The organism is Pseudomonas sp. BT-42-2, from assembly GCF_025847435.2.
GTDB lineage: Bacteria > Pseudomonadota > Gammaproteobacteria > Pseudomonadales > Pseudomonadaceae > Aquipseudomonas > Aquipseudomonas urmiensis.
On sequence record NZ_JAOYTM010000015.1, the window covers coordinates 171684 to 228125 of the forward strand.

Sequence of the window (56442 nt, forward strand, 5' to 3'; positions counted from 1 at the left end):
TCTGCCATGCGGTTACTGTTGCCGAATCGGCCCGCTCGAACGGGCCGCTTCGTCATAACAACAACTCAGGGGGCGAGGTATGAAGTTCATCCTGGGCCTGGGCAAGGCCCTGACCGTGGTGTTCTGGTGGGTGGTGCTGGTGAACTGGCTGATGCCCCAGCCGCTGCCGTTCAATCTACTGATCAATGCTGCGGGTATCTTGCTGCTGAGCCTGCATGTGCTCGAAGTGCTGTTCTTCAACGCCAGCCTGCGCCAACGCAGCCACCGCTGGTTCGACCGTCTGCAGATCCTGCTGACGGGGATTTTCCATGTAATGTCCATTCCCAAGCCGCAGGAGGCGCCGCGCCGTGCGTAAATTGATGTTGCTGGTTGCATTGACCAGCCCGCTGGCTCACGCCGAAAGCCTGGAAGTCGCCGCCCATTCGGTGCTGCGTTTGGCCAATAAAGCCAGCAGCGTGCACCTTGAGCACCTACGCGTTGCGGATTCTGCGACGTTGTTGCTACCGGCGTCGCTGACCTCGCTGAAAGTCGATCAACTGGAGCTTGGCCGTGATGCGCGAATTGCCGTGGCGCCGGCTGAAACTGCCTTGAGTATCGAAGCGGGCAGTGCCCGTTTTGCCGAAGGCAGTGAGATCAGTGCGCCAGGCGCGCCGGGCAGCTATGAGCGGGCTGCTCGACCGGGGCGCAATCTGGATGTGCAACTGCATGCGCTGGAGGCGGATCGGCTGGCGATCGATGCTCGCGGTGGGGCTGGGGCGCCTGGGTATGTCGGCCTCGATGGCGCCAATGGCAAGGCCGGTGGTTGCACCTGGGGGCAGGCTAGCCGTGGGGCTAATGGCGACAATGGCGGCAATGGCCATGACGGCGCGGCCGGTGGGCGGATCCGTCTTGCCTTGCCTGAGGGCTATCCGCAGGAGCGTGTGCAGGTTCGCCTGGAGGGTGGTGCGCCGGGTAAGCCGGGTGCTGCCGGCAAGGCTGGGGCAGGAGGCTCTAGCAAAGGCTGTCTGGTGTATCGCACCGATGCTGGGGCCAATGGGCGTGCGGGTGAGCCGGGGCAACCTGGGTTGGCGGGTGCTGCGGGAGAGTTGATTTTGCAGCGGCTGTAATTTAATTGGCATGGGCCTCATCGCGGGGCAAGCCCGCGATGGGGTGAAAACCTAAAACTGATAAGCCCGCATAAACAAGCCCACCACTTCGCGCACATGCACCTCTGCCTCATCCACCGACAACGCCGGCGCACAGCCCAGCAGCAAGCGATAATCCGGCGCGCCCTTGATCAAGCAGAAGAAATGCTCGGCCGCTCGCAAGGGGTTATCGATCTGCAACAACCCGCGCTCAGCCACCGAGCGCAGCAGCGCCTCCATCTCGCCCAGTACCTGCTTGGGCCCCGCTTCGTAGAAGAACTGGCCAAAGCCTGGGTCCTGGCTGCCCAGGGCAATGATCAAACGGCTCAATTTCACCGACTCGTCACTGCTGATCAGCGCCTGGAAGCCGCGGGCGATGTTCAACAGCACCTGATCCAACGGCACGCCGTCGGGCAATTCGAAGATCAGCTCAGGCAATTGCGTCTGACAGGTCGCCATCACCGCCGAGCCAAACAAGGTCTGTTTGTCGGTGAAGTGGCTATAGACCGTGAGTTTTGAAACACCTGCCGCCGCAGCGACCGCATCCATGCTGGTGTTGGCATAGCCAAGGCTGAGGAACAGCGCCTTGGCCGCTTCGAGGATGGCCTCTCGTTTGGCCAGGTCCTTCGGCCGGCCAGGGCCGATGGGTGCGTCGTTGGACATTGGAATCCGCATCTAGGTGAACAGTCGCCCATCTTACCGGGTCAGGCGCGCTCCGGCTGCAATCTGCGACCAATCGTTAATGTTGATTATCTGTGCGACGCCAGCTTCCCGGCTTCGGTTCCCTGATTTAATATACTCGGCAGTATAAATATTCGAAGTGCTCTTCGCGAAAGGTCATTCATCATGTTGCGTCATGCCTTGTCCATCGCTTTGCCTGCCACCGCGGCCTTGCTGCTGGCCGCCTGTGGTCAGCAGACCGCAGCACCGGCCGCACCCCGCCCGGCCTTGGTGGTTCAGCCCCAACCCGCCGCTGCGGCTGCCGACAGCTACCCGGGTGAGGTGCGGGCGCGGTTCGAGCCGGAGCTGGCGTTCCGCATCGCCGGCAAGGTAAGCAAGCGCTTGGTCGAGGAGGGCCAGCGGGTCAAGGCCGAGCAGCCGTTGGCTGAACTCGACCCGCAAGACGTCCGCCTGCAACTGGAAGCTAACCGCGCCCAACTGGCCGCTGCCCAAGCCAATCTGGCCCTGGTGCAGGCCGAGCGTGACCGCTACCAGAAGCTGCTCGATCGACAAATGGTTAGCCGCTCGCTCTACGACAACGCCGAGAATCTCTATCGCGCCGGGCTTGCCCGTCTGAAGCAGGCCAAGGCCGAGTTCGATGTCGCCGGCAACCAGGCCGACTACGCCGTGCTGCGTGCGCCGCAGGCGGGGGTGATCGCCAAGCGCCAGGTCGAGGTCGGCCAGGTCGTGGCCGCCGGGCAAACGGTGTTTACCCTGGCCGCCGATGGCGAACGTGAAGTGGTCATCGGCCTGCCAGAGCAACAGTTCGCCCGCTTCGCGGTGGGGCAGAAGGTTAGCGTCGAATTGTGGTCGCACCCCAACCAGCGTTTCGAGGCCCATATCCGCGAGCTGTCGCCAGCAGCCGACCCACGCTCGCGCACCTTTGCCGCGCGAATTGCCTTCAATTCGACCAAGACGCCGGCCGAACTGGGCCAGAGCGCGCGGGTGTTCATTGCCCACGACGGCCAGGTGCCGCTGTCGGTGCCGCTGTCGGCGGTGACTGCCGAACAAGGCCAGGCCTATGTCTGGCGTGTCGGCCAGGACAAACGCTTGCACCGTGCCGCAGTGCGCCTGGGCGCTTATGGCGCGGACAACGTGCCCGTGCTCGAAGGCCTCGAAGCCAGCGACTGGGTGGTTGCCGCAGGCGGCCATGTATTGCGCGAAGGCCAGCAAGTGCGACCGGTGGATCGCACCAACCGTGAAGTAGACCTGGCGGCCAAGGAGTAAGTCCCGATGGGTTTCAATCTATCCGCCTGGGCGCTGCGCAATCGCCAGATCGTACTGTTCCTGATGATCCTGCTCGCGGCCATTGGCGCGATGTCCTACACCAAGCTGGGGCAGAGCGAGGATCCGCCGTTCACCTTCAAGGCCATGGTCATCCGCACCCTCTGGCCCGGGGCAACGGCCGAGGAGGTCTCGCGCCAGGTGACCGAGCGCATCGAAAAGAAGCTGATGGAGACGGGCGAGTACGAGAAGATCGTCTCGTTCTCCCGCCCGGGCGAGTCGCAGGTGACCTTCATGGCCCGCGATTCGCTGCATTCCAAGGATATTCCGGAGCTGTGGTACCAGATTCGTAAAAAGGTCGCAGACATTCGCCACACCCTGCCACCGGAAATCCAAGGGCCATTTTTCAATGACGAATTCGGCACCACCTTCGGCAATATCTATGCGCTGACCGGTGACGGCTTTGATTACGCCGTGCTCAAAGACTACGCCGACCGCATCCAGATCCAGCTGCAAAGGGTAAAGGATGTGGGCAAGGTCGAGCTGATCGGCCTGCAGGACGAGAAGATCTGGATCGAGCTGTCCAACCTCAAGCTGGCCACCCTCGGTGTGCCGCTGGCGGCGGTTCAGCAAGCGCTGCAGGAGCAGAATGCGGTGAGTACCGCAGGCTTCTTCGAAACCGCCAGCGAGCGTCTGCAATTGCGCGTCAGTGGACGTTTTGACAGCGTCGAGCAGATCCGCCAGTTCCCGATCAGGGTCGGTGACCGCACCTTCCGGATTGGCGATGTGGCCGAGGTGCACCGCGGTTTCAACGACCCGCCCGCGCCGCGCATGCGCTTCATGGGCGAAGATGCCATTGGTCTGGCGGTGTCGATGAAGGATGGCGGCGACATCCTGGTGCTGGGCAAGACCCTTGAAGGTGAGTTCGAGCGGCTGGCGCACAACCTGCCGGCGGGGATGGAGCTGCGCAAGGTGTCCGACCAGCCGGCAGCGGTGAAGGCCGGTGTTGGCGAGTTCGTCCAGGTACTGGTCGAGGCGTTGGTCATTGTCTTGTTGGTGAGCTTCTTCTCGCTCGGGCTGCGCACCGGCCTGGTCGTGGCCCTGGCGATTCCGCTGGTGCTGGCCATGACCTTCGCTGCCATGCATTACTTCGGTATCGGCCTGCACAAGATTTCGCTCGGGGCGTTGGTGCTGGCCTTGGGCCTCTTGGTGGACGACGCGATCATTGCCGTGGAAATGATGGCGATCAAGATGGAACAGGGGTTCGACCGCTTCAAGGCAGCGAGTTACGCCTGGACCAGTACCGCCTTCCCGATGCTCACCGGCACCCTGATCACGGCGGCGGGCTTCCTGCCGATCGCCACGGCGGCGTCGAGCACCGGCGAGTACACCCGGTCGATCTTCCAGGTGGTGACCATCGCCTTGCTCACCTCGTGGGTCGCGGCAGTGCTGTTCGTGCCCTATCTAGGGGAGCGACTGCTGCCAGATCTGGCCAAGCTGCACGCGGCGCGCCAGGGTAACGATGGGCATGCGCCAGACCCATACGCCACACCGTTCTATCAACGCGTACGGCGCGTGGTGGAGTGGTGCGTGCGGCGGCGCAAGACCGTCATCCTGCTGACCATCGCCGCCTTTGTCGGCAGCATCCTGTTGTTCCGCTTCGTGCCGCAGCAGTTCTTCCCGGCCTCGGGCAGGCCTGAGTTGATGATCGACCTGAAACTGGCCGAAGGCGCCTCGCTGAGCAACTCCGCCGAACAGGTCAAGCGACTCGAAGGGCTGCTCAAGGCCCAGGACGGCATCGATAACTATGTGGCCTATATCGGCACCGGCTCACCGCGTTTCTACCTGCCGCTGGACCAGCAGCTGCCGGCGGCGAGTTTCGCCCAGTTCGTGGTCCTGGCCAAATCGCTGGAAGATCGCGAAGCGCTACGTAGCTGGCTGATTGCCACGCTCGATGAGCAGTTCCCAGAGCTGCGCTCGCGGGTCACGCGCCTGGAAAACGGTCCACCCGTGGGCTACCCGGTGCAGTTCCGGGTGACCGGCGAGCACATCGAGAAGGTCCGCGCTCTGGCCCGTAAAGTCGCCGACAAGGTGCGGGAGAATCCGCACGTGGTGAATGTGCACCTGGATTGGGAAGAGCCGAGCAAGGCGGTGTTCCTGGAAATCGACCAGGACCGCGCGCGCGCCTTGGGCGTGAGCACTTCGCACCTGGCGAGCTTCCTGCAGAGTTCGTTGACCGGTAGCACGGTGAGCCAGTACCGCGAAGACAACGAGCTGATCGAGATCCTCCTGCGCGGCACTCAACAAGAGCGCAGTGACCTGGCCAATCTCGGCAGCCTGGCATTGCCCACCGAAAATGGCCAGAGTGTTGCCCTGTCGCAGGTGGCGACGCTGGAGTACGGCTTTGAAGAGGGCATCATCTGGCACCGCAATCGCCTGCCGACGGTCACCGTACGTGCCGATATCTATGACAAGGAGCAGCCGGCGACCTTGGTCAAGCAGATCTCGCCGACCTTGCAGGACGTACGCGCCAGCTTGCCAGACGGCTATCTGCTGGAGGTGGGCGGCACCGTTGAAGACTCCGAGCGTGGGCAGAAGTCGGTGAATGCCGGCATGCCGCTGTTCATCGTGGTAGTACTGAGCCTGCTGATGGTCCAGCTGCGCAGTTTCTCGCGTACGGTGATGGTGTTTTTGACCGCGCCGCTGGGGCTGATTGGCGTGACCCTGTTCCTGCTGGTGTTCCGCCAGCCGTTTGGCTTTGTCGCCATGCTCGGCACCATCGCCTTGGCGGGGATGATCATGCGTAACTCGGTGATTCTGATCGACCAGATCGAGCAGGATATCGCCTCAGGAATGCAACGTTGGCAGGCGATCATCGAGGCCACGGTGCGGCGCTTCCGGCCGATCGTGCTGACCGCGTTGGCGGCCGTGCTGGCGATGATTCCGCTGTCGCGCAGTGTCTTCTATGGGCCAATGGCGGTGGCGATCATGGGGGGCTTGATCGTCGCCACGGTGTTGACCCTGTTGTTCTTGCCGGCTTTGTATGCGGCGTGGTTCAGGGTCAGGAAAGACTGATGAGATTGGGGCTGCAAAGCAGCCCCAACAGTTACATCAAAGTGCGCCGAAGACTTTCTTGGCCAGGCTGGTCGCCGCCTGGGCCGGGTTCTGGCGAATGCTCTGCTCTTGCTTGGCGATCATCTCGAACAGGCCATCCAGTGCCTTCTCGGTCACGTAGCTCTCGACGTTGGCGCTCTTGGCATCGCCCAGACCCAGGGCCGAAGCCTGGCCGGCGAAGCTGTTGTACTGCTGAACCACGCCAACCTTGTCGGTGGCCGCCTTGACGATTGGCAGGAACTTGGCGCGAATCTGCTCGCGGCTGCTCTTGTTCAAGTACTGGGTTGCCGAGTCATCTGCACCGCTGAGAATGCCCTTGGCATCGGTCACGGTCATCTTCTTCACGGCGTCGACCAGAATCGCCTGCGCCTGTGGCACCGCAGCTTCGGCAGCCTTGTTCATGCTGTCTTCCAGGGCTGTGACCTGGTCGCCCTTGCCGAACATCTTCATCGCCTTGGCGGCCTTGCCCAGGTTGCCCGGCAGCTCGATACGCACGTCCGGATTGTTGCTGAAACCGCCAGGGGTGCTCAGTTGCTTGACGGCAACTTGTGCGCCTTGGGTCAGGGCGTCCTTCAGGCCGCCAGCCGCATCGTTCTGGGTCAGGTCGCCAAGCGACACCGCCAGGGCGCTGGCAGACAGCAGCAGGCCGGCGCACAGGGTGGTGAGGCGCAGGGAGGAGCGAATCATGGGGACTTCCTTATGCAAATGAATAAACGGGGATCAGCGAACCGGATCGACCTTGATCCGCACCGGCTGCACATCGCTGCCGTCGAGCTGGACACCGTGGTGTTCGGTATTGATGAACAGCAGCTTGCCGTCCAGTTCGATGCGCGCGCTGACCGCATAGCGATGGCCAGGCTTGATTTGGGCTGGGTCGTAGGTCAAGTGGAACGGCAGCGGTACGTTACCCTTGACTGGGCCGGCCTGGCTGGCCAGGGTCACGGCGGGGGCGTCCATCAGCGATACGTCTTGCAGGCTCACGTTCAAGGTAGCGGCCGGTGGCAAGGCAATGCGCTGGAGGTAGAAGACTTCGCCATCCAGGCTGGCCTGGTTCGACGGGGTGGTGCTGGAACAGGCTGCGAGCAGGGATGCGCAACACAGCATAACGAGCTTTTTCATGGAATCTCCGTAGTCCTGGGGCTGGCTTGTGGCCAACCCCAGGGACTTTAGCGGATTTTCTTCGCCGATAGTGAGCCCTGCTAGTGTTCAGGACTCACTTCGGGAGTGCCTTATCCCCTCGGCCGTCCCAGCGTCACCTGCTGGGCTTCAGTGAGTTCAGCCAGGTCGATATTTCTCAGGTTTCGGCCGGCTACAAATTTACCTGAAGGCGCGCGCAGGATAAAAAGAAGGTCATAGCTGCGCCCGCTGGTCAATACGTTGTTATCGTATCGAAGAGAGAAGGGCGCCTTAAGTGTGCGAACCTGATAACTGGTTTCGCTGATCCTATTGAAGAAAGGCTGCAGGTCATCATTCAACCCTACTTCATTTAAGCTAATGATGAGCTGGTGACCTTCCAGGTCGTCGATCTGAGGAATTGAAATATCGCCATGAATTTCAGTGAACACTGTTGAGGCGGGTGGTTGGGTCGCTGAGGTGCTCGAACCTGAGACGGTAATGTTCTGCTCCACGCGTGCTGTAGCATGATTGAGCATCAGTGGGATTTTTACCCGTTCCTTATTGCTGTCAGGCCCGAAGCCCGCCTGAATTATCGCCTCCAGCTCGAGCGCCTCGCCCGCTTCAAAAGCGCCGGTGTCCACGGTCAATTGGAAGGGGATGCGGGTGCCACTATATTGCTGAATGCAGTAAGACCTCGCGTCGCGTAGTTCAGTGACTGTGGGTGGGGTCAAAGCAATAATGACTTGATGTGGTGTTGCATCATAGTGGGGTATATCTACTAAACTTAATGAACCAAACAACTCGATAAAGTTTACTTTGCTCATAACATGGCTCCTGCCACGAAGAATAGTGAGTGCGCGGTTATCGCGCACTGACGAGTCTGTGTGTTGGCAGGAGTATGAGTAAGTTGGAAAGCTGTCCCTATAGATCATTGCGATGCAGCGCTACCTGGCGGATCGACAGACGCAGCTCTGCCGACAGCACACGCTTGGCCACCCCTTCGGCCAGCTCGCCGAGCTTGTCGTGATGACCAAGCTTGCCGTTGTTGTCCGGGCGCAGCACGCCTTGTTGCACCAGCGTCTGGATGAAGTGGCGGAACAGGGTCTTGTCGAAGAACTCCGGAGCATTGAGGCCATGCAGGATCGACAGGCGCTGGGCCATCATCACGCACAGGTCTTCCAGCTCCTCGGCGCTCAAGGTCTGCTGGCCGCTGTTGAGCAGCAGCGAGGTGGCCATGTAGTAGCGTTGCAGGGCCTGGGTGATGGTGCGGGCCAGCAAGGTCAACAGCACGAACTGCCGTGAGCTCGGTGCCGGGCGCAGGTAGACCTGGTTTTCGAAGCGCAGCAGGCCTTGCTCGACAAAAGCTGCCAGCCACTGATCGATGACCTCGTCCAGTTGTTCGGGCGCCCAGCGCAGGAACAGCTCCGCCTGCAGGTACGGGTACAGCGCCTTGACGTACTGGCCGATCAGCTCGCGGCTCATCCGCGAACTGCTCTGGAAGAAGCTTGCCAGTAACGCTGGAAGGGCGAAGATATGCATGACGTTGTTGCGGTAGTAGGTCATCAATACCGCGTTGGCTTCGTCCAGGTACAGGATGCGGCCCATCGCATCGTTCTGCTCGGCCAGCAGGTCCATGCCCCGCACGTGCTTGATCAAGGCCAGGCCATCGCCCTCGGGCAAGGTGGTGTGCGACGAGTAGGGCACTTGGCGTAGCAGCGCCAGGTACAGGTCGAGAATGCGCACCAGCGCGCGTTCGTCGAGGGCGTGGCGACTGGTCGAAAGCAGCGCCAGGGCCACCAGGTTGACCGGGTTGATCGCCGCCGCCTCGTTGAGGTGGCGGGCCACGGTTTCGCCCAGGCGGGTGGTGGTTTCATTCAGCCAGGCCGGGCGGAACTGCGGACCGAGCGCCTGCTCGCGCCAGCCAGGTTGCTGCTGGTCGAGAAAGCCGGCCAGACGGATCGGTTCACCGAAGTTGACGTAGACCTGGCCGAAGCGCTGCTTCAGCGCGCCGATGACCTTGAAGATGTCGAAGATCGACTCCTTCTTCTTGCTTGCGCCGCGCAACTCGCCCAGGTAGGTGCGGCCTTCCAGCACGCGCTCGTAGCCGATGTACACCGGCACGAAGACAATCGGCGTACGCGAGGAACGCAGGAAGCTACGCAGGGTGATCGCCAACATGCCGGTGCGCGGTTGCAGCATGCGCCCGGTACGCGAACGCCCGCCTTCGACGAAGTATTCCACCGGAAAACCCTTGGTGAACAGGGTGTGCAGGTACTCGTTGAAAACGGCCGTGTACAACGGGTTGCCCTTGAAGGTGCGGCGCATGAAGAACGCCCCGCCGCGCCGCAGCAGCCCGCCGATCACCGGCATATTGAGGTTGATGCCGGCAGCGATGTGCGGCGGGGTCAGGCCATTGCGAAACAGCAGGTACGACAGCAGCAGGTAGTCGATATGGCTGCGGTGACACGGCACGTAGATCACTTCGTGGCCGGGGGCGATGCCCTGCACCTGCTCGATGTGGTTGACCTTGATGCCGTCGTAGATCTTGTTCCAGAACCAGCTGAGCACGACCTCCAGGAAGCGGATCGCAGTGTAGGTGTAGTCCGAGGCGATCTCGTTGCCGTAGCGCAAGGCCTGGGCCTCGGCCTTGGCCAGTGGGATTTTCTCCCGTTCGGCTTCATCGGCGATGGCTTGGCGCACCAACGGGTCGTGGATCAGGCCCTTGACCAGGTTGCGCCGGTGGGAAATGTCCGGGCCGATCACTGCCGTCTTGAGGTTGCGGAAATGCACCCGCATCAGCCGTTGAGCCATGCGCACCGTGCGTTCGTGGCCCTTGTTGTGCTCGACCAGCTCGCGCAGGTGGATAGGCGCGGAGAACTGCACGCGGGTCTTGCGTCCAAGAATCAAGATGGTCAGCAAGCGTCGCAGGCGGCCGGTGACGGCCCAGCTATCGGCGAACAGCAGCTTCCATGGGCTCGATTCGCTGGCGGGGGTCTGCCCCCAGAACACGCTCACCGGAATGATCTGCGCGTCTTCCTCCGCGTGCTGGCTGATCGCCGCGACCAGCCGCTCGAGCGTTGGCGGTGCACCGCGTTTATCCTGGCGGCCGAGCCAGTCCGGGTCTGGCGTCAGGTAGAAGAATGCGGCCGGTTCCTGCAAGGGGCCCACGACAACGGGCAATACCGGGCGCGGCAGCCCCGCTTTGGTGCACTCTCGATCGATTACCGCCAGGTCGGTCAGTGACGGCGAGGGCAGGGCGTAGAACACCGGGCGGCTGCGATCGAGCTTGAGGGTCAGGGACGATTGGTTGATGGTCTCGGAGCGCACCCATAGGTACAGCACGCGGCGCAGGGCGCCGAAGATCAGGCGACGCAAGGGAGAACGGGTCATGGAATGTGTGTGCCCTGATGAGAGGATCGGGTCTATTTACAATCAGTTAGTCTGCCGTATCGGCGTAAGTTCAGCAAAAATCTGCAATTCACGGGGCGGTCATGAATTTTCTTTGTTCTCTGTCATATACTCGGTCCGCACCTTGCAGGATATTTCGGCAAGCTGTGTCGGCACAGGGTGGAGAACCTGTGTCAGCAAGGCGATCTTCACAATAAAAAACTGGAGTAGTTCAGATGTCGTCTCGTGAGACTGGGAATGTAAAGTGGTTCAACGATGCCAAGGGTTATGGCTTCATTCAGCGCGAAGGTGGGGCGGATGTATTCGTCCACTATCGGGCAATCCGCGGTGAGGGTCATCGTAGCCTGGTCGAAGGGCAGCAGGTCGAGTACAACTTGACCCAGGGCCAGAAAGGCCTGCAGGCCGAGGATGTAGTCGGTCTTTAAGCCTCAAGCTTCAAGCTGCAAGTTGACCGTGGAACTTGCAGCCTGATGCCAAGCGCAACGAGCTTCAGCTCGTACGCCAGGTGATTTCCTCTTCACCGTCGGCACTGATGCGGATCCAGCGATCGGCATCTTCTTCCCCTTGTTCTTCCGCCCAGCTACCGGGTGCGCAACGTATTTCCACGTTTAGCGCGGCAAAGGCTGCACGTGCGCAGGCGATGTCGTCGTCCCATGGGGTCTGGTCGCTTTCCAGGTACAAGCTGTTCCATTTCCCTACAGCCTTGGGTAACCAGGTGACCGGAATGTTACCTGCCAGGCATTTCCAGGTCTGGCCTTTTTGCTTCCATTCGCTGCAAGGGCCCAGCGCTTGGGCGAGCCAGGCAGAAATCTGCTTGTGGTCGACGTCGCTGTCCTTGAGGTAGATCTCGATATCGGGTTGGCGCATAAAAAGGCTCCGGGTGTGCTCAGTCTTGGCGCACGAAATAGTCATAACGCATGGAAACCGTGACCTCGAACGGCTCGGGCTGGTCGATCACCCGTGCGCGTTTCTCGGCGCTGGCGCGCCAGCCGTGTGGGGTCATGGCCAGCAGGTCGGCACGGGCCTTGGGCGCGGCCAGGCTCAAGCGGAACTCGAGGATCTCGCTATGAGCATGGGCCATGCCCTGCGGGACCAATGCCAGGTGTTTGTCGTCGGCGTAGGGGCGTACTTCATCGTAGAGCACCTCGCGCAATTGCATCAGGTGGCCGCTGGTCGGTCCGATCCGCATCAGGCCACCGCCTGGGCTGAGCAGGCGCAGGGCCTCTTGCCAGTCCAGCGGGCTGAACACGCTGGCGATGAACTGGCAACTGGCATCGGCCAATGGCACCCGGGCCATGCTGGCGACCATCCAGGTCACCTCTGGCGCGCGGCGACAGGCGCGCTTGACCGCCTCGCGGGAGATGTCCAGGGCATAGCCTTGCGCCGCCGGCAGGGCCTGGGCAATTTGCCCGGTGTAGTAGCCTTCGCCACAGCCGATATCCAGCCAGACGCCGGGCTGGCGCTCGGCAGCCAGTTCGGCCAGGCGCCGCGCCACCGGCGCGTAATGGCCGCCGTCGAGGAAGTCGCGGCGGGCCTCGACCATGGCCTGGTTGTCACCTGGGTCGCGGCTGTTCTTGTGCTGCACCGGCAGCAAGTTCAGGTAGCCCTGGCGCGCGCGGTCGAAGCGATGGCCGGCAGGGCACACTACGCCGTTGTCCAGGGGGGCCAGGGCTGCCTGGCAGAGCGGGCAGGCGAGCATCAGGCGAGCAACCGCACCAGGGTCTGGTAGTAGATCTCGGTCAGCAGGTCGAGATCACTGGCCAGGATGCGTTCATCGACCTGGTGAATGGTGGCGTTGACCGGGCCGAGCTCGACCACCTGGGTACCCATGGTGGCGATGAAGCGGCCGTCGGAGGTGCCGCCGCTGGTCGACGGTTGGGTATCACGGTCAGTCACCGCCTTGATGCTGGCCGACACCGCATCGAGCAGGTCACCTGGCTCGGTGAGGAACGGCAGGCCCGACAGTGCCCAGTCGATCGACCAGTCCAGCTGGTGCTTGTCGAGGATGGCGGCGACGCGCGCCTGCAGGCCCTCGACGGTCGACTCGGTGGAGAAGCGGAAGTTGAACAGCGCCGTCAGGTCGCCCGGAACCACGTTGGTCGCGCCCGTGCCCGAGTTGAGGTTGGAGATCTGGAAGCTGGTCGGCGGGAAGAATGCGTTGCCTTCGTCCCAGTGCTCGGCAGCCAGTTCCGCCAGTGCTGGCGCGGCCAGGTGGATCGGGTTGCGCGCCAGGTGCGGGTAGGCCACATGGCCCTGCTTGCCACGTACAGTCAGCTTGGCGCCGAGCGAGCCGCGGCGGCCGTTCTTCACCACATCGCCGAGCAGGTTGGTGCTCGACGGCTCACCGACGATGCACCAGTCCAGGCGCTCTTTACGCGCGATCAAGCGCTCGACCACGGCTTTGGTGCCATGGTGGGCCGGGCCTTCTTCGTCGCTGGTGATCAGGAAGGCGACCTTGCCGCGGTGATTGGGGTAGTCGTGGACGAAGCGCTCGCTGGCCACCACCATCGAGGCCAGGCTGCCTTTCATATCGGCCGCGCCACGCCCGCAGAGCATACCGTCGGCATCGATCAGCGCTTCGAACGGCTCGTGCTGCCATTGCTGTACCGGACCAGTGGGGACCACGTCGGTATGGCCGGCGAAGCACAGTACCGGGCCTTCCTGGGTGCCGTGGGTGGCCCAGAAGTTATCGACGTCCTCGATACGCATCGGTTCGAGCTGGAAGCCGACGGCGCCCAGGCGGTTCATCATCTGGGTCTGGCAGTCGGCGTCGACCGGGGTCACCGAGGGGCGGCGGATCAGGTCGCAGGCCAGTTGAAGGGTAGGCGAGAGCTCGGCTGGGGCCGTCATGGGGAACTCCGGGGGCAAGGCAAGGCGGGAAATCAGGGGCGTTATCTTATATCAAATGATCTCGCCGGGCACGCCCAGGGCAGGCGGCAAGAGGCCAATGACCTTGTGGGAAGGGCCTGTGAGCGGGCTTGCCCCGCGATAGCGATGTTCAATCCACACTCGCTATCACGGAATAAGCCCGTTCCCACGTGCCCCTTAGCCTTGGGCAGCAGTCGAGGGCTCAACAGACTTTGCGACAGGCTTGGGCAGCGACGACAGAAAGGCCATGATCAACGCCGCCAGGTACGGCAACGACTGCACCAGCAACATCGCCACCCAGAAACGCATGTCCGAGCTCGGCAGGCCCTGGACCAGATAGATCCCGGCCGCAGCGCCCCACAGCAAGAGCATGATGAACAGCTCTTCGCGCGCTTCGGAAATCGCCACCAGCAAGCCATGGCTGTCGGCATTTTTCGGGGTACGGAAGAACGGCATGCTGCTGGTGAAGAAACCATACAACACCGCCTTGGCGATGGTGTGCGACAGCGCCAGCCCCGCCAACGCTGCGGCGAAGGCATCTTTTAGGTCGACGCCGACCGCGCGGCGGTAGAGGAACAGGATCTTGCCGACCTTGAAGAAGAACAACGCCAGCGGCGGAATGGCGAAGATCATCAGCGGCGGATCGACCCGATGCGGCACGATGATCATCGCTGCCGACCACAGCAGTGCGCCGACGGTGAAGAAGATGTTCATGCTATCGGCGACCCACGGCAGCCAGCCGGCCAGGAAGTGATAGCGCTGGCCACGGGTCAGTTCGCTGCCTTTGCCGCGCAGCAGGGCGCGGGCGTGGTGCTTGATGATCTGGATCGCGCCGTAGGCCCAGCGGAAACGCTGCTTCTTGAAGTCGATGAAAGTATCGGGCATCAGGCCCTTGCCATAGCTGTTGTGCGCATAGGCGGCGGACAGGCCTTTCTCGAATACCCGCAGGCCCAGTTCGGCATCCTCGCAGATGCACCACTCGGCCCAACCCAGCTCTTGCAGGACGCTGCGCCGGGTCATGGTCATGGTGCCGTGCTGGATGATCGCGTCACGGTCGTTGCGGGTCACCATGCCGATGTGGAAGAAGCCTTTGTATTCGCTGTAGCACAGCTTCTTGAAGGCACTTTCATGCTGATCGCGGTAATCCTGTGGCGATTGCACCACGGCGATCTTCGGGTCGGCGAAGTGCGGCACCATGTGCTTGAGCCAGTTGCGGTCGACGCAGTAGTCCGAGTCGATCACTGCGATCACTTCGGCGTCCTTGGCAGTGTGTGGCAGCAGATAGTTCAGCGCACCGCCCTTGAAACCGGCCAGCGGCGCGACGTGGAAGAACTTGAAGCGCTCGCCGAGCAGTTCACAGTGGGCCTTGAGCGGCTCCCAGACGGCCGGGTCCTTGGTGTTGTTGTCGATCACCAGCACTTCGTAGTCCGGATAATCCAGCGCGGCTAGGGCATCGAGGGTCTGTTTGACCATTTCTGGCGGCTCGTTGTAGCAGGGCACATGCACCGAGACCTTCGGCCGGTAGGCAGAATCGCCCTGCACGGGGAGAAACTCCCGGCGCCGCTTGGCGGTCCACACCGTCTCGGCCAGTTCATGGGCTTCGGTCATCAGTACGATGAACACGCCGATCGCACCCAGCGCGAGCAAGAAGCCCACGGTCAGGCTGAACCAGGTGCTGTACTGCTGGCTGTAGTCGTAGGCAATCCATACCAGCACCGAACCACACAGGAAGGTGATGAAGGTCAGGAAGGTCCGCCCGCGCTGGCGCAGGGCCGAGCCGTCGATCAACAGAATGGTCAGGGCGAGCATTGCCAGCACCACCGAGGCGACCGCCAGTGCCCGCCATTGCGGGATCGCCACCACCGGCCCTTCGAAGTTGAATTTCTGCTGGCGTTCGGCGTTGAACACGCCCCAGTAGGCGCCCACCGAGCCTTCGTCACTGGCCTTCCACGGCTGGTCATAGGCTTCGATGACAAAGTAGTTGTAGCCGCGGCGGTTGAGGGTGTTGACCAGGGTGCGCAGGTAGATCGCCTGGTCGGCCTGGGTCGCATCGGCGCCACCGCGCATGCGGCCGTTGCTTGGCCAGCCAACCTCCGAGAGTAGCAGCGGCTTGCGGGGGAACTGCAGCTTGAGCTCGCGGGCACGGTCGAGAACGAACTCCACCGAGTCCTGCATGGGCACGAACTCCCAGTACGGCAGGATGTGCGCGGCGATCAGGTCGACGTGCTTGGCCAGCTCTGGGTGTTCTTTCCAGATATGCCATTGTTCGCTGGTAGTCACCGGTACTTTCACCGCCGCGCGGACCCTATCCAGGTACTGGATCAATGCCTCAGGCGTGATCTCTTCGCGGAACAGCGCCTCGTTGCCCACTACCACCCGGACCACGCTGCGCGAGGTGTTGGCCAGCTCGATGGCCTTGCTGATCTCACGCTCGTTGCGCTCTTGATCGGGGCTGATCCAGATGCCCAGGGTGACGCGCAGGCCCAGTTCCTCGGCCAGGCGTGGGATCTCTGCCTGGGTGCCCTCGACGGTATAGATGCGAATGCTGTCGGTCAGCTTGCTCATCTGCTCCAGGTCCTGGCGCATCTCATCGTCACTTGGGTACTGGCCTTTCTGCGGACTTTCGCCCAAGCGGAACGGCGAGTAGGAGAAGCCGGAGATCTGTTCCGGCCAGGCAGGGGCCGACACTGGGCGATTGATCAGCGCCCAGAACCCGGTGAACAGCGCGGCGATGGCCAGCACCACCACCAGGTTGAGGCCGAATTTGCGTGATGACATAAGCGTTTCAAGGTTCCGATGAAGGGAGCGGGCGGGCGCCACAGGGGCGTGAGTCCTACGCTTACCTGGGAAGGTAGTTGATTGGATTTTCCGCAGAGGATGAAGTTCTGATCCCGCTCTATTGTCTTCCATATCTGGTTGCGTGGTAGGACATTAAAGCAGGGATGGTAGGGAAGGTGCCAATTGGCGGCGCTGTGCTGCGGCCCTGGGAGCGCTCGATTGGCGTATAATGCGCGCCGGTTTTTTCGGGGTATTGGCCATGAGCACAGAAGATCCACGCTTTGCCGGCGTCGCCCGGTTGTACGGCGACCAGGGGCTGCAACGCCTGCGCGATGCCCACGTGGCGATTGTCGGCATTGGTGGCGTGGGCTCGTGGGCCGCAGAGGCGCTGGCCCGTAGCGGGGTGGGTGAAATCAGCCTGTTCGATCTGGACGACGTTTGCGTGAGCAACACCAACCGCCAGGCGCACGCCCTGGAGGGCCAAGTTGGGCGCGCCAAGGTCGAGGTCATGGCTGAGCGCCTGCGGGCGATCAACCCGGCCTGTCGAGTGCATGCCGTGGCTGACTTCGTCACCCGCGAAACCATGGCCGAGTACATCACCGAGCAGATGGACTGTGTGATCGACTGCATCGACAGCGTGATGGCCAAGGCGGCGCTGATCGCCTGGTGTCGTCGACGCAAGATCGGCATCGTTACCACTGGCGGCGCCGGCGGGCAGATCGACCCCACCCAGATCCAGATCGGCGACCTCAACAAGACCTTCAACGACCCGCTGGCCTCGCGGGTGCGTTCGACCCTGCGCCGCGATTACAACTTCTCGCGCAATACCTCGCGCAACTACGGGGTACCTTGCGTGTTTTCCAGCGAGCAGCTGCGTTACCCCAAGGGTGATGGCAGTGTCTGCCTGCAGAAAAGCTTCGTCGGCGAGGGCGTGCGCCTGGACTGCTCCGGCGGCTTCGGCGCAGTGATGATGGTAACGGCGACCTTTGGCATGGTAGCGGCGAGCAAAGCGGTGGAGAAGCTCGTAGCCGGCGCCCGACGCCCTTCTGAACGCGTGGTCGCGAAGTAGCGCAAGCGTTCCCTCAGGCCTCATCGCGGGAAAAGTCAAAGCGATGAGGCCAGGCCAAACCCCACAAATCAAAAATACAAACTTGGCTTTGGCTTTGGCTTTGGCTTTAGCGAGAGCGCAGCGATTCGCCTGCTCTTGATCTTTATGCGCGCAACTCCAGGCGACGCAGATTCGCGACTTCAGGAGGCTGAGCAGAGGTGCCTGTAGGGCCAGGTGCGCCAGCACCCTTCGGCGCAGCCGAAGGCGCGAGATGTAGATTTGCGCAGCAAATCGTAGGCCGCGCGGGCCCGGAAGGCGCCGGCGCGAAGGGACCCCGGAGCGCAGCGCAGGGGCCGTATGCAGGAGCGAGCGGCTTTGCCTACTTTGGCCAAGACCAAAGTAGGCCGCCGTAAGGGCGGAAGGGGCCAGCAGCGCCGCCACATCAAACGGATAAGCTCAAACTCTAAAAGCCCCAGCCCCAGCCCAACCTCAAACCAAAACCCGCGAACTAGCGACCCCAACCACCGCCAACCCCACCAGCAAATTAACCCCCACCATCCGCCGAATCCGCGCCAAAACCCCAGCCCCAGCCGCCCAATCCCCAGCCTGCACCGCCGCCCGCAGCTCCGGCAGCATCAACGCCTGCACCCGCATGAACAGCGCAAACATCACAATCGCACCCCCAATCATCACCTGCACATACCGAGGCGCCGTTTCAAACCCGGAAAAACGCAAATGCAACATCCCGATACCACTGATCGCCAAAACCGCTACCGCCGCCCAGACCCAGCCAAAGAAACGTCGGAAAACTTCCACCCACAAGCGCAGCCGCGCAGGCCCCTCCAAGGCGGCAACCGTGGCCGGGCGCAGTACCAGCCAGGCGAAGAACATGCCGCCAACCCAGACCAGGGCAGCCAAAACATGCAGTGTGTAGGGCAAGGCAAAGGCAAGCATCAGGATCTCCATGCGGCACAAAGGGCGATAGCGGGGTATGATAGCCGCCCCATGCGAAACACTGAAAATATATCCAGCCCTTCGGGCGCCTGCAGACCATGATCAGCAACGAACTCAAAGCCACCATCCAGGGCGCCTACTCGCGTTTTCTCGAAGCCAAGAGCCTCAAGCCTCGCTATGGCCAGCGCCTGATGATCGCCGAAGTGGCGAAAGTGCTCGGCGATATCGCCTGCGACGACGAAGGTCGCCGCTCGGGCGAGCCGGCCGTGGTCGCGGTCGAGGCCGGCACCGGTACCGGCAAGACCGTCGCCTACAGCCTGGCGGCGATTCCCGCCGCCAAGGCTGCCGGCAAACGCCTGGTGATCGCCACCGCGACCGTGGCCTTGCAGGAGCAGATCGTGTTCAAGGATCTGCCCGACCTGATGCGCAACAGCGGGCTCAATTTCAGCTTCGCCCTGGCCAAGGGGCGCGGGCGCTACCTGTGTCTGTCCAAGCTCGACGTGCTGCTGCAGGAAGGTCACGCCCAGTCGGCGACCGCCCAGCTGTTCGAGGAAGAAGGCTTTCACATCGAAGTCGACGAGCGCAGCCAGAAGCTGTTCAACAGCATGATCGAGAAGCTTGCCGGCAATCGCTGGGACGGTGATCGCGACAGCTGGTCGGAAACCCTCGAAGACCAGGACTGGGCGCGCCTGACCACCGACCACAGCCAGTGCACCGGTCGCCACTGCCCGAACTTCCAGCAATGCGTCTTCTATAAGGCACGCGAGGGCATGGGTAAGGTCGATGTAATCGTCACCAACCATGACATGGTCCTGGCCGACCTGGCCTTGGGTGGCGGTGCGGTACTGCCCGACCCGCGTGACACCATGTACGTATTCGACGAAGGCCATCACCTGCCAGACAAGGCGATCGGGCACTTCGCGCATTATTCGCGCCTGCGCTCCACTGCCGACTGGTTGGAGCAGACGGCCAAGAACCTGACCAAGCTGCTCGCCCAGCATCCGCTGCCGGGTGACCTGGGCAAGTACATCGAACAGGTGCCGGAGCTGGCCCGCGAAATCCGCACCCAGCAGCAGTTCATGTTCACCTTGTGCGAGCAGGTTGCGGATTTCCGCCCCGGCGAAGACACCGAAGGCCGTGAGCGCCCACGCTACCGCTTCGAGGGTGGAGTGGTACCAGAGCAGATCCGCGAGGTCGGCATGGAGCTGAAAAAGGGCTTCTCGCGTCTCAACGACCTGTTCACCCGTCTGGCCGACCTGCTCAAGGAAGGCATGGACGGGGAAAACAACATCGGTATTGCCAGCCACCAGGCCGAAGAGTGGTATCCACTGTTCGGCAGCCTGATGACCCGCGCCCAGGGCAACTGGGAGCTATGGACCGCGTTTACCGCCGAAGACCCGCAAGACAGCCCGCCAATGGCGCGCTGGCTGACGCTGGCCGAAACCGGTGCGTTATTCGACATCGAAGTCAACGCCAGCCCGATCCTTGCCGCCGAAATGCTGCGCCGCAGCCTGTGGAGCGTCGCCCACGGCGCTCTGGTGACTTCGGCCACACTCACCGCGCTGGGCAAGTTCGACCGCTTCCGCATGCGTTCGGGCCTGCCTCGCGACGCGGTGACGTGCGTGGTGCCCAGCCCGTTCGTGCACGGCGATGCTGGCCTGCTGCGAGTGCCTGACCTGGGCGCTGATCCGCGTGACGCTGCTGGGCACACGGCAGCGATCATTCGTGAACTGCCGGCAATGCTCGAGGAGGCCCGCGGCGCGCTGGTGTTGTTCTCCTCGCGCAAACAGATGCAAGACGTGTTCGATGGCCTGGACCGTGACTGGCGCAAACTGGTGTTGATCCAGGGCAACCTGTCCAAACAGGAAACCCTCAACAAGCACAAGGCGCGGGTCGACGATGGCCAGCACAGTGTGCTGTTCGGCCTGGCCAGCTTCGCCGAGGGGGTCGACTTGCCGGGTGCCTATTGCGAGCACGTGGTGATCGCCAAGATCCCATTCTCGGTGCCGGACGATCCGGTCGAGGCGGCCTTGGCCGAGTGGATCGAAGCCCGCGGTGGCAATCCGTTCATGGAAATTGCCGTACCCGACGCCTCGCTCAAGTTGATCCAGGCCTGCGGTCGCTTACTGCGTACCGAGCAGGATCGCGGCGTCATCACCTTGCTTGATCGACGCCTGGTCACCCAGCGCTACGGCAAGGCTATTCTCAATGCGCTGCCGCCATTTAGGCGGGAGATTTCCTGACGGCCGGAGCAAGACGCCCCGGCCCGTTGTCCATCACTCAGTCAAGGGTCCATGAGGGCTCTGAAGGAGAGCCCCAGCCCTATGCTCCATCGCACCTTGCCCGCTGTACTTACGCTGTTGTTCAGCTCGCCGTTGCTGGCCGCGCAGCAGACGTTGTTCAGCTTTGTGCGGCCGGCTTCAGTGGTCAATGTGATCACCGCTGATGCGGGCATGCCGCAGTACAACGCGGAGCAGACGGCCGAGGGCGAGGTGCTGCGGCGGGTGGTGTTCAATCCGGTGGAGCGGCCGACACTGGGCCTCAGCCCGCAGAGCGGCGTCTGGGACTGGTCTGCCGGTCAGGCGCTGACCTTGCGCCTGCAAAGCGCTATGGACTGGGCCTTGAGTGTGGATGTCACGGTGCAGAGCAGTGATGGCCGCACGCTTACCAGCCGTATCGACCTGCCCGCCGGGCCTGCGCAGACAGTGATGGTTCCGCTCAAGGCCAGCTCGCCATTGAGCCAGGGCATGCGTGCGGGGCCGCCCATGCCGTGGACCTATCAAGGGCAACGTCTGCTGCTGACCAGCAGCGTCGGTGAAGTCGATCTCAAGCAGATCAGTTCGGTTACCTTGAGCATTCCAAGACCCAAGGTGGCCCAAAGCCTGCTGATCGAGAAAGTCGGTATCCAGGATGACGACCTGGCGTTCAAGGCCGCCTACGACGGTTTGATCGATGCTTATGGCCAGTCCAGCCGGGGACGCTGGCCGGAAAAGATCGTCAACGATGATCAGCTCAAGGCCGCTGATACCCGCGAACAAGCTCAGCTCAAAGGCTGGTTGGCAGAGCGCGGCAAACAGCAATTGGACAGCTACGGTGGGCTGATCGCCGGCCCGGCCTTTGAAGCCAAAGGGTTTTTCCGTACGGAAAAGCGTGATGGCCGCTGGTTCCTGGTGACCCCAGAGGGGCACCCGTTCTATTCGCTCGGCATCAATGCGGTGGCCGCCGACGGCGGTCGTACCTATATAAGCGGACGCGAAAGCATGTTCATCGCCTTGCCGGGCGAAGGCGAGCGTCTCGCCGCGTTCTATGGCCAAGGCAACAACGATGATGGCAATGCCTCGTCGCAGGGGCGTAATTTCAACAAAGGTCGCTGGTTCGACTTCTATGCTGCCAACCTGCATCGTGGGCATGGCCAGCCTTGTCCGGCGCCAGTAGAAGGGCAACCACCCGTTGCCTGCACACCGGCGGCCCTCGACGCAGCACGCTGGCAGAGCCACACCCTCGATCGCATGCAGGCCTGGGGCTTCAATACCCTGGGTAACTGGAGCGATCCGGCCCTTGGCCTGGCCAAGCGAGTGCCCTACACACTACCGTTATCAATCGTTGGCGACTACGCCAGCATCAGTACCGGTATGGACTGGTGGGGGCGCATGCCCGATCCGTTCGATCCACGCTTTGCCATGGCGACCGAGCGCGCCGTAGCCATCGCCGCCCGTGATCACCGCGATGATCCTTGGCTGATTGGCTACTTCGCCGACAATGAACTGGCCTGGGCAGCGCCAGGTGATGATCCCAAGGCCCGCTATGGGCTGGCCTTCGGCACCCTGAGGCTGACCACCGATGTACCGGCCAAGCGCGCGTTTCTCAAGCAGCTGCGCGACAAGTACCGCAACCAGGAAGGTCTGTCCAAGGCTTGGGGTATAGACCTGCAAGCTTGGGAACTGATGGAAGACCCAGGCTTCGAAGCGCCGCTGCCCAATGCGCAGCATCCGGAAATCGAGCGCGATTATCAGCATTTCCAGCAGGTATTCGCCAATACCTACTTCAAAACCCTCTCCGACTCGCTGAAATGGCATGCCCCCAACCACTTGCTGCTGGGCGGGCGCTATGCGGCCAGTACTCCAGAGGCAGTGAAAGCCTGCGCCGAGTTCTGCGACGTGCTGAGTTTCAACTTCTATACCCTCAAGCCTGAAGATGGCTACGATTTCGCTCGGCTTGCCGAGTTGGACAAGCCGTTGCTGGTGTCCGAATTCCAGTTCGGTTCCCGCGACCGTGGGCCATTCTGGCCGGGGCCGCTGGAGCTGGTACGCGAGGAAGATCGCGGCCCGGCTTACGCCAACTTCCTCAAGGCTGCGCTGGCTCAACCGATGATTGTCGGCGCGCACTGGTTCCAGTACCTCGACCAACCGGCCAGTGGGCGCTTGCTCGATGGCGAGAATGGGCACTTGGGGCTGATTGCAATTACCGATGTGCCATATCCAGGTTTTGTCGAAGCGGTGCGCAGGAGCAATCAGCAGGTAATGGATGAGTTGCGCAAGGCGCTGAACAAGCCTGCTCCGTAGGTCATAAAGCGGCATTTCGGTGCCGTTTGTCGACTTTTCCCTACGACCATCCGGCCACATTCAGTTTGCAAAACCGCCAACTACTGAAACAATGCACGACTTTGTGAAGACGAGTCGTACGGAGAGTAGGCGGGTGCAGATCCAGGGTCACTATGAGCTGAAGTTCGAGGCAGTGCGTGAAGCGTTTGCCGCATTGTTCGAGGATCCTCAGGAGCGCGGCGCCGCGCTGTGCATCCAGGTCGGCGGCGAGACCGTGATCGACCTGTGGGCCGGTAGCGCCGATAAGGACGGCCGCGAAGCTTGGCACAGCGATACCATTGCCAATCTGTTCTCCTGCACCAAGACCTTTACCGCCGTTACCGCCTTGCAACTGGTCGGCGAGGGCAAACTGGCCTTGGACACGCCCGTGGCGCGCTACTGGCCGGAGTTCGCCCAGGCCGGTAAGGAGCAGGTGACCCTACGTCAGTTGCTCAGCCACCGCGCTGGCCTGCCGGCGATCCGGGAACTGCTGCCCGCCGAAGCACTCTATGACTGGCAGACCATGACCGCTGCCCTGGCTGCTGAGACCCCTTGGTGGACGCCGGGCACCGAGCATGGCTACGCCGCTATTACCTATGGCTGGTTGATCGGTGAGCTGATTCGCCGCGCTGACGGCCGTGGCCCGGGCGACTCGATCGTCGCGCGTACCGCCAAACCCCTGGGCCTGGATTTTCATGTCGGCCTGGCGGATGAAGAGTTCCACCGTGTCGCGCACATTGCTCGCGGCAAAGGCAACCCTGGCGACGCTGCTGCACAGCGTTTGCTGCAGGTGACCCTGCGCGAGCCTGAAGCGCTGTCGACGCGAGCCTTTACCAACCCGCCAGCCATTCTCACCAGCACCAACAAGCCGGAGTGGCGACGGATGCAGCAGCCGGCGGCCAATGGCCATGGCAATGCTCGCAGCCTGGCCGGTTTCTATGCCGGTCTGCTCGATGGCAGCCTGCTGGAGTCTGAATTGCTCGATGAGCTGACGCGCGAACATAGCCTTGGCCAGGATCGTACCCTGTTGACCCAGACCCGCTTCGGCCTGGGCTGCATGCTTGATCAGCCCACGGTCGCCAATGCCACTTTCGGGCTGGGCGCCCGCGCCTTCGGCCATCCAGGAGCGGGTGGCTCGGTCGGCTTTGCCGATCCCGAGCACGATGTCGCCTTTGGTTTCGTCACCAACACGCTCGGCCCCTACGTGCTGATGGACCCGCGGGCGCAACAGCTGGTGCGTGTACTTGGCACTTGCCTTTGATCGGGTAACGCGGGTATTGGCCCGACCCTTTGACTATCCTCAATGCCAACGCCTCATGTGTGTGGGCAAAATTTCTTTCTAATTCATGGTGTATCGCTGATGTCTTCACATAAAACCTTAGCACTCGCCCTGTGCCTGGCCATGACCGGCTGCGCCAGCCACTCGCAAGGTACTGCCAAAGACGGCGGCCTCAGCTGGTGGCCTTTCGGCTCCGACAAGGTCGCCGAACAGGAAGTGAAAGAAGCAGTGACCGAGAAGGTCGCCAAGGCTGACGCCAAAGCCGATAGCGCCAGCCGTTGGTGGTGGCCATTTGGTGGTGACGACAAGCAAGCCAAAGGCCCTGTCGTACCGAAGATCGATCACAAGGCCACCCAGGCCTGGCTGGACGAGTACGAGCCAAAGCTGCGTGAGGCGGTCAAGGGCAGCAAGTTCGAAGTCGAGCGGCGTGAAGATGTCATGGCGGTGATTATTCCGGTGGAGGGTTCGTACAACCCTGATCGCCCGAACATGCTGCTGCCAGCGAGCTTGGGGCCGATTACTCGCGTGGCCAAGGCGGTAGAGGTCGATCCCAAGACCGCTGTGCTGGTGCTCGGCCATGCAGACAGCAGCGGTGTGGCTGCTGCCAACCAGAAGCTCAGCCTGGAACGCGCTGCTTCGGTATCGGCGATCTTCCGCCTCAGCGGCCTGCAGCGAGACCGCCTGACCCTCAAGGGCATGGGTTCGGTGATGCCGCGTGCGGCCAACGACAGCCTTGAAGGCCGGGCCTTGAACCGCCGTGTGGAAATGTTGCTGACCCCGCAGAACACCATGGTCGCGCTGCTGGCCAAGTATCAGCAGGCCGCACCAGCACCGACTCCAGCCGCCATGGTTGCAGTGCAAGATGCCAAGGCTCCGGCAGCTAAGGCTGCGAGTAAGCCTGCAGCGAAAGCCGCCGCCGCCAAGCCGGCCGCCAAGAAAGCACCGGCCAAGGCAGTGGCGAAGAAACCCGCAGCCAAGCCCGTTGCCAAAAAAGCCGCGGCAAAACCTGCCGCCAAGAAGGCCGCAACCGATAAGAAAGTAGCTGCCAATAGCCCTGCGAAGACCAACTGATCGTCAAGGAAACGCAGTCATGACCCAATCCCTGGCCGATATGCGCCGCGACTACACCCGGGATGGCCTGGTTGAAAGCCAGGCTCCGGGCGAGCCGTTCGCCCTGTTCCACCAATGGTTCGCTGATGCGGTGAAGACCGAGCAGCCACCGGTGGAGGCCAATGCCCTGACCCTGGCCACAGTCGATGCCGACGGCCGCCCGCATTGCCGGGTGCTGTTGCTCAAAGGACTGGATGAGCGCGGTTTTACCTTCTTCACCAACTATGACAGCGCCAAAGGCCAGCAGCTGCTGGCCAATCCCTACGCTGCCATGACCTTCTTCTGGCCGGCGCTGGAGCGCCAGGTGAGAATCGAAGGGCAAGTGGAGAAAGTTACCGCGCAGGAGTCGGACGCTTATTACCAGGTGCGTCCGCTGGGCAGTCGCCTGGGCGCTTGGGCATCGCCGCAGAGCCAGGTCATTTCCGGGCGTGAGCAATTGGAAGGCTTGGTCAAGGCGACCGAAGCGCGCTTCTCCGACAGCCAGCCGCACTGCCCGGAGCATTGGGGCGGTTATCGTCTGCTGCCTGAGCGAATCGAGTTCTGGCAGGGGCGGCCGAGTCGCCTGCATGACCGCCTGAATTATCGCCACGTCGAGGGCCAATGGCTGCGTGAGCGCCTGGCACCTTAAGCCCGATAGTTGGCGGCCTCGCGTTCCAGCCAGGCCGCCAATGCCTTGCGTTTGATCTTTTGCGCGCGCGCCAGCTCCAGGCGCTGCAGCATGTAGGCGCGTTTATCATCATCCTTTCCAGCCATCGACAACGCCAGATCGCGGTCCATCCAGCGGCGCATGCGTAGATACAGCCAGCCATGGAAATACAGGCCTGCGACGGTTGTTACCAAGACGATGAAGTAATCCATGGCTATCCTTGGTCTGACTAAATAGTGACAGCACGGCGGCTGTACCAGAGCTGAATGAAAACAAATTTGTAACGTATGTGTCGTGACAGCCGTCAACCTGCGGAGTCTAATGGACACCTGACTTATGGAGATTCAACCCATGCGTAAATCTGTTTTGCTGGTGGCGAGCTTCACCACCCTGTCGCTGTTGCTCGGCGGCTGTGCGTCGAGCCTGACCGGTGACAGCTATTCCCGTGATGAGGCCCGCCGCGTGCAGACCGTGCGCATGGGTACCATCGAATCGCTGCGCCCGGTGAAGATCGAAGGCACCAAGACCCCAATCGGCGGTGGCGCGGGCGCTATCGTCGGTGGTGTTGCCGGTAGTGCTATCGGTGGTGGCCGGGGCAGCATCGTCGCTGCGGTAATCGGCGCTGTGGCCGGTGGCCTGGCGGGCTCTGCCGCCGAAGAGGGCATTACCCGTACCCAAGGTGTCGAGGTCACCGTGCGTGAAGACGACGGCAATATGCGCGCCTATGTGCAGGCGGTGCAGGAAAACGAAATTTTCCGCGTGGGTGAGCGAGTGCGCATCGTCACCGTCGACGGCACCAGCCGTGTGACCCACTAAGCAATTCGCTGAAAAACAAAACCCCGACTTGGCAGCGCCGGTCGGGGTTTTTTATTGCCTATCGCGGGGCAAGCCCGCTCCCACGATGACGCGCAATTAAGCTCGTGGGAGCGGGCTTGCCCCGCGATGGCTGACGCCAGTTTACCCATTTAGCCCGAGGATATCGCGCGCTACCGCTTCTGCGATGCGAATGCCATCGACGCCCGCCGAGAGAATCCCGCCCGCGTAACCCGCGCCTTCACCGGCCGGGAACAACCCCTTGAGATTGACGCTCTGATAGCTCGCGTCACGGGTGATACGCAGCGGCGAAGAGGTGCGGGTTTCAATCCCGGTCAGCACTGCATCGTGCAGGTTGTAGCCCTTGATCTGCCGGTCGAAGGCTGGCAGCGCCTCACGAATCGCTTCGATAGCGAAGTCTGGCAGACTCGGCGCCAGGTCACCCAGGGTCACCCCCGGCTTGTACGACGGCTCGACACTGCCGAGCGCGGTCGAAGGACGTCCGGCAACGAAGTCACCGACCAGTTGCGCCGGCGCCTGATAGTTGCTGCCACCCATCACATAGGCGTGCGCTTCAAGGCGCTCCTGCAGTTCGATGCCAGCCAGTGGACCACCTGGGTAATCACGCTCCGGATCGATACCCACGACAATGCCCGAGTTGGCATTACGCTCGTTACGCGAGTATTGGCTCATGCCGTTGGTCACCACCCGGCCTGGCTCGCTGGTTGCGGCGACCACGGTGCCGCCCGGGCACATGCAGAAGCTGTACACCGAACGACCGTTCTTGGCGTGGTACACCAGCTTGTAGTCGGCGGCGCCCAGCTTCGGGTGACCGGCGTATTTGCCCAGGCGAGCCTTGTCGATCAGGGTTTGGGGGTGCTCGATACGGAAACCGACCGAGAACGGCTTGGCCTCCATGAACACGCCCTTGCCATGCAGCATGCGGAAGGTGTCGCGGGCGCTGTGGCCCAGGGCCAGGACCACATGGCGCGAGTGCAGCTGTTCGCCGCTGTCGAGCACCACGCCAGTGAGTTGTTCGCCGTCGATCAGCAGGTCGCTGACCTTCTGCTCGAAGCGCACTTCACCGCCCAGGGCGATGATCTCGGCGCGCATGTTCTCGACCATGCCGGTCAGGCGGAAGGTACCGATGTGCGGCTTGTTGATGTAGAGGATCTCGTCCGGCGCACCGGCCTTGACGAACTCTTCCAGGACCTTGCGGCCATGGTGCTGCGGGTCTTTGATCTGGCTGTACAGCTTGCCGTCGGAGAAGGTCCCAGCGCCGCCTTCGCCGAACTGCACATTGGACTCAGGGTTGAGCACGCTTTTACGCCACAGGCCCCAGGTGTCCTTGGTGCGCTGACGAACTTCCTTGCCGCGCTCGAGCACGATCGGCTTGAAGCCCATCTGCGCCAGCAATAGCCCAGCGAAGATGCCGCACGGGCCAAAACCCACCACCAGCGGACGCTGGTCAAGCTTGGCCGGCGCTTGGCCAACGAACTTGTAGCTGACGTCAGGCGCCACGCTGATGTTGCGATCGTCAGCGAACTTGGCCAGCAGCTCGGCTTCGTTGGCTGCCTCCAAGTCAATGGTATAGATGAACAGCAGTTCGCTGTTTTTCTTGCGGGCGTCGTAGCTGCGCTTGAACAGGGTGAAGCTGAGCAGTTGGTCATCGCTAATGCCCAGGCGCTGGACGATGGCCTCGCGCAGGGCTTCGTCAGGATGGTCCAGGGGCAGCTTCAGTTCGGTGATTCGTAGCATGGCAGGGTCCAGTATCCCGGCCATGGGCGGCCGGCGGCTTTACTCAAACCGCCAAGTATAAGCTGTTCGCCGCCCTGACTGGCAGGATAAAAGTGCCCGACGATCAGTTGTCGCGAGCGCCGCCATAGTAACCGCAGCCTTGCAGGGTCTGGCCGTCGATCTTCAGCTGCGCGCGCAGGTGGCGGATGGCACCGGTGGCGCTGTCGACGCAGCGCTGCGGGGAGACCCACAGCTCGACCTGTTTACCGTTGGCTTCGCTACTCAGGGTCAGGCCGCCGCCGGGGACCTGTTCTTCCAGAAAGGGCAGGGGCAGTGGCTCTTGGCCAACCCGGTTGAGCACCATGCCCTTGCCGCTGGCCTTGATGTCCCACTCCGGCTCATGGCCACCAGCGCGCAAGGTCAGCTGCTTGAAGTTGGGGTCTTCGCAGGCGTTGGTCGAGGGCTCGAGGCGATACAGGTGACGGACGTCGAGTTGGCCATCGGTATTGACCTGCTTGCTGCCGGTAAGGCGGCCGCGCACGTCGGCGAACAGCTTGTCGTTGGCGTCTTCGGCCAGGTTGGCGGCTTCCTGCAGGATGCCGGTGCCGGCGACGTCCTTGATCACGAAGTGACGAGGTTCGCTGCAAGGCTTGAACAACAATTGGCCGCCTGCCGCGCTCAGTTCGCCCTGCATGCGCGTAGTGCCGATGTTCGGGTCGTTTGGCTTGTCTGCTATGAGCTGGCAACCGGCGAACAAGGGCAGCAGGGCGGTGAGCAGCAGGGATTGGGTGAGGCGCATGGGGCGGGCTCCGGAAATCTTGCAAAAGAGCTGGCCACGGTACTCAGGCTGGGTGGGGATCACAAGCCCTCGATGGCCCATGCAGGCCTCTTCGCGGGCAAGCCCGCTCCCACAGGATTACCACCTACTTGAGAACAGTGGTGTATCTGTGGGAGCGGGCTTGACCGCGAAGAGGCCGCCACCTTTGTCACAGGCAAAAAAAGGGCCCGTAGGCCCTTTCTGTGTGCAATGTCGATCAACCACCCAGATAGGCGTCACGTACCTTTGGATCACTCAACAATGCTTCGCCGGTGCCCTCCCACAGGATTACCACCTACTTGAGAACAGTGGTGTATCTGTGGGAGCGGGCTTGCCCGCGAAGAGGCCGCCACCTTTGTCACAGGCAAAAAAAGGGCCCGAAGGCCCTTTCTGTGTGCAATGTCGATCAACCACCCAGATAGGCGTCACGTACCTTTGGATCACTCAACAATGCTTCGCCGGTGCCCTGCATCACCACTCGGCCGTTTTCCAGAACATAGGCACGGTCAGCGATCTTCAACGCCTGGTTGGCGTTCTGCTCGACCAGGAACACCGTCACGCCATCACGACGCAGCTGTTCGATGATGTCGAAGATCTGCTGGATGATGATCGGCGCCAGGCCCAGCGACGGTTCATCGAGCAGCAGCAGCTTGGGTTTGCTCATCAACGCCCGGCCGATGGCGAGCATCTGCTGTTCGCCGCCGGACATGGTGCCGCCGCGCTGGATGTAGCGCTCCTTCAGACGTGGGAACAACTCCAGGACCTTGTCCAGCTGCTCCTGGTAGTCGCCCTTGTTGGTGAAGAAGCCGCCCATGGCCAGGTTCTCCTCGACCGTCAGGCGAGCGAACACCCGGCGGCCTTCGGGGACCACGGCGATGCTCTTGCGCATGATGTGCGAGGAAGGCTGGCCAACCAGCTCTTCGCCCAGGTACTTGATGCTGCCGCTATGGGCCTGGGGCGAGCCGCACAGGGTCATCAGCAAGGTCGACTTACCGGCACCGTTGGCGCCGATCAAGGTGACGATTTCGCCCTGGTTGATCTCGACGTTGACGCTGTGCAGTGCCTGGATCTTGCCGTAGAAGGTGGAAACGTTTTCGAACTTGAGCATTTACGCTTCCCCCAGGTAGGCCTTGATCACTTCAGGATTGTCGCGGATCTGCTCCGGCGTGCCGTCGGCCAGGGGCGTACCCTGGTTGATCACCACGATATGGTCGGAGATGCTCATCACCAGCTTCATGTCGTGCTCGATCAGCAGCACGGTCACGTTGTGGGATTCGCGCAGATAGCCGATCAGTGCCTTGAGGTCTTCGGTTTCCTTGGGGTTCAACCCAGCGGCTGGTTCGTCGAGCATGATGATCCGCGGTTGGGTCATCATGCAGCGGGCGATCTCCAGGCGCCGCTGCTGGCCGTAGGCCAGGGTGCCGGCTGTACGGTTGGCGAACTCGGTCAGGTTGACCTTCTCCAGCCAGTACTGCGCGCGCTCCATGGCCTCACGCTCGCTGCGACGGAAGCTTGGAGTCTTGAACAGGCCTGCGAAGAAGTTGGTGTTCAAGTGCCGGTGCTGGGCAATCAGCAGGTTTTCCAGCGCGGTCATTTCCTTGAACAAACGTACGTTCTGGAACGTGCGCACCACGCCCCTGCGGGCGATCTGGTGGCCGGCCAGGCCCTGGATCGGCTGGCCGTCGAGCAGGATGGTGCCGCCGCTTGGCTTGTAGAAGCCGGTCAGGCAGTTGAACACCGTGGTCTTGCCGGCGCCGTTCGGGCCGATCAGCGCCACCACCTGTTTTTCCTTGACGGTCAGGGCCACGCCGTTGACCGCCAACAAGCCGCCGAAGCGCATGCTCAGGCCGCTGACTTGCAGAATTTCGCGGCTCATCGACGCAGCTCCAAATGTGGACGTTGCATAGGCAGCAAGCCTTGCGGACGCCAGATCATCATCAACACCATCAGCGCACCGAACATCAGCATCCGGTACTCGCTGAACTCACGCATCAGCTCCGGCAGCAGGATCATCACGATGGCCGCAAGGATCACGCCCAACTGAGAGCCCATGCCGCCGAGCACGACGATGGCGAGGATGATCGCCGACTCGATGAAGGTGAACGACTCCGGCGTCACCAACCCTTGCCGTGCAGCGAAGAAGCTACCGGCGAAACCGGCGAAGCAGGCACCCAGGGTGAACGCCGAGAGCTTGATCACGGTGGGGTTCAGGCCCAATGCGCGGCAGGCGATTTCGTCTTCACGCAAGGCTTCCCAGGCGCGGCCAATCGGCATGCGCAGCAGGCGGTTGATGACGAACAGCGCCAACAGGGCCAACAGCAGCGCTACCAGGTAAAGGAAGATGACCTTGTTGATCGAGTTGTAAGGCAGGCCGAAGAACTCGTGGAAGGTTTGCATCCCCTCTGCTGCACGCCGCTCGAAGGTCAAGCCGAAGAACGTCGGCTTCTCGATGTTGCTGATGCCGTTGGGGCCGCCGGTCAGATCGGTGAGGTTACGCAGGAACAGGCGGATGATCTCACCGAAACCGAGGGTCACGATCGCCAGGTAGTCACCGCGCAGACGCAATACCGGGAAGCCCAGCAGGAAGCCGAAGGTGGCTGCCATCAGGCCGGCGATTGGCAGGCAGATCCAGAAGCTCAACCCGTAGTAGTGCGACAGCATCGCGTAGCTGTAGGCGCCGACGGCGTAGAAGCCGACGTAGCCCAGGTCGAGCAGGCCAGCCAGTCCGACCACGATGTTCAGGCCCAGGCCCAGCATCACGTAGATCAAGATCAGCGTGGCAATGTCGACCGCGCCGCGTGAGCCGAAGAACGGCCACACCAGCGCCACTACGATCAGGCCGAGGATGATCCAGCGCTGGGTCTTGGGCAGGGTGAGGAAGTTGCTCACTGCCGGTGAGATCAGCTTGCGGTCCGAGCCTCTGGAGGTGACGGTGCTCCACTGCTTGTCAAACAGCACCCGCAGGAACATCAGCACCGAACACACGGCGATCACCGTGAGGGTGAACGGCCCCTGGCTGTGCACGATCAGGTTGATGCCGTCGATGCTCAGCTTCAGGCCCAGCACCGGGAAGGCCACGGCCCACACCAGCAAGGCGCTGAAAAACGCCTGTTTGAGATTTTTGTTCATACTTTTTCAACCTCCGGACGGCCCAGGATGCCGGTCGGCCGGAACAACAGCACCAGAACCAAGAGACCGAACGCCACCACATCCTTGTATTGGTCGCCGAAGATGTCGGCGCCGAAGGCTTCGGCCACGCCCAGCACCAGCCCGCCGAGCATGGCGCCCGGAATGCTGCCGATGCCGCCCAATACCGCCGCGGTGAAGGCCTTCAGGCCTACCAGGAAACCGGCGTTGGGGTTGATCACGCCGTATTGCATGCTCAGCAATACAGCCGCCACCGCCGCCAACGCGGCACCGATGACGAAGGTCAGGGCAATGATGTTGTTGGTGTTGATGCCCAGCAGGTTGGCCATCTTGATGTCTTCGGCACAGGCGCGGCAGGCGCGGCCCAGGCGAGAACGGGAGATGAACAGGGTCAGCAGGGTCATGGCCACCAGGGTGACGATGAACACCAGGATCTGCATGTAGGAAATCAGGACTTCCTCCGCGCCACCTGGGCCGAAGGAGATGCTCCCCGGAATCAGGTTAGGGATGGATTTGTCCTTGGAGTCCTGCGAAAGCAGCACGGTGTTCTGCAGGAAAATCGACATGCCGATAGCGGAAATCAGCGGGATCAGACGGTTGCTGTTACGCAGGGGGCGATAGGCAACCCGTTCGATGCTGTAGCCATAGGCACTGGTAACGAAGATCGTCGCGACGAACGCCACGGTCATCAGGATCGGCAGCGAGTCGATGCCCATCATGGCCAGCCCGGCAAGGGCGATGAAGGCCACATAGGAACCGATCATGTACACCTCGCCGTGGGCGAAGTTGATCATGCCAATGATGCCGTACACCATCGTGTAACCGATGGCGATCAAAGCGTAGGTGCTGCCGATGGTCAATCCATTAACCAGTTGTTGGAAGAAATGGTAGATCTCAGGCATTACAGCGCTCCTAAAAACCTGATTTGCATTTCACTGGCGGGGGTAGGCCAGGAAACCGCGAGTGACGGTTTTAAGATTTTCAGGTGAACCGGCCCCCGGATCGCGGGAATCAGGTCCATGAACCTCGTAAAACAAAGCCCACTGCTCGCACAGTGGGCTCGTTAGCTCAGCTATTTAGTCACGCAGTTACTGAGGGGAGACTTCGGTCTTCGGTTTGCCGAAGTGCCATTCGTAGACCACGAATTTGAAGTCTTTCAGGTCGCCATTCTTGTCATACGACAGATCGCCAGTCGGAGTCTTGAAGGTACCGGCGTGGATGGCCTCTGCTACCTTGTCGGTGTCTTCGGACTTGGCTGCCTTGATGCCTTCGGCGATCAGCTCGACAGCCGAGTAGGCTGGGAACACGAATGGACCGCTTGGGTCTTTGCCGTCAGCCTTGATCGCATCGGCGATGGCTTTGTTGGCAGGATCCTGGTCGAAGGACTTCGGCAGGGTGACGAGCAGGCCTTCGGAAGCGCCTTGGGCAATCTGCGAGATGGAGTCGTTGCCGACGCCTTCTGGGCCCATGAACTTGGCTTTCAGGCCTTTTTCCTGGGCTTGGCGCAGGATCAGGCCCAGCTCTGGGTGGTAGCCGCCGTAGTAGACGAAGTCGACGTTGGCTTGCTTGAGTTTCTGGATGATCGAGGAGAAGTCCTTGTCGCCAGCGTTCAGGCCTTCGAACACGGCAACTTTGGTGCCTTTACCTTCCAGAGTGGTCTTGACCGCAGTGGCGATGCCTTCGCCGTATTGCTGTTTGTCGTGCAGAACAGCAACGACCTTCGGCTTGACGTGGTCGGCGATGTAGTTGCCGGCCGCTGGGCCTTGAGCGCTGTCCAGGCCGATGGTGCGGAAGATCAGCTTGTAACCACGGGAAGTGATTTCCGGGCTGGTGGCGGCGGGGGTGATCATGATCACGCCTTCATCTTCATAGATGTCGGACGCAGGCTGGGTGGAGCTGGAGCACAGGTGGCCGATCACGAACTTGACGCCATCGTTGACCACTTTGTTGGCGACTGCCACGGCCTGTTTCGGGTCGCACGCGTCGTCGTATTCCTTGGCTTCAAGCATTTTGCCATCGACGCCGCCCTTGGCGTTGATGTCCTTGATGGCCTGTTTGGCGCCGATGAACTGCATGTCGCCGTACTGGGTCACAGGACCCGTCTTGGGACCGGCGATACCGATCTTGATGGTGTCGGCGGCAAACGAATGGCTGGCTACCCCGGCCAGAACCATTGCGGCGAACAGCTTGGAAATCTTGATCATAGTGCTCCACTCATTCTGTTGTAATTCTTATAGTCCTGGCGGCCAGGGCTACAGACCGGGCGGGATTTGCGGCATGGCCATGCCAGACGCAAGCCCACCTTCCCCCGGAACATGTCCCGGAACTGTACCGGTACAGTGTAGAGCGCTGTCCAAGCGCTTGAAAAGCGGCTGAAAAGCGCCAATTTGCCGAGGTGTCGCTTGATCGACACAAAGATACAGAAAAGCGCCATCACTTTGCCTGCATCACCAGCCCCACCCCACAAGTTCGGGACCAATCGACCAATTTACGTATTTGAAACCGGGTTTTTCTGCAAAAATGCCGACCTTTTTCATTGGCCGATTTTTTGCCGGTAGGAACCCATGACTGATCAAACAAGCACCCTCTATGCCAAATTGCTCGGCGAGACTGCAATCATCGAGTGGAAGGCGTTGGAACGATTCTGGGCCAAGGGTGACCTGATTTGGGTCGCGCCTGAGTTGGACCTGATCGCCGTTGCCGAGGCGATGGCCGAGAATCGCAGCGAGATCTTCGCCAAGTGGCGTAGTGATGGCACTGTGGGGGCATTGTCGGCAGAGCAGGCGCTTGACCTGCAAAGCCGCGATCCAGAGATCTGGGCGGTGGTGGTTTCGCCGTTCGTGGTGATGCAAGAGAAGAAAGCGCAGTAATGTCGCGCTTTTTTGGTGCGTGGAAATGCACAGGCGCATCAAATGAGTGCGTGTTGACGCGCACGTAAGGTGGAAGTTGGTAACAGTGCCGGGGTGATTCGGCGCAGCGGTAACAGTTTACGGAATGCGTAATGGGGCCGCAGAGCGGCCCTTCGCGGGCAAGCCCGCTCCCACAGTCATCGCGTCGCGCTCACCTGCAGCGCTGTACCTGGGGAGCTGGCGACAGCCTGCGATGGGCCGCGTAGCGGCCCCAGTGCCTCAGTAGTCGACGCGCCCGGTGTGATTATTGAGCGAGATGACCCGGGTCTTACCGATCCGGTGGCGGAAGATCTCGCGCAGGTACTTCACCGCCTTCTTCACGCACTCGCGCGACAAGCGAATGTCGTTGATCGAGACAAACCGGCTCTTGTCGTTGATCAGTTCGCGGTATTTCTTCTCATACATCGGCTTGATCGCATACCAGTTGGTATCGAGGATCTTCGCCGGGTTCTCGAACTCATTGAGTAACTCGTCAATGCGCTCTTCCTCGAAGTGCTCGCTGGTGATGAATTCCAGGATGGCGTTGTCCAGGGTATCGTCGAAACGGTACGGGTTACGCGCGAAGCAGCGTTTGATGAACGCCACGATCAAGGTCAGGAAGTCGTCCGACAGGCAGGGGCTTTTGGCGATCAAGGTGGTCAGCGACAGGTTGGCCGAGGCGCCGATCACCAGCGCATAACGCTTGAGGGTGGTGTTGGGGAACAGGCTGTTGAGGTGGGTCTTGAGCCGGTTCAGGTCCATGTACGATAGCTTGTAGTCCTTGGGCAGCGAGACGATCGATACCACCGACGAGCAGTTCTTGAAGAAGTGCAGGTCATGCAATGCCGCCGGGTCGAAGCCTGAAGCCTGGTACTGCTCCAGCGCCGCGCGATAACGGCGCGACTCGATCGGCAGCAGGCTGATGCCTTCGATGGCCTGGGTCTGCTTGTTGAAGTGTGGCAGGTCGATGGAGCGGAAGAACAGATCATCGATGTCCAGGCGCGGTGCTTCGCGCTCGAATACCTTGAACTTGTCCGATCCCTGCGCCGGGATCTCCGGCACCACCGATTCGGCATAGGCAATCGCCACCGGGCCGGCCAGGCTCATGAATAGGTCATTGGCGTCCAGGCGGATGGTTTCGCCAATGTCGATGCCGGCGCGGCGGAAGTAGTTCTGATCGTAATCGGTGGTCACCGCCTGGGCGGTGAGGATGTTGAAGATCTGCTGGGAGATGTACTGGTTGGCGTGCTTCTCCATCGCGTTGACGTCGATGTTCTGAATGGTGCCGTCATCGCTTTCTTCGGCGTAGCGCATGATGTCGTTGGAAATCAGCATCATCGCGTTCCACGGGCGGATGCGGCCCATGACGCTGGCTTCGCTGCTGTCTTCGTTGTCGAAGTTATAGGAGAAGTCCCATTCCTCGGAGAGGTATTTGCACAGCAGGCGACCGGCGTTGATGTGCAGCGCCTCGGACATTTCACTGCGATGATCCGAGGCATTGGGCAGCACGCAGATGCCGCTGGTGAAGATCGGTTCGAAGACGAACGAATGCCCGCTCTTGCCGTCGTTCTCGTCGGCAGGCTTGGTGTCGAAGGTCTTGTTCATGTACGAATATTGCTGGGCCAGGCCGAATTCCGACGCCATGCCCGAACCGGTACCGCCACCGGCGCTGAAGATGTAGAAGTACAGCCGCGACTGGTTGGCCTTGATCCCGCAGGAGTCGATCAGGTACGAGTGGATCAATTTCCAGTCGGCGCTGGAGAAGCGCTGGGTGTCTTTGTTGAGGATGATCTTGGCCAGGTACTGACCGAGGATCGGTGCGTTACCGGCGCCACCGGCATGGACCTCGGACAGGTCCATGATCTTCATTTTGCTGTAGTCCCGCAGGAAGCCGCCGCGCTCACCCTTGCGCGAGAAGCGGATGCGTCCGGCGATGTCCTTGTCCAGGTCACCGAGCATCACCAATGGCTCGACCAGAAACACCGGTTTTGCGCCTTTGTTCTGCACCAGGCGCAGGTTCTGGCGAATCCAGCGGGCCGGGCTGTAGCCCGATTCACCTTTGTGGCGATCCTCGTTGTTGAATTCGTTGAGGAAGAAGGTGCGAGCGTTGTAGACCAGCTCCGCCACGTCCAGGGCGATGTTCGAGCCGCAGCGGCCAAGGCCGATCAGGCACACCGAAGGAAACTGCTGCTCCAGGCGCAGCTGGCTTTCGTCCTCGATGTGGCCGTTCTGGGGGAACACCAGGTCGCGCAGGCCATCGAGGTTGTCGAGGATGCGCTGGATATCCTGCTCGGTGTAATACAGGTACTGCTGCGCCGGCACGCTGCGAGTGGGCAGCGGTTCGCGCGCTGCTGTCATCAGCGCGGTGGAGGGGATCGCCGACTCGGGCACCGCATTGGCAGAATTATTAGTAGAGGTCATAGTGCGCCATTTGCCTGGAGTGGTTGGCCCGAAGAGGTGAGTATCATCTGGCCATCACGGAGAAGTTCGCGACTGTATCAGTGCGCCATTTACGGGTGCGATAGGGGTTTGCCTTACAGCTTCTAAGGGTTTTTCTTTCGCGATGGCATTACATCGCCCGTTTGTCACCCTTCTTTAATCTGGAGTCGTTCATGAGTACTGCACTGCCTGCGTTAGGATTCGCCGGAATCGGTCTGATGGGCCTGCCGATGTGCCGGCGGTTGTTGGCCGCAGGCTATCGGCTGACGGTATGGAATCGCAGCCCGGACAAATGCACCGAGCTGGTCGAGGCAGGTGCCCGTCTGGCTACCAGCCCGGCAGATCTCTGCCGCGATACCGACATGGTACTGCTGTGCCTGGCGGATACTGCCGTGGTGCGCGAGGTGGTATTCGGCGAGCAGGGCGTGGCCCAGGGCGGGCGCAGTGGACAATTGCTGGTGGACTTCTCCAGCCTGGAGCCGACCGCCACCCGCGAGATGGCCGCGGAGTTGGCTGCATTGTGTGGCATGGCCTGGCTGGATGCCCCTGTGTCGGGTGGCACTCCGGGGGCGGAGGCGGGGACGCTGGCGATCATGGTGGGCGGTGCGGCCGAGGATTTGGCCAGGGCACGCCCGGTGCTGCTCAACCTCGGCCAGCGAGTGACGCATATGGGCGCCGTTGGCGCAGGGCAGGTGACCAAGGCCTGTAACCAGATGATCGTCGCCTGCAACGCGCTAGTGATCGCCGAGGTGGTTGCACTTGCCGAGCAGTCAGGGGTCGAGGCCGGCCTGATCGCCGAGGCGCTGGCGGGCGGCTTCGCTGACTCCAAGCCTTTGCAGATACTCGCCCCGCAAATGGCCGAGAGCCGCTTCGAACCTATCAAGTGGCATGTGCGCACCTTGCTCAAGGACCTGGATACCGCTGTGAAATTTTCCCGCGAGCAGGGCACGGCAACCCCGCTCAGTGGCCTCGCCGCGCAATTGATGCGTTTGCATGGTAGCCAGGGGTATCTGCAAAAAGATCCGGCGACCCTGGTAGAACTGTATCGACACAAGGACTGAAGTCGCTGTCCTGGCGGTCGAGGCGTTCTAGCACCGGGCGCAGTTCGCCCAGCGGTACCGGGCGGCTGAGCAGGTAGCCTTGCAGGTAGTCGCAGCTGTGGGCGGCGAGGAATTCGTGCTGTTCGACGGTTTCCACGCCCTCGGTCACCACCTGCAGGTGCAGGGTGTGGGCCATCATGATGATCGCCTGGACGATCTCGCGGTCTTTCTGGCTGGAGGGGACATCCTGGATGAACGAGCGGTCGATCTTCAGCACGTCCAGCGGCAGGCGCTTGAGGTAGGCCAGTGACGAATAACCGGTGCCGAAGTCGTCGATCGACAGCGCCACGCCCTGGGCGCGGATGCGCTTGAGCAGGTTGATGGTGCGATTGATATCGCCCATCAGGGCATTTTCGGTCACCTCCAGCTCCAATTGCCGTGGCGACAGGCCTGCTTGGAACAGCGCCAGTTCCACCTCGGTGGCCAGCTCTTCGCGGCCCAGGGTCAATGCCGAGCAATTGACCGTCACCTTGAGGCTGGTATAGCCGTGGCGATTGAGCTGGGCCAGGTCTTCACAGGCGCGGCGCAGCACCCACAGGTCAAGGTCGGCGATCAGGCCGTTGGCTTCGGCAATCCCGATGAAGCGATCCGGCCCAAGCAGGCCGTGCTGTGGGTGCTGCCAGCGGACCAAGGCTTCGAGCTTGGCTACCTGGCCGTTGTGCAAATCGAAGATCGGCTGGTAATGCACGCACAGGCCGCGCTCTTCGAGCAGGGCCACGCGCAGTTCCTCTTCCAATTGCAGCTCCAGGGTGGCGCGGGTGCGCAGGCCGCTATTGAAGAAATTCAGGTTATTGCGCCCACAGCCCTTGGATTGATACAGGGCCAGATCGGCGTTTTTCAGCAGCTCCTCGGCGTTGCGGCCATCGTCGGGGAAGATGCTGATGCCAATGCTGGTGGTCATCACCATGCGCCGGCCGCCCAGATCGATCGGGTCTTTCATCCGGTGCATGATGCGCAGCGCTAGCTGGCGTGCTTCATCGCGGTTATTCAGGCTGGTGACGATGCAGAACTCGTCGCCGCCAAAGCGCGCCACCAGGTCCTGGCTGCGGGTGGCGGCCTTGATATGGCTAGCGATGACCTTGAGCAGGTCGTCGCCGGCGGCATGGCCGAGGCTGTCGTTGATGCGTTTGAAGTGATCGATGTCGAGAAACATCACCGCCAGCATGCCGTCGTTGGCGGCCTGCTCAGCCAGGCGCTCGGCAAACACTTGGTTGAAGCCGCGGCGATTGACCAGGTTGGTCAGGGCGTCGTAGTGGGCGGCTTGCTGCAGCGAAACACGGGCTTGATCCAATTGGCTGAGCAGCACGCTGACCCGACGTAGGTCGTGTTCTTTGCTTTGCAATTTCTTGTCGGCGAGGGCGGCACTGATGCTGCTGCCGCTGATAAGCAGGGTGATGACGGCGATGGTCAAGCCCATTTGCAGGCTGTTGTCGGTCGACGGCAGACTCAGGGCGGCGTCAGGGGGGATCACCAGGGTCATGGCAGCCATGCCGGTGAAGTGGGTGACCACGATGCCGGCCGCCATCAGCACGCTGGCGCCATACTTCATGGCCAGATGCAAGGTGCCGCTGCCGTTGCGCAAGTGCCGCGCCATCAACAAGGCCACCAGGCTGGCGGCGATGGCAATACCCAACGAGACCAGCAGCAGGTGGGTCTGGTAGTACTGTTGAGCACTGATTTGCAGGGCGGCCATGCCCACGTAGTGCATCAAGGTGATGCCCAGGCCGATGAAGACGGCGGCTTGAAGATAGTGACGCGAGCGCATTTCACTGCGGTCCAGGCTGTTCATCGCCAGCCAAGAGGCGAGCAGGGCAATCAGCAGGGACAGCCCGGTCATGGGTACGTCGTAGTGGATTTCCAGCGGTGCGCGGAAAGCCAGCATGCTGATGAAGTGCATGGCCCAGACCCCACCGGCCAGGCAACAGGCACCCAAGATGCGCCATTGCCGGCGCGCACCGAGGTTTTCGCTGTTGCTTTGCCGTTCGGCCATGTCCAGGGTGGCAAAACACGCCGCACAGACCACCAGATAGGCGAGCGCTACCAGGAACGGTTCGTGACGGCAGTCGAGTACGATCTGTCCCGTAGCCGGCAAATCGGCGAACAATTGCAGTCCCAGCCAGTCCATTGCTTGCCTCTTCGTCGACCCTGCACGCGTCTCCTGAGAAGCGGGATGGAGACTGTTCAGCAAGCAGTATAGGAAGAGGTGCTTAAGCCTTCCTGATTAATGGCATTTTGATCTCTACCATTTGGTTATTGGCTTAATAGCGGTTAGATCTAATAAGTTGGGGCCGCTTTGCGGCCCATCGCAGGCAAGCCAGCTCCTACAAGATCACGCGGACCTTGTAGGAGCTGGCTTGCCTGCGATGGGCTGCAAAGCAGCCCCACTATTTACAACCTTGAATTTAGCCCGCAACCAACACGCGAATCGCTTCCAACCGCAGCGCCGCCTTCTCCAGCATGGCCAAGCCATCAACCCGCTGTTTGCGCAGCGCATCGATCTCACTGTCGCGCACGCTCGGGTTAACCGCTTTGAGCGCGGTCAAACGCGCCAGCTCTTCATCGGCCTCAGCCGCCAGGCGCCGTTGCGCCTCGGCCACGCGCTCGACATGGACCGGCAAGATCTTGGCGTCGGCGCCAGCAATCCGCTGCGCAAGCGCATCGCGCTGCGCCTGGATGAATTTGTTGGCGCTGGCGCGCGGCACGCTTTCCAGCTGGTCGTTGAGGGTTTCGAACGCCACCCGCGCGGCCAGGTCGTTGCCGTTGGCATCGAGCAGGCAGCGCAGCGCTGCCGACGGCAGGTATCGGCCCAACTGCAAGTTGCGTGGCGCTACCACTTCGCTGACATACAGCAGTTCGAGCAACACGGTGCCCGGCTTGAGCGCTTTGTTCTTGATCAGCGCCACGGCGGTGTTGCCCATAGAACCGGACAGCACCAGGTCCATGCCGCCCTGGACCATTGGGTGTTCCCAGGTCAGGAACTGCATGTCTTCGCGCGACAGTGCCTGGGCGCGGTCGTAGGTGATGGTCACCCCTTCGTCGTCGCCCAGCGGGAAGCTGGCGTCGAGCATCTTTTCGCTCGGCTTGAGGATCAGGGCGTTTTCCGAATGGTCCTCGCTGTCGATACCGAAGGCATCGAACAGGGTTTCCATGTAGATCGGCAGGGCGAACTGGTCGTCCTGTTCGAGAATCGCTTCAACCAGGGCCTGGCCTTCGCCAGCGCCACCCGAATTGAGCTCGAGCAGGCGGTCGCGACCGCTGTGCAGTTCAGCTTCAAGGTTCTCGCGCTCGGTTTTCGCCTCTGCGACCAACTTGTCCCAGGTGCCGGTTTCACCGCTTTCGAGCAGCGGCAACAGGCGTGGGCCGAAGCGATGCTGCAGGGCGCTGCCGGTCGGGCAGGTGGCGAGGAAGGCGTTCAGCGCCAGGTGGTACCACTGGAACAGGCGCTCTTGCGGGCTGTCCTGCAAGTAGGGGATGTGCAGTTCGATGGTGTGCTTCTGGCCAATCCGGTCAAGACGACCAATACGCTGTTCGAGCAGGTCGGGGTGGGCCGGCAGGTCGAACATCACCAAGTGGTGGGCGAACTGGAAGTTACGCCCCTCACTGCCGATTTCCGAGCAGATCAGCACCTGGGCGCCGAACTCTTCGTCAGCGAAGTAGGCTGCAGCGCGGTCGCGCTCAAGAATGCTCATGCCTTCGTGGAACACGGTTGCCGGGATGCCGGAGCGCACGCGCAGCGCGTCTTCCAGGTCCATCGCGGTCTCGGCGTGGGCACAGATCACCAGGACCTTGGTGCGCTTGAGCATCTTCAGGGTATCGATCAGCCAGTCGACCCGTGGGTCGAAGCGCCACCAGCGCTCTTCATCATCGCCCGGGCCCTGGGCCTGGAAGGCCACTTCCGGGTACAGCTCGGCGCGCTCGCCGCTGGGCAGCTCGGCGTATTGCTCGGGATTGGGCAGCGGGTAGGGGTGCAGCTGGCGCTCAGGGAAGCCCTGGACCGCAGCACGGGTGTTACGGAACAGCACCCGGCCGGTGCCGTGGCGGTCGAGCAGCTCACGGATCAGGCGGGCGCTGGCCTCGCTGTCGCCATCGCTGACCGCAGCCAGCAGCGCTTCGCCTTCAGCACCGAGGAAGCCGTGAATAGTGGCGTGGGCCTTGGGCGACAGGCGGCCTTGTTCGAGCAGCTCCTGCACCGCTTCGGCCACCGGGCGATAGTTTTCGCTCTCGGCGCGGAAAGCGGCCAGGTCGTGGAAACGGTTCGGGTCGAGCAGACGCAGACGGGCGAAGTGGCTGTCCTGGCCAAGTTGCTCGGGCGTGGCGGTGAGCAGCAGCACGCCGGGGATGACCTCGGCCAGTTGCTCGACCAGGCCGTATTCAGGGCTGACCTGTTCTTCATGCCAGACCAGGTGGTGCGCTTCGTCGACTACCAGCAAGTCCCAACCGGCGGCGAACAGCGCGTCCTGGGCTTTCTCGTCGTCGACCAGCCACTCCAGCGCGACCAACGCCAACTGAGCGTCTTCGAACGGGTTGCTGGCATCGCTTTCGATGAAGCGCTCGGCATCGAACAGTGCCACCTGCAGGTTGAAACGCCGACGCATTTCCACCAGCCATTGGTGCTGCAGGTTCTCTGGCACCAGGATCAGCACGCGGCTGGCGCGGCCAGTCAGCAGCTGGCGATGGATCACCAGGCCGGCTTCGATGGTCTTGCCCAGGCCGACTTCGTCGGCCAGCAGTACCCGCGGGGCGATCCGGTCGGCCACTTCGCGGGCAATGTGCAACTGGTGGGCGATGGGCTGGGCGCGGCAGCCGCCCAGGCCCCACAGCGACGAGAGCATCTGTTTGCTGTTGTGCTGCAGGGTGTTGTAACGCAGCGAGAACCACGCCAGCGGGTCGATCTGCCCGGCGAACAGTCGATCGCTGGCCAGGCGGAACTGGATGAAGTTGGACAGCTGGGTCTCAGGCAGGGTACGCGGCTGGTTTTGCCCGTCGAGCCCGTGGTAGACCATCAGGCCGTCGATATCTTCGACTTCGCGAACGGTCAGCTTCCAGCCCTCGAAGTGAGTGATCTGGTCGCCTGGCGAGAAGCGCACGCGGGTCAGCGGCGCATTGCGCAGGGAATACTGACGGGTGTCGCCAGTGGCCGGATAAAGCACGGTCAATAGGCGGCCATCCTGCGCCAGGATGGTACCCAGGCCGAGCTCTGCTTCGCTGTCGCTGATCCAGCGTTGCCCCGGTTGATACTGCTGCGCCATACTGCCTGAACTCCCGCCGATGAAAAGCCGGCTATGTTAACGGATAGACCGGGCAGACCAAAGAATAAAGAGTCTAGCTGTTTCATCGACGAACACCTCAACACCACGAGGGCTCCAAGTCGAATGCTTGCCAAGCAGCGCTGGTTGAACGCCTCCCTGGGCCTGGGCAGCTTGCTGCTACTGGCCGCCTGTGACCAAAACAATGTTCAAACCCTGCCACCGATCCCGGTCGAGCAGCTCGAAGTACTTGGCGTACAGACGCCGATCAAGAGCGTGCACTTTCGTGACCGTGAGGGTGAAGGGCTACTGGTGCTGAGCCGGGTCGACGGCCAGGCCACCGATGCCGAGAGCGAGCAGGAAGTCGACAAGGTGGTGCTCAAGGCCACCCTGTATGCGCGCAGCGCGGACAGCGATGCATTCAGGCCGCGTTGGCAGATCGAGCAAGAGACCACATGTCCCGGGCTGGATCTGGATGTGGATTTCTATAGCGACGTCAGTGATGTCAGCGACCTTGATAAAGATGGCATCGCCGAACTGACCGTGGCCAGCCATGCGTTCTGTGGCGGCGGTATCGAACCCCATGACATCGCCATCGAAATGCGCGAAGGCCAGGCCATCTACAGCATCACCGGACAATCGCAGATTACCCCGGCCGGTGAGGAGCCCATTGGTGGCGAGCGCAAAGACAGCGCCTCGCTCAAGAGCGCCCCACAAGTCGTGCGTGAGCACCTCGATAGCGTCTGGCAACAGGTCTACAAGCGGCCCTGGAGCGAAACCAGCCTGTCGCCTGAGGATGAGCCGGACGACGAGCCAGCCCAGTAAGCCCATCTATACTTGCTGGTGCGCCGCTGTGACGCGCCGCACAATCGCCTGGCTGCACGCTCAAGACAGTTGAAGGCTGGCCGACACAGTAGCGACAGGAGAACTTCCCCATGCTGCCGCCGATCATCCCGCTCAGTGCCGCCCCCGTGACCTCGCAACAGGATCCGGTCAAGCCGACCCCCGATATTCGTCCGGTGGTCCCCGCGCAGCCTGCTTCCGGCGAAAGCGCCATTGACCTCAAGCACAAGCGCGACCCTGACGAACAAGCCCTGCTGCTGCGCGATGAGCAGCGCCGCCAGCAACAACGGCGGCAGAATAACCAGGACGAGCGTTACGAAGCCCTTGCCGGTGAAGAGCTCAACGCCGATAACACGGTACCGGTGGCGCCACTCGGCGAGCGTCCGAGGCAGGGTTTGCTGGTTGATATCGAAGTCTGACTGGTCAACGCCTGCGCCTGGCTTCATCATGCAAGTCTCTGCTGACTGTCGGGCCCGCCCATGAGTGAAGACAACCTGATCGACTTCGGTGCCGAGCGCGCCAAACGTATCCATGACCTCAAGGACAAGCGCCTCAATGAAGTGCGCCAGGCCTTCGAGCAGGCCATGCCGTTGAGCCAGGCCAAAAAGAAGAAGCCCAAGGGCAAGCCCAAGAAACGCTGAAACTTGACGCAGGTCAACCCTGCGCCCGCCTCGCGTGCCCGGCCTCGGGCACCATTGACCCCGGTCAATTTCCTCCTCTCTCGCATTGGTTACCTTGCATCCATCGGACAACGGCAAACGAATACGGGAGCGCCGACATGTTCTTCGACAATGTGGTTATCGCAGGTGTGGTAACGGTCGGGTTGATGGTGGTGTTCTTCGCCGGTCTGGGCATTTTCATCTGGAAGGATTCGAACAAACGCAAACCGCGTTGATTCTTCCCGATTCACGAGCACGCAAGGCATTTAGGGCGACTTCGGTCGCCCATTTTTTTGTCTGCGCTTTTTGCCGATGACGCGCTCATAGCGGGGCACAGAGCAAATGATATACAAAGATGATTAGCTAGCTAATTATTCGTTTCCGCTTTATCCTTGCCAGCATTGTCTATCGTTCTACTCATCACCCCCGCAAGGTCCGATTCGTGCCCATCACCCTCCAGGCTCTGTTCGCACCCAGCAACCTCGCCATCAAGTTCGCCATCAAGACCCTGTTGGGCGGCGGCCTGGCGTTGTGGCTGGCCATGCGCTGGGGGCTGGAGCAGCCGTCTTGGGCCTTGATGACCGCCTTTATCGTCGCCCAGCCTTTGTCAGGCATGGTGGTGCAGAAGGGCCTGGCGCGCTTGGCCGGGACCCTGGTCGGCACCTTTATGTCGGTAGTGTTCATCGGCTTGTTCGCACAGACGCCGTGGCTGTTCCTGCTTACCCTGGCGCTGTGGTTGGCGCTGTGCACCGCCGCTTCCACGCAATTGCGCAGTGCCTGGTCGTATGCGTTCGTGCTGGCCGGCTACACCGTGGCGATCATTGCCTTGCCGGCCATCGATCATCCCCTGCAGGTGTTCGATCAGGCGGTAGCGCGCTGCACCGAGATTTGCTTGGGCATCGTCTGCGCAACCGCTACCAGCGCCTTGCTCTGGCCCATGCGGGTCGAGCAACAGCTTGGTGGGCAGGCGCGCCAGGCCTGGCAAAACGGCATGCAAGCGTCGACTGCCATGCTCGGCGGTGAGGAGGGCGCGCGCCAAGGCTTGCTGGACATCCTGGGGCGGATCGTCGCCATCGATTCGCAGCGCGAGCACGCCTGGTTTGAAGGCAGCAGTGGCCGGCAGCGGGCCAGGGCCATTCGCGGTTTGAGTCAGAAACTGATGGTGCTGCTGCGCATCTCGCGCTCGGTACGCCGGCAGTGGCGCCAGCTCGATGACCAGGAGGCCCAGCGCCTGTCGCCGTGGCTGGAGGAGGTTCGCGCCCACTTGGCGCAGCCCGAACTGCCGAGTCTATTGCTGTTGCGCCAACGTATCTGGGACGCCGCCCACGATGAGCAGATCAGTTCTGCCGAACATTACTGCCTGGCGCGCATGGCTTTGTTGCTGGACTACGCTATGGCGGCGACCCAGGCTTTGCAGGATGTCGAAGAGGGCAGGACGCCCAAGGATGTGTCGCAAGGCCTGGCCGTGCATCGTGACCTGCCGCTGGCTTTGCTGTTCGGCTCGCGCAGTGCCTTGGCGTTTTTGGTCATGAGCAGTTTCTGGTTGGCCACCGCCTGGCCGTCGGCGCCTGGCGGCCTGGTGCTGACTTGCGTGGTCTGTAGCCTGTTTGCCAGCCGAGAGAACGGCGCACAGATCGGCTTGAGTTTCTTGCGCGGGATTTTCCTGGCGATCCCGGTGGCGTTCGTGGTGGGGCAGATTCTCCTGCCACAGTGGAGCAGCTTCGCCATGCTCTGTTTAGCCATGGGCGTGCCGCTGTTCTTCGGCGCCCTGGGCATGGCCCATCCGCGTACCGGCGCTACTGCCACCTCGTATTGCCTGCATTTCATTGTTTTGGTGTCGCCGCTCAATGTCATGCACTTTGACGTAGCGAGCATGCTCAACAGCGCCCAGGCGATGCTGATGGGGGTGGGCGCTGCGGTGTTGGCCTTCCGTCTGGTGGTGATCCGCCATCCAACGTGGTTGGGCCGGCGGCTGCGCGCGGCGACTCAGAGTGACCTGGTTCGCCTGACCCGCCGCGACCTGCGTGGCGCCGATAGCTGGTTCGGCGGGCGCATGGCCGACCGCTTGATGCAGCTGGCGCGCCATGCCAGCGAGCTGCCCGAAGCTCAGCGCAAGCGCTGGGACGATGGCCTGCATGGCCTGGACATCGGCGATGAACTGGTGCACCTGCGTATGTGCCTGGCTGTGGCCCAGGCACCGCTCGAAGCGGCGCAAAGGCAATACTTGCAGCAGGTCGAAGCGGTGCTTTCCAAAGGCCCGGCGCCGGGGCGCGGCCAGCGCCTGGATGCGGCCAGTGAGCAATTCATCGCGGCCCTGCGCCGCCAGCCGCCGAGCGACCCGCTGCGGCTGGCCGAGGGCGCCGTGCTGCAGTTACAGAAGAGCTGGGGCAAGTGGTGCCGTTGGCAGGAGGAAATGCATGGGCTTGCGTGAATGGGCGGTGGGCGGTGTGCTGCTCAGCCCGTTTCTGATCTACGTGCTGATTGCGCTGCTGGTGACCGGTGCGCTGCGCCTGCTGGTGCAGGCCACGCCGCTTGGGCGCTGGATTTGGCATGAAGCGTTGTTCGATGCGGCATTGTTCGTTTGTATCTTGTTCCTGGTGGTACGTCTGCTAGGGCCTTTGTAAGGAGTCAGTCCATGCGTACAGCGGTACGTACCCTGGTCACCCTGTGCGTGGTGATCATCGCCGTGTTTGCCGGCTATCATCTTTGGCAGTACTACATGCTGACGCCGTGGACCCGCGACGCCCGGGTTCGCGCCGATGTGGTCGTGATCGCCCCGGATGTGTCGGGTTGGGTGCGAGAGCTCAAGGTCCAGGATAACCAGCAGGTGAAAGCGGGCGATTTGCTCATGAGCATCGACCGAGAGCGCTTCCAGGCCGCGTTCGACCAGGCCAAGGCGGTCGCCGAGACCCGCGCCCACCAGTTGCACCTGCGTGAACGCGAAGCGGCACGGCGCACCGCGCTTGGCCCCGATGCGATCAGTGCCGAGCTGCGCGAGAATGCCCAGATCAATGCGGCGGTGGCGCGCGGTGAACTGCACGAGGCCCAGGCGCAGTTGCAAGTGGCCAAGATCAACCTTGAGCGCAGCGAAGTGCGCGCGCCGCGTAGTGGGCATATCACCAACTTGCGCCTGGCGCAGGGTAACTACGTCAACACAGGGCAGTCGGTGATGGCCCTGGTGGATGATTCGACGTTCTATATCCAGGCCTATTTCGAAGAAACCAAGTTGCCGCGCATTCGCGTCGGCGATTCGGTCAAGGTCTGGCTGATGGGGGCCGGCGATTCGATGCAGGGGCATGTACAGAGCATCAGCCGCGGGATCACCGACGCCAACAGTAACCCTGACAGCCAGCTGTTGCCTGAGGTTGAGCCGACGTTCAACTGGGTGAGGCTGGCGCAGCGGATTCCGGTGCGGATTCGCTTGGATCAGGTGCCACAGGGGGTGACCCTGAGCGCGGGGATGACGGCCAGTGTGCAGGTACATGAGGAGCAGGCCGAACCTTGAAGTTCTTGCCGGTCGTACTGCCGCTATCGCGGGGCTAGCCCGCTCCCACGAGGCCCGGGGAGCAGTCCATTGTGTGGGCTTGCCCCGCGGACGTCATGGCACAGTCCACTGCGTGGGAGCGGGCTTGCCCCGCGATAGCTTTGCAATAGACGACAGCGTTACAGGAACATCCCCCCGGAGACCTCCAGCCGCTGCCCAGTGATCCAGCCATTGCCCTGTTCAAGCAACAGCGCCACCGCTGCGCCAATATCATCAGGCAAGCCGACTCGTCCCAACGCGGTATTGCCCGCGATGAAGTCATTGACCTGGGCATTGTCGCGCACCACCCCGCCGCCAAAGTCAGTTTCGATCGCCCCTGGCGCGAGAATGTTCACCCGGATCCCCCGAGCGCCCAGCTCCTTGGCCTGGTAGCGGGTCAGCACCTCCATGGCGCCTTTCATAGCGGCATAGGCGGCATAGCCGGGCAGGGCGAAGCGGGTCAACCCCGTGGAAATGTTGACGATGCGCCCGCCGTCGGCCAGCAGCGGCAACATCTGTTGGGTGAGGAAGAATGGCCCTTTGAGTTGGATATTCAGCAACTGGTCGAACTGCGCCTCACTGGTTTCACTGAACGGCACGTTCAAGCCGATCCCGGCATTGTTCACCAGGTAGTCGAACTGGCGACGGCCAAAGTGCTGCTCCAGGGTTTCGCTCAGCCGTGCTGCAAAACCTGCGAAGCTGCAGCTGTCGGCGACATCTAATTGCAGCATGGCGGCGCGCCCACCCGCTTGCTGCAGTTGTTCGGCGAGTGCTTGGGCTTGATCGGCTTTGCTGTGATAGGTGCCGATGACATCGATGCCGCGCGCCGCCAGGTGTTGGGCGGTGTTTTTACCAAGGCCGCGGCTGGCGCCGGTGATCAATGCAATCTTGCGAGTCATGGCGAAGTCCTCATGGGTGGCTGTGAGGAACAGGTTATTGATCGCCTTCAGGCTGTTAAATCCTGTGAATTTGGAAATACTGTTCGCTAGATCCGGATAATCGAGTGCCTGAGGATGAACAAGCTTGAGCTGCTGAAGACCTTTGTCAGGGTCAATGAACTGTGCAGTTTCACCCTGGCTGGGGAGAGCCTGGGCTTACCGCGCTCTACCGTCTCCGAGCAGGTCAAGGCGCTGGAGCGATTGCTTGGCAGTCGGCTGTTCAACCGTACCACCCGCCGAGTCCAGGCGACTCAGGACGGGTTGCTGCTGTACGAGCGCAGTAAGGACCTGCTCTCGGGCATGGATGAGATCGAAAGCTTGTTTCGCGCCGACGATGCGCAATTGTCTGGCCGCCTGCGGATCGATCTACCGACCATGATGGCGCGGCGGGTGATCATCCCGGCGTTGCCGCAGTTCCTCCAGCGTCACCCTCATCTTGAGGTGGAAATCAGCTGCACCGATCGTCAGGTCGACCTGTTACGTGAAGGCTTTGATTGCGTGATGCGCATTGGGGCGCTCAGTGACCTGGACCTGGTGGCGCGGCCGATCGGCCAGTTGAGCATGCGCAACTGCGCCAGCCCCGCTTACCTGGCCACATTCGGCATGCCGCACAGTCTTGCCGACCTGACCGGGCATCGACTGGTCCACTACGTGCGCAATCTTGGCGCGCGCAGCGCAGGATTCGAGTATGAGCGGGAAGGGCAGGTGTACTTGCAGCCCATGAGTGGCGTGGTCACGGTCAACAATGCCGAAGCTTATTCTGCCGCTTGTCTGGCAGGTCTGGGCTTGATCCAGGTGCCTGCAGTTGGTGTGGCCGAGCACCTGCGCAGTGGCGCGTTGGTCTCGGTGCTCGAACCCTGGCAGGCCCAGGCCATGCCGGTATCTTTGTTGTATGCCCGTCAGCGCCATGTGCCACGCCGGGTTCAGGCGTTCATGAGTTGGTTGGCGGTGCTGCTCGAGGGGCAGGTCGATCCAGCGGCGAGCGCTAGTTGAACCGAGCGGATGGCTTCACGGCTGCGAAAACCTTGGCCGTCCCCTGGCGACTTGCGCTAGGCTGGCCCTTGCGCGTTGCCCGACAGAGGCAGCCGCCTACCCTGCGTGCGTGACTCCCATCTTTTTGCGAGGTACGCCATGGCCATTACATCCCAGGACATCTGCAGCGCCGCTGACCAGCTCAAGGGTTTCGTCGGCTTTCACGGCAAGCGCGGTACGCATATCGTGCGCTTTTCAGAAGACGCGTTCGGCATGGACGTGGCAGGTGACAGCATTACTCCCTGTAGCGAATTTGTCTGGCGAGCCGAAGCCGGGACGCGCATGGCGTTATGCCGTGAGCGGCTAGCCTTGTTACTTGGGCAACATGTGGATGATCGACTGAATATTGGCCAGCCTTTACGCATTTATTTGCAGCGCACGGACCTGCCGGAAATCGTCGCCGAGCGCAATTTGCGCTGATTGATCGGTTGTTCTTGTCCGGGGCGCGGTAGATGTTGTGGTAGAAGCGGCCTCTTCGCGGGCAAGCCCGCTCCCACAGGGGGCGCGCTGAACTGGAAATTGGCGCTATTGCTGTGGGAGCGGGCTTGCCCGCGAAGAGGCCAGATTTGACACAACCCCCAAGGCTCAACCCGCCCCATGCTGCTGATCATCCGGCTGACGCAACAAGGCCTCGAAACTGTCCTTGTCCACCGGCCGGCTCAAGTAATAGCCCTGCACTTCATGGCAGCGCTCCTTGCCCAGCGCCTTGAGCTGTTGCTCGGTCTCCACTCCCTCGGCGGTGACCGTCAAACCCATTGCCTTGCCCAGGTTGATGATCGCCTGCACGACCGCGCGGTCATTGCCGTTTTGGCTATTCAGGCCGGCAATGAAGCGCTTGTCGATCTTGATGCTGTCGAACGGATAGGTGCGCAGATAACCCAGCGATGAATAGCCGGTGCCAAAATCATCCATGTTCAGCCGCACGCCCAACTCCTTGAGCGCGAGCATCGTGCCTAGCGCCCCTTCGATGTCGTTGAGCATGACATTCTCGGTAATCTCCAGCTCCAGACGTTGCGCCGGGAAGCCGGTCTCCAACAGGGTCTCGCGCACATCGGCGACCACGTCACTGCGCGAGAACTGCGCCGGAGACAGATTGACCGAAACCAGCAGCGCCTGCGGCCAGTCGCGCGCGGTGCTGCAGGCTTCGCGCAGGACCCAGCGCCCGAGTGCGGCAATCAGGTCGCTTTGTTCGGCCAGCGGGATGAAGATGTCCGGGCCAAGCAAGCCTTCCTGCGGGTGCTGCCAGCGCACCAATGCTTCTACGGAAACGATGCGCAGATCGTCCAGGCGGTAGCGCGGCTGATAATGCAGGACGAACTCATTGTGCTTGAGCGCTCGGCGCAGGTCGTTTTCCAGCTGCCGGCGGTACTGGATCTGCTGGCTCATTTCCGGCGAGAAGTAGCGCCAGGTGTTCTTGCCGTCGGCTTTGGCCTGATACAGGGCAATGTCGGCGCAGCGGATCAGTTCGCCGGCATCGAACCCCTGCGATCGGGTCTGGGCTACCCCCAGGCCGGCGCCGATGTGCAGTTGTTGTTCTTCATAAGCGATGGGCCGTTGCAGCAGCTCGATCAGGCGCGCGCAGAGGCGGTCGATCTCGCTGCGATTGTCCATGCCGCTGAGGACCAGGACGAATTCATCACCGCCAAGCCGCGCCACCAGATCACCGTCGCGGGTGGTGTCGCGCAGGCGAGCAGCCACTTCCTGCAATACCGCATCGCCTGCCGGATGGCCGAGCGAGTCGTTGATTGGCTTGAAGTTGTCCAGGTCCAGCAACAGTAAGGTCAGCGGCGGCGAGTCGCTGCCGCGCAGCAGGGCTTGCTCCAGATGACGCGACAGTTTGTTGCGGTTGGCCAGGCCCGTCAGGGCATCATGCATGGACAGGTGCTGGATCCTGGCGTGGGCATCGACCTCGTCGGTGATGTCGCTGGCGGTCCCGCGAAAACCTGCCAGCTTGCCGGCATACACAATCGCACGTGCCGAGATCCGGCAGTAGCGGTTCTGCCCGGTGTGGTCGCGGTAGGCGCAGCGCAGGTTGGCCAACTGCTGTGGATCGGTGTCGGTCTGGGCGTCCAGCCAGGGTGACAGGGGCGTGGTGTCGCACGCCAGCAACTGGTTGAGCGGCTGGCCCAGCCAGTCCTCCACGCGATACCCGGTGACGCTGGCGAAGCGCTGCGAGAGATAGGTCAGGCGCTGGTGGCGATCGGTTTCCCAGATCCAGTCAGACGCCGCCTCGGCAACTGCGCGAAAGCGCTGCTCGCTGGCTTCCAGGGCCTGATTGCTCTGTTGCAGGCGTTGCAGGCTCAGGTCGATGGCCTGTGAGCTGCGCAACGCATGGCGAAACAGATAAAGCATCACCAGGCCCAGCACTACTAAAGCGCCGAGCAAGGGCGGCAGCACCGCCCAGAGCAACTGGCGGCCGGGTTGTGGGCTACTCCAGGCCAGGCGATAGCCGGTGTTGCCCAGGGTTATGCGCGGTTGGCCGTGGGCATCGCTGTTGACTGGCTCGACGCGCATGTCGCTCAAACCTGCACCCTGGCCGAGCTTGGTCAGCTTGGCTTCGGTCAGTTGGTCGACGAAGAGCATGATCGACGCCTGGGCCACGTCGGCTTCTGAAACCTCTATGTCAGGGCGAATGGCGGCGGCAGTGAGTACTGCCGGCCAGCCGTTGAGCAAGGCGAAATGAGTGATCTGCTCGCGTGCGGGGGCGGCTTTTCGCGCTTGGGCTATGATCGGCGCCAGGGCAGCGTCTATATAGGCGCTGGCCGGCGATTGGCTTGGGCTGCCTTTAAATAGGGCATAGGTTGTGCGCTGGTCATCAATGACGAACACGCCTTCATAGCCGCTGGCGCTGAACAGCGATTCGCCGACGTTCTTCTCTTCGTACGCCCATTGCCAGTCGACCTCACCGCTCAGGTGCCGGTAGGCGGCGTCCCACACCGCGTAGCTGGAAAGAAACTGACGCGAGGCGAGCAGGCGCTGCTCCAGTGCTTGGGTGGCGTGGAAGGTGCTTTGATCCTGCTCTTGCTGATCCAGGGTGGCAGCGATATTGAACAGCGCCCCGAGCGTGACCAGCGCGGCCAGCAGAAACAGCGCAGAGAAGCCAAAGATCAAACGATGTACTTGCAGACGTGGAGCGGGGCTTGCGGGCGATAGGGCGACGGTCCTGTCCATGCGCGAGGCTACTCCTTGTAGAACTGCATCCCTCCCGCCGATGGCTTGAGGGAAGGTTCATTCAGGATAGGCCAGCCTGAGCGGTGCGCCGCCGCCACGATTGAAATTCACCTGGTCGCGGCCTTGGTGCTTGGCTGCGTACAACGCTTTGTCGGCTTCTTCAAGCCAGTGTTCGGCAGACTTGAGCTCGGCATTGAACGCCGCCAGGCCGATGCTCAGGCTGATACGCAGCGCAGGCAGCTGCGGGTTGCGGTAGGCATTGACCCGTTCACGCAGGCGCTCCATGGCCTGGCCGGCACGCGCTTCGTCGATATTCGGGAAGATCACGCAAAACTCGTCGCCGCCGTAGCGCCCGCCCAGGTCATCCTCGCGCAGGTTACGCCGCAGTTCCTGGCTCAGATGGCGCAGCACGCAGTCGCCGACCACATGACCGAAGGTATCGTTGATGGACTTGAAGTGATCGATATCGATCAGGGCGATAACCGCGGGTAGCTGCTGCTGGCGACAGATCTGGAATTTGAGTAGCAGCAGGTCCTTCCACGAGCCATGGTTGAGCAGGCCGGTGAGGCTGTCGGTGCGGCTCAGGGCGCTGAGTTGGCGCTTGTGATCGGCCAGCTTGATTGCCAGCCGGTAGCACACCCAGCCCAATGCCAATGGGTAGAGGGTGAGCATCGGCAGGCAGGCGAAAACCTGCAAGGAGGTGGCTTGCAGCTGCAAGCCGGTACCGACTAGCAAGCTGGCCAGCAGCATACCGGCCAGCTGTGCCAGTAAACCGCGAATAACCAAGCGTTTGCCGCCGGCGGCGACATTGTTCATGGCCATCATCGACAGGATGGTGACACTGGGCAGTGGATTGAAGTGGAAGGCAGCGGTCCAGAACCCGCCCATCAGCGAATCGAGCAACAAGTTGCGCTGCTCGGCCCGGTAGGGCGCTGCCGAGCGCATCGCCCACTGATAGGCCAGGTGTGGCCAGGCTACAGCGTTGACCAGCATCAGCACCCAGACCCAGGTCGGCGGCTGCAAGGGGGCCATCGCAGCCATCACGCAGAACAGGCCAATGCCCATGCCGAGGATCCGCGGCAGGTAGATGCGCCTGACGAATGAGAGTCCCTTGCCGCTGTTATTATCGATCATGGTCGTGGTTCTTCCGTGGGACGCCGTTTATCGCATAAATCGCGTGAATATTGTTCAACAGTGTTCGCTCGGCGAAAAATGACCTTACAAGCCAATTCACGGTTGATCCGATCACTGTGGGGTAACATGAACGCCTTGTTCCTGCTCGGAGTGCTTCTGTTCATGCTGCCCACGGCCTCTCACGCCGCTGACCCGGCGCACTACAGGGATGGACGATTCCACAATCAGGCGACGCTGCCCCAGGATGGGGTAATGAAGAAACTGCGCATTGGCCTTAAGTACTTGTTGTTGCGCAAGCCCCCCGAGACCCGACCCGTTGCGCCAATCAGCCTGCTGCCGATGACCCGCCAGCAGGTACTCGATGCGCCAGACCACAGCCTCTGGCGACTGGGGCATTCAACGGTACTGCTCAAGCTGCGTGGGCGCTTCTTTATTACCGACCCGGTTTTCGCCGAACGCGCCTCGCCGGTGCAATGGGCTGGGCCAGTGCGTTTTCATGCGCCGCCCCTGGCGTTGAACGAGGTGCCGGCACTGGCCGCGGTGATTCTGTCGCACGATCATTTCGATCACCTCGATGAACAGGCCATTCGCCAACTGGCAGGGCGCACTGACAAGTTCCTTGCCCCCTTGGGCGTGGGCGACCGGCTGATCGACTGGGGTGTCCCGAGTGAGAAAGTGCGTCAGCTCGACTGGTGGCAGGAAACCGAGGTGGGCGGCGTGCGTTTGATCGCCACCCCGGCGCAGCATTTTTCTGGCCGTGGGCTGTTCGACAGCAATCAAACCCTGTGGGCCTCGTGGGTGATCATCGACGATGACCTGCGGCTGTTCTTCAGTGGTGATACCGGCTACTTCGACGGCTTTCGGCAGATCGGCGAACGCTATGGGCCGTTCAACCTGACCCTGATCGAGACCGGTGCCTATAACCTGGCCTGGCCGAATGTTCATATGCAGCCAGAGCAGAGCTTGCAGGCACACCTGGATTTGCG

The 56442-nt window shown here is 61.8% G+C and carries 49 protein-coding genes (1 of these 49 cut by a window edge); 24 read left to right on the forward strand and 25 right to left on the reverse strand.

The features are described from left to right. Positions 1-79: 79 nt before the first annotated feature. Both OIU19_RS19225 and OIU19_RS19230 read left to right on the forward strand, forming a co-directional pair. Positions 80-355, forward strand: coding sequence for a DUF1145 domain-containing protein (locus tag OIU19_RS19225; protein WP_264236354.1), 276 nt, complete (start codon positions 80-82; stop codon positions 353-355). Continuing rightward, on the forward strand, positions 348-1106 hold the full coding sequence (locus OIU19_RS19230) for a collagen-like protein (protein ID WP_264236355.1): 759 nt from the start codon (positions 348-350) through the stop codon (positions 1104-1106). The genes OIU19_RS19225 and OIU19_RS19230 overlap by 8 nt, the downstream gene beginning before the upstream one ends. Before the next feature lie 51 nt (positions 1107-1157). Here the strand turns inward: OIU19_RS19230 and OIU19_RS19235 are convergent, their stop codons facing one another. Continuing rightward, the gene (locus OIU19_RS19235) at positions 1158-1799 is read right to left on the reverse strand and encodes a TetR/AcrR family transcriptional regulator (protein WP_319004536.1); all 642 of its coding nucleotides are present in this window, start codon (positions 1797-1799) and stop codon (positions 1158-1160) included. Between the two features lie 171 nt (positions 1800-1970). On the opposite strand from OIU19_RS19235, the gene OIU19_RS19240 reads away from it, so the two are divergent. Both OIU19_RS19240 and OIU19_RS19245 read left to right on the forward strand, forming a co-directional pair. Further along, positions 1971-3071, forward strand: a complete 1101-nt coding sequence (locus tag OIU19_RS19240; protein WP_264236357.1) for an efflux RND transporter periplasmic adaptor subunit — start codon at positions 1971-1973, stop codon at positions 3069-3071. A gap of 6 nt (positions 3072-3077) precedes the next feature. Beyond that, complete coding sequence (locus tag OIU19_RS19245; RefSeq protein WP_264236358.1) at positions 3078-6143, forward strand: efflux RND transporter permease subunit; 3066 nt, start codon at positions 3078-3080, stop codon at positions 6141-6143. A 36-nt stretch (positions 6144-6179) separates the two neighbouring features. On the opposite strand, the gene OIU19_RS19250 is transcribed toward OIU19_RS19245, so the two are convergent. The 4 genes from OIU19_RS19250 to plsB all read right to left on the reverse strand — a co-directional run bounded on the left by OIU19_RS19250 (position 6180) and on the right by plsB (position 10688). Next, positions 6180-6869: a DUF4197 domain-containing protein gene (locus OIU19_RS19250; RefSeq protein WP_186556239.1), complete on the reverse strand. Its 690-nt coding sequence runs from the start codon at positions 6867-6869 to the stop codon at positions 6180-6182. A gap of 33 nt (positions 6870-6902) precedes the next feature. Continuing rightward, positions 6903-7301: a YbaY family lipoprotein gene (locus OIU19_RS19255; RefSeq protein WP_264236359.1), complete on the reverse strand. Its 399-nt coding sequence runs from the start codon at positions 7299-7301 to the stop codon at positions 6903-6905. A 110-nt stretch (positions 7302-7411) separates the two neighbouring features. Continuing rightward, positions 7412-8122 (reverse strand): hypothetical protein, encoded by a 711-nt coding sequence (locus OIU19_RS19260; protein ID WP_264236360.1) that lies wholly within the window; start codon positions 8120-8122, stop codon positions 7412-7414. A 97-nt stretch (positions 8123-8219) separates the two neighbouring features. Further along, positions 8220-10688, reverse strand: a complete 2469-nt coding sequence (plsB, locus tag OIU19_RS19265) for a glycerol-3-phosphate 1-O-acyltransferase PlsB (protein WP_264236361.1) — start codon at positions 10686-10688, stop codon at positions 8220-8222. 233 nt (positions 10689-10921) lie between these two features. On the opposite strand from plsB, the gene OIU19_RS19270 reads away from it, so the two are divergent. Then, positions 10922-11131, forward strand: coding sequence for a cold-shock protein (locus OIU19_RS19270; RefSeq protein WP_186556243.1), 210 nt, complete (start codon positions 10922-10924; stop codon positions 11129-11131). A gap of 64 nt (positions 11132-11195) precedes the next feature. Here OIU19_RS19270 and OIU19_RS19275 read toward each other — a convergent pair whose 3' ends face one another. From OIU19_RS19275 to OIU19_RS19290, 4 genes are all read right to left on the reverse strand, one after another. Further along, entirely contained in the window at positions 11196-11573 is a 378-nt protein-coding gene (locus OIU19_RS19275; protein ID WP_264236362.1) for a hypothetical protein, read from the reverse strand. A gap of 19 nt (positions 11574-11592) precedes the next feature. Then, complete coding sequence (locus OIU19_RS19280; RefSeq protein WP_264236363.1) at positions 11593-12405, reverse strand: putative RNA methyltransferase; 813 nt, start codon at positions 12403-12405, stop codon at positions 11593-11595. Continuing rightward, a complete protein-coding gene (gene dapE / locus OIU19_RS19285; protein ID WP_264236364.1) occupies positions 12405-13556 on the reverse strand; it encodes a succinyl-diaminopimelate desuccinylase in 1152 nt (383 codons plus the stop codon). Before dapE ends, OIU19_RS19280 begins: the two co-directional genes overlap by 1 nt. 195 nt (positions 13557-13751) lie before the next feature. Continuing rightward, positions 13752-16352, reverse strand: a complete 2601-nt coding sequence (locus OIU19_RS19290) for a glycosyltransferase (RefSeq protein ID WP_264236365.1) — start codon at positions 16350-16352, stop codon at positions 13752-13754. A gap of 259 nt (positions 16353-16611) precedes the next feature. On the opposite strand from OIU19_RS19290, the gene tcdA reads away from it, so the two are divergent. Beyond that, positions 16612-17421 (forward strand): tRNA cyclic N6-threonylcarbamoyladenosine(37) synthase TcdA, encoded by an 810-nt coding sequence (gene tcdA, locus OIU19_RS19295; protein ID WP_186556248.1) that lies wholly within the window; start codon positions 16612-16614, stop codon positions 17419-17421. Between the two features lie 468 nt (positions 17422-17889). Here tcdA and OIU19_RS19300 read toward each other — a convergent pair whose 3' ends face one another. Then, the gene (locus OIU19_RS19300; RefSeq protein WP_264236366.1) at positions 17890-18354 is read right to left on the reverse strand and encodes a CopD family protein; all 465 of its coding nucleotides are present in this window, start codon (positions 18352-18354) and stop codon (positions 17890-17892) included. A 98-nt stretch (positions 18355-18452) separates the two neighbouring features. Between OIU19_RS19300 and dinG the strand changes: the two genes are divergently transcribed. The 5 genes from dinG to pdxH all read left to right on the forward strand — a co-directional run bounded on the left by dinG (position 18453) and on the right by pdxH (position 25951). Next, positions 18453-20597 (forward strand): ATP-dependent DNA helicase DinG, encoded by a 2145-nt coding sequence (dinG, locus tag OIU19_RS19305; RefSeq protein WP_264236367.1) that lies wholly within the window; start codon positions 18453-18455, stop codon positions 20595-20597. Between the two features lie 81 nt (positions 20598-20678). Next, complete coding sequence (locus tag OIU19_RS19310; RefSeq protein ID WP_264236368.1) at positions 20679-22916, forward strand: beta-galactosidase; 2238 nt, start codon at positions 20679-20681, stop codon at positions 22914-22916. Between the two features lie 133 nt (positions 22917-23049). Next, positions 23050-24195 (forward strand): serine hydrolase domain-containing protein, encoded by a 1146-nt coding sequence (locus OIU19_RS19315; protein WP_264236369.1) that lies wholly within the window; start codon positions 23050-23052, stop codon positions 24193-24195. Between the two features lie 99 nt (positions 24196-24294). Further along, complete coding sequence (locus tag OIU19_RS19320; RefSeq protein ID WP_264236370.1) at positions 24295-25284, forward strand: OmpA family protein; 990 nt, start codon at positions 24295-24297, stop codon at positions 25282-25284. Positions 25285-25303: 19 nt separating this feature from the next. Next, a complete protein-coding gene (pdxH, locus tag OIU19_RS19325) occupies positions 25304-25951 on the forward strand; it encodes a pyridoxamine 5'-phosphate oxidase (protein WP_264236371.1) in 648 nt (215 codons plus the stop codon). Here the strand turns inward: pdxH and OIU19_RS19330 are convergent. After that, on the reverse strand, positions 25948-26181 hold the full coding sequence (locus OIU19_RS19330; protein WP_186557580.1) for a hypothetical protein: 234 nt from the start codon (positions 26179-26181) through the stop codon (positions 25948-25950). The genes pdxH and OIU19_RS19330 overlap by 4 nt on opposite strands. 139 nt (positions 26182-26320) lie before the next feature. On the opposite strand from OIU19_RS19330, the gene OIU19_RS19335 reads away from it, so the two are divergent. Continuing rightward, positions 26321-26785 carry a glycine zipper 2TM domain-containing protein gene (locus OIU19_RS19335; protein ID WP_186557581.1) on the forward strand — a complete coding sequence of 155 codons (465 nt, stop codon included), beginning with the start codon at positions 26321-26323 and terminating at the stop codon, positions 26783-26785. A gap of 141 nt (positions 26786-26926) precedes the next feature. On the opposite strand, the gene OIU19_RS19340 is transcribed toward OIU19_RS19335, so the two are convergent. The 8 genes from OIU19_RS19340 to OIU19_RS19375 all read right to left on the reverse strand — a co-directional run bounded on the left by OIU19_RS19340 (position 26927) and on the right by OIU19_RS19375 (position 34687). Beyond that, a complete protein-coding gene (locus tag OIU19_RS19340) occupies positions 26927-28540 on the reverse strand; it encodes an NAD(P)/FAD-dependent oxidoreductase (RefSeq protein WP_264236372.1) in 1614 nt (537 codons plus the stop codon). Positions 28541-28643: 103 nt separating this feature from the next. Then, positions 28644-29318 (reverse strand): COG3650 family protein, encoded by a 675-nt coding sequence (locus tag OIU19_RS19345; protein ID WP_264236373.1) that lies wholly within the window; start codon positions 29316-29318, stop codon positions 28644-28646. Between the two features lie 235 nt (positions 29319-29553). Continuing rightward, positions 29554-29631, reverse strand: a complete 78-nt coding sequence (locus OIU19_RS19350; protein WP_372353334.1) for a hypothetical protein — start codon at positions 29629-29631, stop codon at positions 29554-29556. A 111-nt stretch (positions 29632-29742) separates the two neighbouring features. Beyond that, positions 29743-30444: an ABC transporter ATP-binding protein gene (locus OIU19_RS19355; protein ID WP_186557584.1), complete on the reverse strand. Its 702-nt coding sequence runs from the start codon at positions 30442-30444 to the stop codon at positions 29743-29745. Next, positions 30445-31212, reverse strand: a complete 768-nt coding sequence (gene livG / locus OIU19_RS19360) for a high-affinity branched-chain amino acid ABC transporter ATP-binding protein LivG (RefSeq protein WP_264236374.1) — start codon at positions 31210-31212, stop codon at positions 30445-30447. It lies immediately after the preceding gene. Continuing rightward, positions 31209-32465 carry a high-affinity branched-chain amino acid ABC transporter permease LivM gene (locus OIU19_RS19365; protein WP_264236375.1) on the reverse strand — a complete coding sequence of 419 codons (1257 nt, stop codon included), beginning with the start codon at positions 32463-32465 and terminating at the stop codon, positions 31209-31211. Before OIU19_RS19365 ends, livG begins: the two co-directional genes overlap by 4 nt. After that, on the reverse strand, positions 32462-33385 hold the full coding sequence (gene livH / locus OIU19_RS19370; RefSeq protein ID WP_186557587.1) for a high-affinity branched-chain amino acid ABC transporter permease LivH: 924 nt from the start codon (positions 33383-33385) through the stop codon (positions 32462-32464). The genes OIU19_RS19365 and livH overlap by 4 nt, the downstream gene beginning before the upstream one ends. A gap of 186 nt (positions 33386-33571) precedes the next feature. Then, positions 33572-34687: a branched-chain amino acid ABC transporter substrate-binding protein gene (locus OIU19_RS19375; protein WP_186557588.1), complete on the reverse strand. Its 1116-nt coding sequence runs from the start codon at positions 34685-34687 to the stop codon at positions 33572-33574. 360 nt (positions 34688-35047) lie between these two features. Between OIU19_RS19375 and OIU19_RS19380 the strand changes: the two genes are divergently transcribed. Continuing rightward, a complete protein-coding gene (locus OIU19_RS19380; RefSeq protein ID WP_264236376.1) occupies positions 35048-35353 on the forward strand; it encodes a DUF2288 domain-containing protein in 306 nt (101 codons plus the stop codon). Positions 35354-35611: 258 nt separating this feature from the next. On the opposite strand, the gene OIU19_RS19385 is transcribed toward OIU19_RS19380, so the two are convergent. Next, positions 35612-37729, reverse strand: a complete 2118-nt coding sequence (locus OIU19_RS19385; protein ID WP_372353335.1) for a hypothetical protein — start codon at positions 37727-37729, stop codon at positions 35612-35614. A gap of 254 nt (positions 37730-37983) precedes the next feature. Here OIU19_RS19385 and OIU19_RS19390 point away from each other — a divergent pair, with 254 nt between their 5' ends. Next, positions 37984-38871: an NAD(P)-dependent oxidoreductase gene (locus OIU19_RS19390; protein ID WP_264236377.1), complete on the forward strand. Its 888-nt coding sequence runs from the start codon at positions 37984-37986 to the stop codon at positions 38869-38871. Here OIU19_RS19390 and OIU19_RS19395 read toward each other — a convergent pair. Both OIU19_RS19395 and rapA read right to left on the reverse strand, forming a co-directional pair. Continuing rightward, a complete protein-coding gene (locus OIU19_RS19395; RefSeq protein ID WP_264236378.1) occupies positions 38771-41035 on the reverse strand; it encodes a bifunctional diguanylate cyclase/phosphodiesterase in 2265 nt (754 codons plus the stop codon). The genes OIU19_RS19390 and OIU19_RS19395 overlap by 101 nt on opposite strands. Before the next feature lie 277 nt (positions 41036-41312). Continuing rightward, entirely contained in the window at positions 41313-44159 is a 2847-nt protein-coding gene (rapA, locus tag OIU19_RS19400) for an RNA polymerase-associated protein RapA (protein ID WP_264236379.1), read from the reverse strand. 123 nt (positions 44160-44282) lie between these two features. On the opposite strand from rapA, the gene OIU19_RS19405 reads away from it, so the two are divergent. The 7 genes from OIU19_RS19405 (at position 44283) to OIU19_RS19435 (ending at position 49163) form a co-directional block, all read left to right on the forward strand. Continuing rightward, positions 44283-44981, forward strand: coding sequence for a M949_RS01915 family surface polysaccharide biosynthesis protein (locus OIU19_RS19405; RefSeq protein WP_264236380.1), 699 nt, complete (start codon positions 44283-44285; stop codon positions 44979-44981). Between the two features lie 110 nt (positions 44982-45091). Continuing rightward, positions 45092-45418, forward strand: a complete 327-nt coding sequence (locus OIU19_RS19410) for an aspartate-semialdehyde dehydrogenase (protein ID WP_186557595.1) — start codon at positions 45092-45094, stop codon at positions 45416-45418. 60 nt (positions 45419-45478) lie between these two features. Next, entirely contained in the window at positions 45479-45640 is a 162-nt protein-coding gene (locus OIU19_RS19415) for a hypothetical protein (protein ID WP_264236382.1), read from the forward strand. Positions 45641-45777: 137 nt separating this feature from the next. Next, positions 45778-45894, forward strand: a complete 117-nt coding sequence (gene ccoM, locus OIU19_RS19420; protein ID WP_025340347.1) for a cytochrome c oxidase subunit CcoM — start codon at positions 45778-45780, stop codon at positions 45892-45894. 206 nt (positions 45895-46100) lie between these two features. Continuing rightward, entirely contained in the window at positions 46101-48089 is a 1989-nt protein-coding gene (locus tag OIU19_RS19425) for an FUSC family protein (protein WP_264236383.1), read from the forward strand. Continuing rightward, positions 48076-48282 carry a DUF1656 domain-containing protein gene (locus OIU19_RS19430; protein WP_186557598.1) on the forward strand — a complete coding sequence of 69 codons (207 nt, stop codon included), beginning with the start codon at positions 48076-48078 and terminating at the stop codon, positions 48280-48282. Before OIU19_RS19425 ends, OIU19_RS19430 begins: the two co-directional genes overlap by 14 nt. An 11-nt stretch (positions 48283-48293) precedes the next feature. Beyond that, the gene (locus OIU19_RS19435) at positions 48294-49163 is read left to right on the forward strand and encodes an HlyD family secretion protein (RefSeq protein ID WP_264236384.1); all 870 of its coding nucleotides are present in this window, start codon (positions 48294-48296) and stop codon (positions 49161-49163) included. Between the two features lie 158 nt (positions 49164-49321). Here OIU19_RS19435 and OIU19_RS19440 read toward each other — a convergent pair whose 3' ends face one another. Further along, entirely contained in the window at positions 49322-50080 is a 759-nt protein-coding gene (locus OIU19_RS19440) for an SDR family NAD(P)-dependent oxidoreductase (protein ID WP_264236385.1), read from the reverse strand. A gap of 114 nt (positions 50081-50194) precedes the next feature. Between OIU19_RS19440 and OIU19_RS19445 the strand changes: the two genes are divergently transcribed. Together OIU19_RS19445 and OIU19_RS19450 are read left to right on the forward strand one after the other, a co-directional pair. Beyond that, complete coding sequence (locus OIU19_RS19445) at positions 50195-51112, forward strand: LysR family transcriptional regulator (RefSeq protein WP_264236386.1); 918 nt, start codon at positions 50195-50197, stop codon at positions 51110-51112. Between the two features lie 138 nt (positions 51113-51250). Beyond that, entirely contained in the window at positions 51251-51571 is a 321-nt protein-coding gene (locus tag OIU19_RS19450) for a DUF2025 family protein (protein WP_264236387.1), read from the forward strand. 165 nt (positions 51572-51736) lie between these two features. On the opposite strand, the gene OIU19_RS19455 is transcribed toward OIU19_RS19450, so the two are convergent. Continuing rightward, positions 51737-54322 (reverse strand): EAL domain-containing protein, encoded by a 2586-nt coding sequence (locus OIU19_RS19455; RefSeq protein WP_264236388.1) that lies wholly within the window; start codon positions 54320-54322, stop codon positions 51737-51739. A 57-nt stretch (positions 54323-54379) separates the two neighbouring features. Continuing rightward, complete coding sequence (locus OIU19_RS19460) at positions 54380-55456, reverse strand: diguanylate cyclase (protein WP_264236389.1); 1077 nt, start codon at positions 55454-55456, stop codon at positions 54380-54382. A gap of 126 nt (positions 55457-55582) precedes the next feature. Between OIU19_RS19460 and OIU19_RS19465 the strand changes: the two genes are divergently transcribed. Beyond that, a protein-coding gene (locus tag OIU19_RS19465; protein WP_264236390.1) for an MBL fold metallo-hydrolase crosses the window boundary here: on the forward strand, positions 55583-56442 show its 5' portion. It continues 235 nt past the right edge of the window; 860 of the gene's 1095 nt are visible here — the first part of the coding sequence; its start codon is at positions 55583-55585; the stop codon falls past the right edge of the window.

What these genes read in the sequence shown, in the direction of transcription:
- OIU19_RS19225 (WP_264236354.1), top strand. Translation starts at nt 80, where the DNA reads ATGAAGTTCATCCTGGGCCTGGGCAAGGCCCTGACCGTGGTGTTCTGG.
- OIU19_RS19235 (WP_319004536.1), bottom strand. Translation starts at nt 1,799, where the DNA reads ATGCGGATTCCAATGTCCAACGACGCACCCATCGGCCCTGGCCGGCCG.
- OIU19_RS19240 (WP_264236357.1), top strand. Translation starts at nt 1,971, where the DNA reads ATGTTGCGTCATGCCTTGTCCATCGCTTTGCCTGCCACCGCGGCCTTG.
- OIU19_RS19245 (WP_264236358.1), top strand. Translation starts at nt 3,078, where the DNA reads ATGGGTTTCAATCTATCCGCCTGGGCGCTGCGCAATCGCCAGATCGTA.
- OIU19_RS19250 (WP_186556239.1), bottom strand. Translation starts at nt 6,869, where the DNA reads ATGATTCGCTCCTCCCTGCGCCTCACCACCCTGTGCGCCGGCCTGCTG.
- OIU19_RS19255 (WP_264236359.1), bottom strand. Translation starts at nt 7,301, where the DNA reads ATGAAAAAGCTCGTTATGCTGTGTTGCGCATCCCTGCTCGCAGCCTGT.
- OIU19_RS19260 (WP_264236360.1), bottom strand. Translation starts at nt 8,122, where the DNA reads ATGAGCAAAGTAAACTTTATCGAGTTGTTTGGTTCATTAAGTTTAGTA.
- plsB (WP_264236361.1), bottom strand. Translation starts at nt 10,688, where the DNA reads ATGACCCGTTCTCCCTTGCGTCGCCTGATCTTCGGCGCCCTGCGCCGC.
- OIU19_RS19270 (WP_186556243.1), top strand. Translation starts at nt 10,922, where the DNA reads ATGTCGTCTCGTGAGACTGGGAATGTAAAGTGGTTCAACGATGCCAAG.
- OIU19_RS19275 (WP_264236362.1), bottom strand. Translation starts at nt 11,573, where the DNA reads ATGCGCCAACCCGATATCGAGATCTACCTCAAGGACAGCGACGTCGAC.
- OIU19_RS19280 (WP_264236363.1), bottom strand. Translation starts at nt 12,405, where the DNA reads ATGCTCGCCTGCCCGCTCTGCCAGGCAGCCCTGGCCCCCCTGGACAAC.
- dapE (WP_264236364.1), bottom strand. Translation starts at nt 13,556, where the DNA reads ATGACGGCCCCAGCCGAGCTCTCGCCTACCCTTCAACTGGCCTGCGAC.
- OIU19_RS19290 (WP_264236365.1), bottom strand. Translation starts at nt 16,352, where the DNA reads ATGTCATCACGCAAATTCGGCCTCAACCTGGTGGTGGTGCTGGCCATC.
- tcdA (WP_186556248.1), top strand. Translation starts at nt 16,612, where the DNA reads ATGAGCACAGAAGATCCACGCTTTGCCGGCGTCGCCCGGTTGTACGGC.
- OIU19_RS19300 (WP_264236366.1), bottom strand. Translation starts at nt 18,354, where the DNA reads ATGCTTGCCTTTGCCTTGCCCTACACACTGCATGTTTTGGCTGCCCTG.
- dinG (WP_264236367.1), top strand. Translation starts at nt 18,453, where the DNA reads ATGATCAGCAACGAACTCAAAGCCACCATCCAGGGCGCCTACTCGCGT.
- OIU19_RS19310 (WP_264236368.1), top strand. Translation starts at nt 20,679, where the DNA reads ATGCTCCATCGCACCTTGCCCGCTGTACTTACGCTGTTGTTCAGCTCG.
- OIU19_RS19320 (WP_264236370.1), top strand. Translation starts at nt 24,295, where the DNA reads ATGTCTTCACATAAAACCTTAGCACTCGCCCTGTGCCTGGCCATGACC.
- pdxH (WP_264236371.1), top strand. Translation starts at nt 25,304, where the DNA reads ATGACCCAATCCCTGGCCGATATGCGCCGCGACTACACCCGGGATGGC.
- OIU19_RS19330 (WP_186557580.1), bottom strand. Translation starts at nt 26,181, where the DNA reads ATGGATTACTTCATCGTCTTGGTAACAACCGTCGCAGGCCTGTATTTC.
- OIU19_RS19335 (WP_186557581.1), top strand. Translation starts at nt 26,321, where the DNA reads ATGCGTAAATCTGTTTTGCTGGTGGCGAGCTTCACCACCCTGTCGCTG.
- OIU19_RS19340 (WP_264236372.1), bottom strand. Translation starts at nt 28,540, where the DNA reads ATGCTACGAATCACCGAACTGAAGCTGCCCCTGGACCATCCTGACGAA.
- OIU19_RS19345 (WP_264236373.1), bottom strand. Translation starts at nt 29,318, where the DNA reads ATGCGCCTCACCCAATCCCTGCTGCTCACCGCCCTGCTGCCCTTGTTC.
- OIU19_RS19355 (WP_186557584.1), bottom strand. Translation starts at nt 30,444, where the DNA reads ATGCTCAAGTTCGAAAACGTTTCCACCTTCTACGGCAAGATCCAGGCA.
- livG (WP_264236374.1), bottom strand. Translation starts at nt 31,212, where the DNA reads ATGAGCCGCGAAATTCTGCAAGTCAGCGGCCTGAGCATGCGCTTCGGC.
- OIU19_RS19365 (WP_264236375.1), bottom strand. Translation starts at nt 32,465, where the DNA reads ATGAACAAAAATCTCAAACAGGCGTTTTTCAGCGCCTTGCTGGTGTGG.
- livH (WP_186557587.1), bottom strand. Translation starts at nt 33,385, where the DNA reads ATGCCTGAGATCTACCATTTCTTCCAACAACTGGTTAATGGATTGACC.
- OIU19_RS19375 (WP_186557588.1), bottom strand. Translation starts at nt 34,687, where the DNA reads ATGATCAAGATTTCCAAGCTGTTCGCCGCAATGGTTCTGGCCGGGGTA.
- OIU19_RS19380 (WP_264236376.1), top strand. Translation starts at nt 35,048, where the DNA reads ATGACTGATCAAACAAGCACCCTCTATGCCAAATTGCTCGGCGAGACT.
- OIU19_RS19385 (WP_372353335.1), bottom strand. Translation starts at nt 37,729, where the DNA reads ATGACAGCAGCGCGCGAACCGCTGCCCACTCGCAGCGTGCCGGCGCAG.
- OIU19_RS19390 (WP_264236377.1), top strand. Translation starts at nt 37,984, where the DNA reads ATGAGTACTGCACTGCCTGCGTTAGGATTCGCCGGAATCGGTCTGATG.
- OIU19_RS19395 (WP_264236378.1), bottom strand. Translation starts at nt 41,035, where the DNA reads ATGGACTGGCTGGGACTGCAATTGTTCGCCGATTTGCCGGCTACGGGA.
- rapA (WP_264236379.1), bottom strand. Translation starts at nt 44,159, where the DNA reads ATGGCGCAGCAGTATCAACCGGGGCAACGCTGGATCAGCGACAGCGAA.
- OIU19_RS19405 (WP_264236380.1), top strand. Translation starts at nt 44,283, where the DNA reads ATGCTTGCCAAGCAGCGCTGGTTGAACGCCTCCCTGGGCCTGGGCAGC.
- OIU19_RS19410 (WP_186557595.1), top strand. Translation starts at nt 45,092, where the DNA reads ATGCTGCCGCCGATCATCCCGCTCAGTGCCGCCCCCGTGACCTCGCAA.
- OIU19_RS19415 (WP_264236382.1), top strand. Translation starts at nt 45,479, where the DNA reads ATGAGTGAAGACAACCTGATCGACTTCGGTGCCGAGCGCGCCAAACGT.
- ccoM (WP_025340347.1), top strand. Translation starts at nt 45,778, where the DNA reads ATGTTCTTCGACAATGTGGTTATCGCAGGTGTGGTAACGGTCGGGTTG.
- OIU19_RS19430 (WP_186557598.1), top strand. Translation starts at nt 48,076, where the DNA reads ATGGGCTTGCGTGAATGGGCGGTGGGCGGTGTGCTGCTCAGCCCGTTT.
- OIU19_RS19435 (WP_264236384.1), top strand. Translation starts at nt 48,294, where the DNA reads ATGCGTACAGCGGTACGTACCCTGGTCACCCTGTGCGTGGTGATCATC.
- OIU19_RS19440 (WP_264236385.1), bottom strand. Translation starts at nt 50,080, where the DNA reads ATGACTCGCAAGATTGCATTGATCACCGGCGCCAGCCGCGGCCTTGGT.
- OIU19_RS19445 (WP_264236386.1), top strand. Translation starts at nt 50,195, where the DNA reads ATGAACAAGCTTGAGCTGCTGAAGACCTTTGTCAGGGTCAATGAACTG.
- OIU19_RS19450 (WP_264236387.1), top strand. Translation starts at nt 51,251, where the DNA reads ATGGCCATTACATCCCAGGACATCTGCAGCGCCGCTGACCAGCTCAAG.
- OIU19_RS19455 (WP_264236388.1), bottom strand. Translation starts at nt 54,322, where the DNA reads ATGGACAGGACCGTCGCCCTATCGCCCGCAAGCCCCGCTCCACGTCTG.
- OIU19_RS19460 (WP_264236389.1), bottom strand. Translation starts at nt 55,456, where the DNA reads ATGATCGATAATAACAGCGGCAAGGGACTCTCATTCGTCAGGCGCATC.